Genomic DNA, 57,671 nt, shown 5'->3' on the forward strand with positions numbered 1-57,671 from the left:
GCGCCCTGGTCGACCTCGCGCGGGACCTGATCTCCGGCAAGACCGACGTCTACGGCGCCGCCGACCGGCTCCGTTCCTGGCAGATCTGACCCCGCCCGGCCGGCGGGGGAAGCCGCCGGAGCCACCGGCCGGGCGGGGTCTGCCGGGGAGGACCGGACCGCCAGTCCACTACCGGAACGCGCCCTTCGGCAGCGTGCGCGTCCGGCCGGCGCGTGCGCCCGTTTCACACGGGGCGCACGCGGCCGTACGGCTCCGGCATCCGGCCCGGACGGGAACCGACCATTCGGTGATCACTTCATGAACACGGGGAGTCATGAAGGGACTTGGAGCGGTCGCAGCCGGAATGTTTCAGGACGATTAACGACGCGCTGCTTTTCGGCCATCCGGCCGGTCCCGGCATCGGGGAACCGCTCTGTTACGGGGTCCCGGCGCTCGGTTTCCGTGACTTCGCGCCACTGATTCAACACGAAAGGTTACTGAAACCCATGCGTTCGATGTGAGTTTCCGCGGTGGACTCGGCAGAGTGGCGCACGCCGCTCCGGCACCCGACCGGGCCGGAGCCGGCAACTCGTCCGATCGAGCGGAAGGAAGCACACAATGCGGAACACCGCGCGCTGGGCAGCGGCCCTCGGCCTCACGGCCGCCGCAGTCTGCGGACCCCTGACCGGGGCCGCCGTCGCTGCACCGGGCGCCGCCCCGTCGTCGCTCTACGCCCCCTCGGCACTGGTGCTCACCACCGGCCACGGCAACGACGTGGCCACGGCCACTCCGGAGCGCGCCGTCACCCTGAGCTGCGCCCCGACGCCCTCCGGGACCCACCCGGCCCCCGCCGACGCCTGCGCCGAACTGCGCGGCCTGGACGGCGACCTCGACGCCCTGAAGGACGCCGACGGCGTGATGTGCACCAAGGTGTACGACCCCGTCGTGGTCACGGCCCAGGGTGTCTGGCAGGGGCAGCGCGTCTCCTACGAGCACACCTTCAGCAACGCGTGCATGCGGGATGCCGTCGGCGGCAGCCTCTTCGCGTTCTAGGACCGGGATCGCAGGGAGCCCGGTGACCACCGGATCAGGCCCGCAACTGGGGAGTGCGGCCCCCTGGGTCGGGGAACCTGCGATCTCGCACCGGGGCAGGCGGGCGGAGTGGGGCCGCCCGCCGGCTCCGGGCACCACAGCCGCTCCCCGGCCGGTCCGTGGGGGGCCGTCCGGGGAGCGGCGAAAAACGTACGGTTTCAACGGGGCGGGTTCGCCCTGCGCCGGTGACTCGTGTCGCACCAGGGGTAGCGGCGGCTGCGCCGACAGGTACACAGAGCGACGCGGAACCGGTCCGAACGGACCGTGGTCCCGTCCTCCAGCTCGACTTCCACGGGCCCTTCCATCAGGAGGGGCCCGCGCCGTTGCACGGTGACCCGCCGGGCGGGCACGGCGGGGTCTCCCGGTGCCTCGCCGGCCGGTTCGCGCGGCGCGCTGTCAGCGGGGTCGTTGGGCACGGATGACCACCAGCTCTTCCTTGTCCTCGGCCGGCGCGAGCAGCCCGCGCCGGCGCAGCCAGTCCTCCCGGGAGCGCAGCACCGGGCCGAAGGGGACCCGGCGGCGCCGCACCACCTCGGCGGTCAGGCCCGCCGCCCGCAGCAGCTCCAGGGTGCGGTCGGGACCGCTCAGCGCCGAGTGCACGATCAGCAGCAGCCCCCCGGGCCGCAGCAGCGCCGGGGCGTCCCGGCAGATCCGGTCCAGCAGCAGCCGCCCGTCGCCTCCCGCGTCCCAGGCGCGGGCCCGCCCGCGCGGCCCGCGCCCGTCCTCGGGTGCCGGGACATAGGGCGGGTTCGCCAGGATCAGGTCGTAGGCGCGGCCCCGGACCGGGGCGAAGAGGTTGCCGCGCCGGATGCGCACCGGCAGCCGGCTCAGCCAGGCGTTCAGCCGGGCCGTCCACACCGCCTGCCGGGACACGTCCACCGCGGTCACCTCGGCGCCCTGCCGAGCCGCCGCGAGGGCCAGTGCCCCGCTTCCGGTGCCCACGTCCAGTACGCGCGCACCGGGGGGCGGGGCCTCCTCGCGCAGGGCCTCCGCGAGCATCTCCGTGTCGTCCTGGGGGGCGTACACGCCCGGAAGCAGCAAAAGGTTCACGTAACCCGAATGCCCCTCGTCTCAGGATGTATGGGAAATCCGTCGCTCCGACTTCGGCCGTCCCGTCGTTCCCAGGGGCACCCGCAGGCACGTACGCCCCCTCCGCCAGTCGGCCAGCAGCCGCCGGGCCAGCCGGTCCTCCAGGTACTCGGTGGCGTCGATCCCGAAGGCGATGCCCGGCGCCAGCTCCGGCTCCTCGGCGAGCAGTCCGCCGATCACCTCGTGCCGGACCACCTGCTCGTGCACCGCGTCCGCCTCCACGTGCTCGTCGTAGAAGAACTCCGCGGCGGGCCCGGCCCCGGTGCGGCGCATCGCCTCGGCGAGCCGGCGCGAGGCGGGCGAGGAGGTGATCTCCACCTCGGCGAAATGGCCCACCAGCGCGCCGCGCAGCTCGCGGTGCAGACCGAACAGGGACATCTGGTTGACCAGGGCCAGCATCTCCGCAGGGGCGGCGTCCAGGTGGCGGCCGTAGGAGGTGTCCAGGCCGAGGTCCGTCATCAGGTCGGCGAACAGCCGCGCGTGCACCCGGTCGGCCCGGCCGCCGCCGAACTCGTCGTACTCCACCGCGGCCATCGCCGCCTTCGCCCGTCCCCACAGCCGCGGCAGCACCCAGGCGTGCGGGTCGGCCTCCTTCAGGTGGTACAGCGAGCGCAGCGCCGCGTACTCGCGCACCTGCCACAGCTCGCCCTCCTCGTGCAGGAAACCCGCGACCCCCGCGCCCTCGGCCGGCTCGACCAGCAGGGCGCCGAGCGCCTCGTCCAGGCTGTCGTGGACCGGGGTGTCGGCGCGCAGCGCGGCCAGGAAGCGCTCCTCCAGCGCGGCCCGTACGCGCAGCAGTTCCGGGTCCCACTCGCGCTCCGCCGGCACGCCGGCGAAGCCGCGGTAATGCAGCTCGTAGCACACGTACAGGGCGAGCTGGAGGTCGTCGCCGTACGGGTCCGCGGCCCCGGCGTCGGCGGGGCGGGGGAGCGGGCCCGTGCCGCGCAGGTTGGCGATCAGCGCGGTGGACAGGGGGCCTCGGGGACGGGGCAGCCGGGGTTCTCGCGGGTGGTGGTTCATGAGGCCCGTGTACCCGGCCGGCCGTCGATCAACGGCCCGGCTCACGCACCCGGCCCCCCGGCCGACGCCGCGGTCGCCTGCGGGGGTCGTCGGCCGGGTTCGGGGGCTCTGCGGCTCTGTGGCCGGTGGTGTGGCTTTTTGCCTGGGGTGTCGGCCGAGGGGCTGGCTCGTGTACCCGGCCCGTGGGTCGTCGGTGGGGTTGTCTGCGGGGATTGTCGGTCGTCGGCCGGGTTCGGCGACTCGGCTCTGTGGCCGGTGGTGTGGCTTTTTGCCTGGGGTGTCGGTCTAGGGGCTGGCTCGTGTACCCGGCCCGTGGGTCGTCGGTGGGGTTGTCTGCGGGGATTGTCGGCTGGCGGCCGGGTTCGGGGGCTCGGCGGTTTTGTGGCCGGTGGTGTGGCTTTCTGCCCGGGGTGTCGGCCGAGGGGCTGGCTCGTGTACCCGGCCCGGCCCCTGGGGCGACGGCGGGTTGCCTGCGGGGGATGCCGGTCGGCGGCCGGGCTCGGCGGCTTCGCCGGCTGGCTGAGCGGGCCGCCCGCCCGGGCCCGTCGGGCCGCTGAGCGGCCCGCGCGCCCGGACCGCCTCGCGGCCCGCCGGTGAGCGGCCCGGGCGTGTTCCGCCCGGCCGGTTCAGTCCCCGTCCGCCTGCTCCTGCGCCCCGGTGTTCGGGGTGATGGCGTCCCCGGCCTCCCCCGAGGCCTTGTCCTCGTCGCGCCTCCCGGCCTCCTCGACCTCCCGGAGCACCTCCTCCAGGGCCGACTCCTGCCCGTTCCCGTGTTCGTCACGGCCGTTCCCGCCCGGCATGACCTCTCCTTTCCGCCGTTGGGTGATCTCCCCTGCGAGTTACCCGGCACCGCCGTCCCAAGCCTCCGGCAGCCCTCGGCGACGCCGCTGCCGGACCCGGCGGGGCGCGGCTTCCCGCGCCGCCCCGGCGACCCCACGGCCGGACCGGCCGCGCGGTACTCGTCGTGCGCGGTGTTTCAGGGTGTGGCGCCCTGGATACACCCCGAGGGTTCGGCCCCCACAGTCCGCGAGCCCGTACGCCGTCGCAGTGAGGTCGTCACATGTCCCATGCCCCGTCTCCCGCAGGACCGTCCCACGGCACCCGGCCGGCCCCGGCCCACCAGCAGCGCGCCGCCCACCCGCCCGGGGGCCGGTCCGGCCGGGGCGGTGCCGCCCTGGTGACGGGCGCCTCCTCGGGCATCGGCGCGGCGGTGGCCCGCCGGCTGGCCGCCGACGGCGGCTGGCGGCTCGCGCTGAACGGCCGCGACGTCACCCGACTGGAGCAGGTGGCCGCCCAGTCCGGCGCGGTCGCACTGCCCGGCGACCTCGCCCGGCCCGGCGCCGACCGCCGGCTCGCCGACCTCGCCCTGGACCACCTCGGGCGGCTCGACCTGCTGGTGGCGGGCGCCGGCGTCGGCTGGGCGGGCGACTTCACCGGCATGCCCGCCGCGCGCATCGACGAGATCGTGGGCGTCGACCTGCTGGCCACCGTGCGTCTGGTGCGCGCCCTGCTGCCCCCCATGGTCGCCGCCGGCTCGGGTCGCGTCGTCCTCATCGGATCCCTGGCCGGCAGCGTGGGCGTGCGCGGGGAGGCCGTCTACTCCGCGGCGAAGGCCGCCCTGGGCACCTTCGCCGACTCCCTGCGGTACGAGCTGCGCGGCACCGGGGTCGGCGTCAGCCATGTCGTCCCCGGCGTGGTCGACACGCCCTTCTTCGACCGGCGGGGCCTGCCCTACACCCGGTCCTGGCCCCGGCCGGTACCCGCCGAGCGCGTCGCGGACGCGGTGTGCGCCGCCGTACGGCACGGCCGGGACGAGGTGTACGTCCCCGGGTGGCTCCGGCTGCCCGCCCTGGTGCGCGGTGCCGCGCCCGGACTCTACCGGCGGCTCGCCGCCCGCTTCGGGTGAGCGGCCATGACCGCGGTCACGGTGCTGCTCGCCCTGCTCGCGGCCCTGGCCAACGCGTCCGCCTCGGTGCTCCAGCGCCGGGCCGCCGTGCAGGAGACGGAGCGGACGGACCAGGACGACGGGCCCGGGCTGTCCATCCTGCGCCGGATCCCCCGGCTGCTGCGCCGCCGCGTCTGGCTGGCCGGTGCCGCGCTGCTGCTGCTGTCCGGCCTGCTGCAGGCCGGGGCGCTGGCCACGGGCAGCCTGTCCCTGGTCCAGCCGCTGCTCGCCGCCGAGCTGCTGTTCACCCTCGCCGTCGGCAGCGCCGTCTTCCGGCGCCCCCCCGACGCCCGGACCTGGCTGGCGTTCGTCGCGCTGGCGGGCGGGCTGGCCCTGTTCCTGCTGGCCGCCGCGCCGACCGCCGGGCGGGGCACCGCGCGGCCCGGGGCCTGGCTGCTGGGCGGCGGCGGGGTGCTCGGTGCCGTCGTCCTGCTCTGGCTGGCAGCCCGCCCGGTCCGGGGCGCCTCCCGGGCCATGCTGCTCGGCCTGGCCTCGGCGCTGTGCTTCGCCGCCACGGCGGCGCTGCTGAAGGAGGCCGTGGGCCGGCTTGCGGACGGGCCCGCGGCGATGTTCGGGCACTGGTCGCCGTACGCCACGGCGGCCGCCGGCCTCGGCGCCTTCCTGTTCCTCCAGGGCGCGCTGGCCGCCGGTCCGCTCACGGCTTCCCAGCCCGCCCTCACCCTCGGCGACGCGCTCGGCAGCGTCATCCTGGGCTGGGTGCTGTTCGCCGAGACGATCCAGCTGGGCCTGCGCGTGCTGCCCGAGGCGCTGGGCGTCGCCCTGATCGGCGCGGGCAGCCTCGGTCTCGCCCGCGCCCCGTCCGTCGGCGGGGAGTGGGACACCGGCGATCCGCAGGCGTCCCCCGGCTCCGCCACCGCCCTTCCCCGCACACCGAGGAGGTAGGTCCACCGATGTTCTCCGTGTCCGGCCGCTCCTGGCGGACGGCCGTCGCCCTGCTGCCGGCCGGCGCCGCCGCGGCCCAGATCGTCCCGGCGGCCAGCTGGCTGCCGGGGCTGCGGCCGCTGATCTTCCCGGGTCTCGCCGGCACCGGCCACGTCCGGCACATCGCGCTCACCTTCGACGACGGGCCCGATCCGGAGTCGACCCCCCGGTTCCTGGACGAGCTGGACCGGCTCGGGGCGCGGGCCACCTTCTTCGTGGTCGGCGAGTACGCGGTGCGCCATCCCGGGCTGGTCCGCGAGACCGCGCGGCGCGGGCACGAGCTGGGGGTGCACGGCTGGCGCCACGACCGGCCGTGGCGGCCCACATTGGCCCGGGACGCCGAGGAGGTGGCCCGGACGGTCCGCGTGGTCCACGACCTCACCGGCCGGCGCCCGCGCTGGTACCGCCCGCCGTACGGCATCCTCACCGCGACCCGCTGGCGGGCCGCCCGCCGGGCCGGGCTGCGTACGGTGCTGTGGTCGGCGTGGGGCAGGGACTGGACGGCCGACGCCACACCGGGGTCCGTCCGGGCCCGGGTCGCGGCGGACCTGCGGGGCGGCGGCACCGTGCTGCTGCACGACGCGGACCGGTACTCGGCCCCCGGCTGCTGGCACGCGGCGCTCGGCGCCCTCCCCGCCATCGTCGAGGACTGCCGGGAGGCCGGCCTGACGGTCGGCCCCCTCCGCGAACACGGCACGGCCCCGGCACCGCCCGCATCCCGGCCCGCCGTACCGGAGCGCGTGGCCGGGGGGTGACGGGTCGCGGCGACGGCGGCTCTGCCGTGCTGGTGCCGGGGAGACGGGAGACCCCCTCCGCCGCACCGGCGCGGTGGCCGGGCGAGCCCTCCACGGTGCCCCTGCCGAGCACGGCACCGCCCGCCTCACAGGTCCGCCAGGCTCTCCAGTCACAGGTCCGTCAGGCTCTCCAGGGCGTCACCGCGGAACAGCGCCTGCCCCCGGGCCACCTGAGCGGCGCGTTCCCGGGTGCCCTCGCGGAGGGCGTCCAGGGCCGTCAGGAGCGCGGTGCCGTCCGGGGCGAGGACGCACAGGCCGAGGTCGGCCATCCGGCGGACACCGTCCGCGCCGTGGCCGGGCAGCGGGCGGTGGGCGACCACCGGCAGGCCCGCCGCGAGCGCCTGTACGGCCGTCTGGCCGGCCGCGTTGTCCACCAGGGCGTGCCCCGCCGCCAGCAGCCCGGGCATGTCGTCGACCCAGCCCAGGGCCAGCGCGGCCGGCTCCCGGGACATGCGCGCGTACAGCCGCTCGTTGCGGCCGCACAGCACCACCGGCAGCCAGCCCGCCCCCGCCAGCAGCCGGGCGGTGGCCTCCGGCCGCGACGCCGCGCCCCAGGCACCGGCGGACAGCAGCACCGGGGGCCGGCCGGGTGCCCGCGCGGCGAACCGCTCCCGCCACCGGTCCGCGCCGGGGGCCGGCGCGCGGAAGACGGGCGCGACCACCGGCCCGGTGGTGACCACGGGGGTGTCCAGCGTCCGGCGCACCCGCGCCGCCGCCGTGTCCGTCAGGCACAGATACCGGTCGTTGCCCGGGTGCAGCCACTGCCGGTGCACCGCGAAGTCCAGCAGGAACACGGCGCTGGGCACCCGCAGCGCCCCCCGGTCCCGCAGGTGCCCGGTGAGCTGCGCGGCCAGGTGGAAGACGGACACCACCACGTCGGGGCGCGACCGGTCCACCAGGTCCGTCAGCCGCTCCCCGGCCAGCCGGGCCAGCGGCACCCCGCTGGGCCGCGGGCCGCGCCCCTCGCGCAGGAACGCGCCGTAGACCCCGGCGTACAGCCAGGGCAGGTGGCGTACCGACGCCTGGTAGCCGCGGCGCAGCCCGGTGCCCAGGCCGTACGGCAGCAGCCGCAGCACGTCGACCACCTGGGCCCGGCCGCCGCGGGCCGCGGCCCGGCGCGCGAGTTCGGCGGCCACGGTGTCGTGACCGGCGCCCATGCTCGCGCTGACGATCAGCGTCCGCCGCCGGCCGTCCGGCGCCTCCTGATCGGTGCTCCGCACGGATTGACGTTTCTCCGCCGGCGCGGCGCCCAAACCGCCCGCGGGCCGGCCGGGTCACCCGTGCGCACCACCCTGCCGTGCGGGTGCCCGCCCTGCGGCTGCGAGCCGCCCGGCACGTGCCAGGCTGGAGGCATCGGTACGACGCGGGGCGGTCGGCGAGCACGGGAGGAGCCGTGAGGCGGTTGCGGCGCGGCCTGCACCGCGCGTGGCAGTGGCTGCGGGTCCGGGCCCTGTTCGAGCACGGGCGGGAGCTGGAGCTGATGCACCGGGCCATGGGGTTCGCCACCCTGTCGCTCGTGACGCTGGCGCCGCTGCTGATCGTGGTCGCCGCGGCGGACCCCTTGGTGCGCGGCGGCTTCGCCTCCTGGCTGACCGACGGCATGGGCCTGTCCGGGCGGTCCGCGCACGCGGTCACCGATGTCATCAGCCCGCCCCGCAAGGTCATCGGCACCACCAGCGTCCTCAGCGGTGTCCTGCTCGCCGTCTTCGGCGTGGCCTTCGGCGGCAGCGTGCAGAACGCCTACGAGAGGATCTGGGGCCTGGCGTCCGGCCCCTGGCACCGGGTGTGGCGGCAGGCGACCTGGCTGGTGGTGCTGACCGCGTACCTCTATCAGGAGGCCGCGACGAAGACGACGCTGCACGGCGGGCAGCGGATCACCCTGTCGACGCTCAGCGGTGTGCTGTTCTTCTGGTGGGGGCAGCGGTTCCTGCTGGGCGGCCAGATCCGCTGGCGTGCGCTGCTGCCGGGAGCGGTGGCCACCGTCATCGGCCTGATCGGGCTGCGGGCCTTCTCCTACCTCGTCTTCACCCCCCTCATCGTCACCAACGCCCTCAGCTACGGCGCCGTCGGCACCGTCCTCGTCGTGGAGTCCTGGCTGATCGGCGTCGGCTTCGTCATCTACGGCGGTGCCCTGTTCGGCCGCTGGTTCACCGAGCACCACTGGATGCCCTCCCACCACCGGCCGGAGCGGCCGGACGGCACCGACGAGCGGGACGCGCGTGCTGGCTAGGCGAGCTGCCGGCGCACCAGTTCGCGCAGCCGGCCCCCGGTGTCCGCGAGGAGCTCGGCCGGGCTGCCCTGCTGGACGATCCTGCCCTCCTCCATCACGATCACCCGGTCGGCGTCCAGCACGGTCGACAGCCGGTGGGCGATCACGATCCGGGTGGCGTTCAGCTTGCGGGTGCTGTCGATGACGACGCGCTGGGTGTCGTTGTCCAGGGCACTGGTCGCCTCGTCGAGGAAGAGGATCCGCGGGCGCCGGATCAGGGCCTGGGCGATCATCAGGCGCTGCCGCTGCCCGCCGGAGACCGCCCCGTTGCCCGCGACGATGGTGTGCAGCCCCATCGGCATCCGCTGGATGTCCTCCGCGAGCCCCGCCAGCTCGGCCGCCGCCATCACCTCCTCCGGCGTGTACGGCTCCGCGCCGCAGATGACGTCCATGATCGAGCCGGAGAACGGCTGCGCGTGCTGGAGGACCACCCCGCACTGGCGGCGCACCGCGGACTGGTCGAGCGCCGCCAGGTCCTGCCCGTCGTAGAGCACACTGCCGGAGACCGGCCGGTCGAAGCCGATGAGCAGGCGCAGCAGCGTGGACTTGCCGCAGCCGCTGGGGCCGACGACCGCCACGAACTCGCCCGGCCGTACGGCGAAGGACACGTCGTCCAGGACCAGCGGGCCGTCGTCGGCGTACCGGAAGGACAGCCGGCGGGCCTCCAGCGCGCCCGACAGCGGCCCCGGACGGGTGCTCGCCGCCCGGACCTCGGGCGTGGCCTCCAGCACCGGCCTGATCTCCTCGAACAGCGGCAGCGCCGCCACCGCCGACACGAACGCGCCGGTCAGCTGGGTGACCGAGGTCAGCAGCATGGTCACCGAGGTGTTGAAGGTCAGGAAGTCCGCCGCCGACAGCGCTCCCCTGGCCGGGCCCGCCAGCAGCATGAACATCAGCAGGGTGCAGACGGGAAGGTAGACCGCGCCCAGCACGGTGGTCAGGTTCTTGATCCGGCCGACCCGCTGCTGGAGCTCCCGGCCGCGCGCGAACTCGCGGGCCCAGGCCGCGTAGGCGTAGTTCTCGGCCGCCGCCACCCGCAGCTTGGGCAGCCCGCGCAGGGTCTGGAACGCCTGGTTGTTCAGCTTGTTGCCGAGCACCACCAGCCGCCGCTGCCAGCGCACCTGCCACAGCCCGAGCCCCGCGAACACCACCGCGACGACGAGCAGCATCCCGACCGCCGCGAGCGCCATCGGCACGCTGTACCACAGCAGCAGCCCCAGGTTCATCGCGCCCACCGTCACCGACTGGGCGACGACCGGGCCGACGCCCGCCAGCAGCCGGCGGATCGCGCTGATGCCCATCGCCGCACTGGCCAGCTCACCGGTCGAGCGCCGGGTGAAGAAGCGGGTGGGCAGGCGCAGGAGCCTGTCCCACACGGCCGGTTGCAGCGCCGCCTCGATCCGGCCCTCCAGGCGCAGGATGGACAGGTTCTCCAGCAGCGTGAACGCCGCCGCGACCACCCCGCTGACCATCACCGCCAGGCACACCCGGACGATCAGGCCCTCCTCGGCCCTCGGCACGTACTCGCCGAGCACCTTGCCGGTCGCGATCGGCACCAGCGCGCCGACGGCCACCGTCACCAGGCCCGCGAGCAGCAGGTTCAGCAGGTCGCCGCGGGTCCCGCGGAGGCTGAACCGCAGCAGTCCGAGCGGCGAGAGCGGCCGGTCGGGCAGCGGCCGGTAGAACATCACGGCCCGCGGCTCGAACTCCCCGGCGTTGTCCTTCCCGACCGCTGTCTCCCGGCCGGTGCCCGGGTGGACGGCCACATAGCCGCCGCGCCTCCACAGCAGCGCCACCGGGGCCCCGGACAGCACCCGGTGCCCGACCAGCGGGCCCGCGTTCTCCCGCCACCAGCGGCCCTCCAGGCGGACCGTCCGGGTGCGCACCCGGGAGGCCAGCGCCACCCGCTCCACCGGGTCCAGCCGCTCGCTCGCGGTGCCGCTCCGCGCGGGCTCGGCGAGGGCGATCCCGGCCGCCTCGGCGACCAGCTTGCAGGCCGCGTAGGTGGCGTCCGCGTCGGCGGCCGTGGTGCGGCGGGCCGAGCGCTTGCCGATGGCGGCCAGCAGGGTCCGGTCGGCCTGCGCGCGCACCGCCTCGCCGGCCCTGATCCCGGCCGCCGTGCGCGACTCGTGCGCCTGCTCCAGCTGCTCGATCCACCGGTCCAGCGCGGTCAGCAGCCGGTACTGCTGGTCCACCATGCCCTGCCACAGCGCGGGATCCATCAGCAGATCGGCCGCGGCCTCGGCGCCGTAGAGCGAGCCGTACTGCACGCTGCCCGGCGGGACCTGCATCCAGAACACGTCGTCGTCGGCGGGCGTGGCGGCGTGCTCGTCCGCCAGCGGCGCCTGGAACAGCACGGACAGGCCCCGGCCGACGCCCAGCGCGACCGCGTACTCCAGCGGGCTGGAGGCCGGCGGCACGTACTGGGGGTTGCCGTACTCGTCGTAGGACCAGGTGTCGGTGGCGGCCGGCTGGTACAGCTCGCGCAGGCCGACGCGGTGCACCACGCAGTCCCGGACCGGGCGGGCCACCAGCGTGTGCCGGGGCCCGGTGACCGGGCCGAGCAGCAGCGTGCCCGCCTCCAGCCGGCCCAGGTGGTGCCAGTGGCCCTGCTGGGCGGCGTCCACCGCGAACAGGTCCAGCGCGCCGGCCGCGACCAGCCACAGCACCTGCGGACCCTCCAGGTCCAGGCGGCCGAGCCCGGCGCAGTCCAGCCGGGTGCCCAGCGAACCGAGCGCCCCGAGGACGAGGTCGCCTTCCCGCACGGATGTCATCTCACCGCTCCCTGACCAGCGCCGCGTACGCGCCGCCGCGCGCCACCAGCTCCTCGTGCCGCCCGCGCTCGACGACCGTGCCGTGCTCCAGGACGACGATCTCGTCGCTGTCGCGGACCGTGCTCAGCCGGTGCGCGATGACCACGCAGGCGCAGCCGCGCCGGCGCAGGTTGTCCATCACCACCAGCTCGGTCTCCGCGTCCAGCGCGCTGGTCACCTCGTCCAGCACCAGGATGCTCGGCCGGCGCACCAGCGCCCGCGCGATCTCCAGGCGCTGGCGCTGCCCGCCGGAGAAGTTCCGGCCGTCCTGCTCGACCTTGCTGTGGATGCCGCCGGGCCGGCGCATCACCACGTCGTACAGCGCGGCGTCCTGGAGCGCCTCCACCACGGCCTCGTCGGGGATCGACGGGTCCCACAGGGCCACGTTGTCGCGGACCGAACCCTCGAACAGGAAGACGTCCTGGTCCACGAAGGAGACCGAGGCGGCGAGCGCGCCGCGCGGGATGTCCTCCAGCCGGCGGCCGTCGATGCGGATCACCCCGTCCCACGGCGTGTACAGGCCCGAGATCAGCCGGGACACCGTGGACTTGCCGCTGCCCGAGCCGCCGACCAGCGCCACCTGCTGCCCGGGACCCACGGTCAGGTCGAAGCCGGTCAGCAGCGGCTTGTCCAGCGGGCTGTAGCCGAAGGTGATGTTCTCCAGCTCGACATGGCCGTGCAGCCGCCGGGCCGAGTCGCCGCCGGGGCGGGCGTAGAGCGGGTCGGTCCGGAAGTTCTCCACGTCCTTCAGCCGGGCCACGTCGGCCGCGAAGTCCTGGATGCGGCCCGCCACTCCGTTGAGCCGGGTCAGCGGCGCGGTGAAGCGGGCGACCAGCGCCTGGAAGGCGACCAGCAGCCCGACCGAGAGGTGCCCCTCCACCGCGCGCAGCCCGCCGATCCACAGGATGAGCGCGCTGTTGAAGGTGGCCAGCGTCGGCGCGACCACGCCCAGCCAGGCGCTCGGCACCCCGAGCCGCTGCTGCTCGTCCAGCGTGGTGGCGTGCTGCCCGGCCCACTTGCGGAAATAGCCGTCCTCTCCGCCGGTCGCCTTGAGCGTCTCGATCAGCTGGAGGCCGGTGTACGACGTGTTGGTGAGCCGCGCGGTGTCCGCGCGGAGCTTCGCCGTACGGGTCGCGCGCAGCCGTACGACGAGCCGCATGGCCACCACGTTCAGCAGCGCCACGGCGATGCCGACGACGGTCAGCTGGGGGTCGTAGGTGTACAGCAGGACCGCGTACAGCACGACCACGATCGCGTCCACGCCGGCCGCCGCGAGATCGCGGGCCAGGGTCTCGGCGACCTGGTCGTTGGACTGGAGGCGCTGCACCAGGTCGGCGGGGGAGCGCTGGGCGAAGAACGTCACCGGCAGCCGCAGCAGATGGCGCAGGAAGCGGGCGCTGGAGAGGGTGGAGGAGATGATCCGGCCGTGCAGCAGGTTGGCCTGCTGGAGCCAGGTCAGCACCAGCGTGAGCAGCACGCAGGCGGCCATCGAGGCGAACAGCACGCCCAGCAGGGAGGTCTGCCCGCCGATGAGGAACGTGTCGATGTAGGTGCGGCTGAGCGCGGGGACGGCCGCGCCGACCGCGACCAGCAGCAGGCTGGCCAGCACCGCGGCCGGGAGGGTGCCGGCGGTGCCGCGCAGCCGGGCGGGCATCGCGCCGAGCACCCCGGAGCGGCGCCCGCCGCGGGTGAAGTCCTCGCCCGGCTCCAGCACCAGCACGACACCGGTGAAACTGCCGTCGAACTCCTCCATGGGCACGAAACGGCGGCCCTTGGCGGGGTCGTTGACGTACACCCCGCGCCGGCCGAGGCGGCGGCCCATGCCGTCGTAGACGACGTAGTGGTTGAACTCCCAGAAGAGGATGGCCGGGGCGCGCACCTCGGCGAGGGCGGCCAGGTCCATCTGCATGCCCTTGGCGGTCAGGCCGTAACTGCGGGCCGCCTTCAGCAGGTTGGAGGCGCGGGAGCCGTCGCGGGAGACACCGCAGGCGATGCGCAGCTCCTCCAGCGGGACGTGCCGGCCGTAGTGGGCGAGGACCATCGCGAGGGAGGCGGCGCCGCACTCGACGGCCTCCATCTGCAGCACGGTGGGCGTACGGGCCCTGCCGGTACCGGACGTGGGGGCCGGCCGCTTCGCGGGGGCCGCCCGTCTGCGGCCACGGGTTTCCTGGGCGGTGGTCACGGGAGCAGCCAATCGACGGGATGCTGGTCGGCGAGGTGGACGGAGCCGGTGGCGAGGGTCATGGACTCCAGCCGGAACGGCGGTCCGCCGGCGCTGGACCAGCGGTAACCGCTCTTGGCGGAGGGCGACTCGGCGAGTTCGACCAGGACGGCGACCGGGCGGCCCTTGCGGGTGAACTGCTCGCCGAGCTGGCTGTCGCCGAGGAACGCGGCGATGGACCGGGCGGACTGAGCGGTGCGGTCCACCGACTTCACCGTGCCCCGCAGCACGCCGTACCGCTGGGCCGGGACCGAGGACACGGTCAGGTCGACGGAGGCGTGCGCGGGGATGGCGGCGGCGTTCTCGGCGGGCACGTACACGGTCGCGTACAGCGGGTCGGAGGCGTGGGCGACCTTCTCGACGGCGGCGACATCGGTGCCGGTCCGGATGATCTGCCCGATGGAGGCGGCGAGCGTGGTGACCCGGCCGGCGGCGACCGTGCGCACCACCGTCTCGCCCTGGTCGGTACGGACCTTGAGGACGGGCGCGTGCGCGGGCAGCCGTTCGCCCTGCCGGGCGAGGACGGCCGTCACCTGTCCGGCCACCGGGCTCTGGAGCAGGTAACTGCCCTGTCCGTGGGTGAGGATGGCGGGCGCGCTCACCGTGGAGGCGACCGAGCCGGTCACCGCCCACACCGAGGCGGCGGCCATGACGACGACGGTGACGCCGAGCGCGAGCCAGCCCTGCGGGCGGGCCAGCCGCACCGGGAGGTCCAGCTCCTCCGGTGACTGGAGCTTGGCGAGGGCCTGTTGGCGGAACTGCACGGAACTTCCCTCACCTGTGGGGGAGACGCACGGGGTGACGCATGAGGTGACGTGGCGGGTGACGTATCGGGTGACGCGTTCGGTCCGGAACGTCCGAGAGTCCCGGAGCCGGGAAACGGCTCCGGGACTCCGGTGGCACCGGGGTGCGATCAGAGACCGGCGACCAGGCCGTTGACCGGGGCGGTGTTCAGGCCGGTGACACCCTCGACGGTGCCGACGACCGTGTTGACCAGACCGGTCACGCCGGGGGCGATCTCGTTCACGGTGCCCAGGGTGCTGTTGAGGGTGTTCACGGACAGACCGCCGGAGACGTTGTCCAGCTCGGCGTCCGAGATCTCGACGGTCTCGACCTGGGGGGTGGAGTTCATGATGGAATTTCCCTTCGTAATGGATGACTTCACAAGGGGGGAGCGGCCCCCTCTGGGGACAGACGGACGGCCGCGAACCGCGGGAGCCAGGCACCCGGATCCGGGGGCCCGCCGACCCCGGCGGTGCGATGGATCAAAGCACGCGGGTGGGCCGCGCTTCCACTCAACCAGGGCTCTCACCTGCGAACTTGACTGTCGACGGGGTTCAACCGTGCAGGTGTGCGCACGTGGTGTCGGCGACTCCTTCACATGCCGCACGGCATCGACGCGAGCGGTCTCTTGTCCGCCGGGACGCGAATCCGGCACTCCTCGCCAAAGGCGTGCCGCGGGGGGTGCGGTTGTGCAGATCCCCGGGGGCCGGTGAGATGCCTGGGTGATCGATGTGCAGATTCCCTGAAGGGAGGATTCCGCTTCGTGTTGTCAGCTGATCGTCATCGATCGATTGCTGACGGTAATTGACCATGTGCGTGAGGGGCGACCGGTGTGCCGGGGCCGGTGCCCGTCAGCCCAGAAGGGCGTAGACCGTGGTCGCGTGGGCCGCGAGGGCGCCCGAGGCGGCGTCGGCCAGCGTCACGTCCGCGAAGGCCGTCCGGCGGCCGAGCTTCGTCACCACCGCCTCGATCAGGACGTCCGCGCCGGTCACCGCCCGCTGGAACGACGTCGACTGCTGCACGGTCGTCATCGGCACGAACCCGCCCCGGGCGGCCGAGACCGCGAGGACCGTCGCCGTGTCGGCCGCGGCCATCAGCGCCTGCCCCGACAGCCCGCCGCCCTCCCGGGCCAGCCGGTCCGACCAGGGCAGCCGCAGCACGGCCCGGTCCTCGCCCACCGCCTCGACCGTCAGAGCGAGTTCGAGCACCCAAGGGGCGAAGCAGGTGGAGAGGATCGTGTCCGCTTCGGCGCGGGTCATCGTCATGTGGCCGATTGTTCCCGCCCGCCCGCCGCGACACGCGGAGCACGGCCGGTTCACCGCGCCACGACGGCCGCACGGGACCGGGACCGGACGCCCTACGCGGCCGGTGAGTACCCACGGCCGTCCGGGCGCCGCGATACCCGTACCGGTCCGCGCCGCCCGCGCGCGGCGATACCCGTACCGGTCCGCGCCGCCCGCGAGCGGCGGTGCTCCGTCCCAGGAGATCGGGAAGGCCGGATCAGGGACGCGTGCCCGGGCGGGGGTCGCGCGGCGGCGTTCACGCCGCCCCGGGCCGACGCCGCGCAGGGCGCGGGGACGACGGACGGTCGCCGGGTGACACCGCACCGCCAGGACCCCGCGGGCCCTGAGCGCCCCGGGATTCCACGCCCGGGCGCCCCCGAGACTCCTCGGCCCCGGCCGGCCGGGGCGGGTGTTCAGTCGTCGTCGCGCGCCCGGAGGAGGAGGACCGCCACGTCGTCCGCCCGTTGCCGGGCCGCCGCACTGTGCCGGATCACCTCGTCCGCCAGACTCTCCAGCGGTTGGTCGCCGACGTCCGCGAGCAGTCCGCCGAGGTCCGCCAGCGCGTCCTCGATGTCGACGCCGCGGGACTCCACCAGCCCGTCGGTGTACAGGACCAGCACCGAGCCGGGAGCCAGGGACACCTCGGTCGTGGGATAGACGGCCGAGGCGTCGATGCCGAGCAGCGGACCTCCGGCCAGGTCCAGTACCCGTACCTTTCCGTCCGGCCGGCGCAGCAGCGGCGGCGGGTGCCCCGCCCGCGCCATCACGGCCCGCCCGTGCGCCGGGTCCAGCCGCAGATACAGACAGCTGGCGAACAGCTCGGCGCCGAGATCGATCAGCAGCCGGTTCGTGCTGCTGATCACCTCGTGCGGTGCCTGCCCCACCGTCGTGTACGCCCGGACGCCCGTGCGGATCTGTCCCATCAGGCCCGCCGCCGTCACGTTGTGCCCCTGGACGTCCCCGATCACCGCCGCCGCCAGCGGCCGGGCCGGCACCAGGTCGTAGAAGTCGCCGCCGATCTCCATGCCGTGCGTGGCGGGCAGATAGCGGGCCGCCGCCTCGATGCCGGGCAGCGGTGCCAGCGAGTGCGGCAGCAGCGCCTGCTGGAGGCCGTGCGCCAGACTGTGTTTCGCGTCGTAGAGCCGGGCCCGCTCCAGCGCCTGGGCGATCAGTCCGCCCAGCGAGGTCAGCACCGCCCGTTCGTCGGCCGGGAACACATGCGGCTCCGCATACGCCAGCACACAGGTGCCCACCGGCCGGCCGGACGCTATCAGCGGCAGATACGCCCAGGCCGCGAAGCCGTCCGGGGTCTCGTGCCGGTTCGGATACAGCCGCTCCAGATGGGCGCGGGAGCCGAAGAACGCCGGCACCCCGGTGCTGAGCGCCTGGGTGCCCGGGGTCCGCTCGGCCAGCGGCAGCCCCTCGAACCGCTCCACGACGTGCGGATCCCGGTAGCCGCGGTGCCCGAGGACATGCATCCGCCCGCCCTGCGAGCCGAGGACCGCCATCGCCTGGCTGCCGACGGCCGGGGCCACCTCGTCCCACACGAGCTGCACCACGTCCCGTACCCCGACCGCCTCGGTCAGCGCCCCCGCCAGACTCAGCACCTGCGAGATCGTCACCAGCCGGGACGGACCCGGGCCGGCCTGCCGGGCCCCGTGCGGGGCCTCCGTCACCGAGTGGGCCCGGCTGACCCGCACGCTCAGCCCGGTCGTGCCGGGGTACAGCCGGAACCACAGCCAGTCCCCGGGCGGGCGCAGTGCCACGAACGACGCCATCTGCTGGCTGAGCAGCGCGGCCCGGTAACGGTCCTCGTACATCGGGTCGTTCAGCCAGGGCACCGACGCCCACAGCGGGGTGCCCAGCAGCTCACCGGACGGCCGGCCGAGCAGTTCGGCGGCGGCCGGATTCACGAAGCCGATCCGGCCGTGCAGATCCAGCGAGATCAGGCCGTACGGCAGCCGGGACACCAGCCGGGCCGCCTCCACCGAGCCCAGGGTCTCCGCCACCGTCGCCGCTCCGGCCACCGAGGACGCCTGCACGTCCTCCTCCGGGCCCGGCGTCCGGTGGTGCGGTGCCGACCGCTCCAGCCGCAGTGCCAGCCGCTCGCAGGCCGCCCACAGATGGCCGCGCTCCGCCTCGGACAGCTCCGGCGGATGCCCGCCGGGCCAGGTCACGAACACCGCGCCGTACACCTGCCGCTCGGTCGCCACGGGCAGCGCGGCCAGCGCGAACGGGTACGGCAGCACCACCGCGATGCGCGGATAACAGCGCGCCATCTCCTCCTCGCCGCCCACCCACACCAGACGCCGTTCGCGCGCCGCGTCCGCCACCGGCAGCGGCGCGCTCAGCCCCACCCGCTCCCATGGCGCCGCGAACGCCCGGGGCATGCCCGCGTGCACCGCCATCTCCAGGACCGGCTCGTCGGGGTGGCGCAGGTACACCGCGCCGGAGTGCGCGTGGACCTCGTGCATCATCGACACCAGGGCGAGCGACAGCACCGGCTGGGCGGCCGTCGCCCCGTCGGCCGCAGGTGCCGGCTCCGGCACCGGCCCGTCGGACACGCCGACCACCTCCTCCGGTCACGCGCCACGCCCAGGGCACAAGACTCCCTCGCGGCGGCGCCGGGCGCACGGCGAGCGGTCCCCGGCGCCGGTTCCGTTCCGGGGCTTGTTCGGTGGGAGGGGCGCGTAGGTGGGCGCGCGGTGCGCGTGAGGTGTACGGATGGCTTCTGTGCGCCCCCTATCACGCCAGGTTGGCCGAAATCCGTAGGCGTGCGAAGCGGCCGGTGGAGTCCGGGTCCCGGTGCGGTCCGGCGCCGGGGGCGTTGGTGTGCGGGGTGGGCCGGCGGGGGGCTGGGAGGGCCGGTGGCGGGGCGGAACGGCCCACGGTGTGCCGGGTCGCCGTCCGCGCGCTGGGCCCAGCGTGTCCGGTGGCCGAATGGTCACCACAGATCAGGCGAGGTTCGGCCAACCCGTCGTACCGGGCGGTAGGGCGCCGGACGGGGCGGTGGGGGTACCGAGGACGGGCTCACACGGGTCCCGTTGGCATCAATTTCCCCTCGGCTGGTTTGCGAGTGGGACGCCGGGGCACACGCGGGCCCACGATCCGGCCCCGGCGTTCGCGCGCGTCGAAGGGGCCGGCGGAGGGCCCAACGATGACGCAAATGCATCGCCACAGTACTCTCCGTTCAACTTCAGGGGGTTGCTTGCGGGTGACGCACCGTGAAGACTGTGGCCGAGTTCCCTCGAAACGAAGGTGTCCCGGGGTGCGCACCATGCCCATCAGGGGGTGGCAACCGCTCATCACGGGAGGATGGTCGCCGAGAACGCGTCATCTCGCACCTCGTTTCGAACGGCCGGGGCTGGGGGCCCCGCTGTCCGTACAGGAGCCGGGAGGGGCCCGCGTGACGGCTGCGCGGGAGGTATCGCCGAGGGGATGGGTTATGTCGGGTTGGCGCGCCACACGACCGGGCTCGCCGCGGGGCCGTGGCCGGCCGCGCGGTCGCCGCGTCCTGCACCGCATGTGTTGAGGGCCGCAGGCCCGTCCCGGCGTCAGACGGACGGCGGCTGACCTTCCCGCCGCGCGCACGGAGACGGCAGCGGGCCGCCCGCTGCCCGTGTCCGGTGTCCGGAAAGCACCGGCGGCAGCCGTGACCGGAACCGCTCGCGGCCCCGGCGGGCCCCGGCCACCGACCGCCCCCGTGTACGTGACCCCTCCATGCCCGCACGCACCGGCCCTAGCAAGGAGACAAGGTGATCAGCAAGCAACCCACGGGCGAACGCCTCCTGTTGGAGGAGTTGCCCGAGCGCTGGCGGGAGTTACGTGACGCCGGCCCGGTGCGCTACGAAGCGACGCAAGGGGTCTGGCAGGTGCTGGACCACCAGTCCGTCGCCACCGTGCTCGCCGACCCGGCGACGTACTCCTCGGACCTGTCCGCCCTCACCCCCACCCAGTCCGACTTCGAGACCTTCCGTCAGGGCAACTTCGTCGGCATGGACCCGCCGGAGCACCGCACCCTGCGCACCCTGGTGAGCCAGGCGTTCACCCCCCGGGTCGTCCAGGGACTCGAACCCCGCATCGAAGCCGTCTGCTCCCGGCTGCTGGACGCGGTCGCCGACCGCGACCGGTTCGACCTGGTCGACGCGCTGGCCTACCCGCTGCCGATCATCGTCATCGCCGAACTGCTCGGCATACCGGCCGGGGAACACCGGCTCTTCCAGGAATGGGCCGGCGTGCTGTTCGGCGGCGACCAGCTCGGCGAAGCACCCGACATGGCCGACATCGAGCGGGCGCTGGAAGCCATCGCCCCCACGGTGCGCGAGATGAACGGCTACATGCTGGAGCACATCCGCGCCCGCCGCGCGGACCCCGGCGACGACCTCACCAGCAGGCTCATCGCCGCCGAGGTGGACGGCGTCCGCCTGCGGGACGAGGAGATGGTCGGCTTCGTGGCGCTGCTGCTGGTCGCCGGGCACATCACCACCACCGCGCTGCTCGGCAACGCCGTCGTCGCCTTCGACCGGCACCCCGGCACGGACGCCGCGCTGCGCGCCGACCCCGCGCGCATCCCGGCCGCCGTCGAAGAGGTGCTGCGCTGGCTGCCGCCCTTCCCGGAGCTGGGCCGCCGGGTGACCCGGCCCGTGGTCCTCGGCGGCCAGGAGATCCCGGCGGACACCCTGCTCATGGCCCATCTGGGCGCCGCCAACCGGGACCCCGCCCGGTTCGCCGCGCCGGACGTCTTCGACGCGACCCGGAACCCCAATCCCCATCTCACCTTCGGGCACGGCATCCACTTCTGTTTCGGCGCACCCCTGGCCCGGCTGGAGGCGCGGATCGCCCTGCGTATGTTGCATGAACGATTCCGCATGCTGGCGATCCCCTGTCACGAGGACATCGTCCACCAGAACCCGGCCGTCATCGTCGGCGTACGCCACCTGCCCGTCGAGGTCGGCAGACCCTAGCCCCGGCGCCCACAGCGCCCTCCGGCCGGCCCGCACCGCTCATCACGGGCCGGACCGGCACGCCCGCACCTGAGACCCACCCAACGGAGTCCCCTTCCCATGCCGTACACCATCCCCGCCGCTCGGGCCGCCTCCCGGACACCGTCCCCGTCCCACCGGGAGCCGCAGGACCTGCACCGGGAGCTGCAGAGCCGGCTCGACACGCTGGCCCGGGCCCACCGGGTGCCCGGCGCCCAACTGGCCCTGGACACCGGCACCGACGTGATCGCCGTGCACACCGGCACGGCCGACGTCACGACCGGCGGCCCCTTCACCGCGGACACCGCCGTCCCGCTGGGCTCGCTCACCAAGCCCTTCACCGCCGCGCTGGCCCTGCTGCTGGCCGACGACGGCGACCTCGACCTGGACGAACCCGCCGCCGCCCAGCTCCCCGAACTGGCGGGCATACCCGGCGTGACGATACGTCAACTACTCGCCCACACCGGCGGGTTACCCACCGGCCCCGATTCGGACACCGCCGCCGCGACCACCGCCGCCCGCTATCTCGCGGCCGTCTGCACCGACCGCGACCTGCTGTTCGAGCCCGGCACCGACTTCTCCTACTCCAACGCCGGCTATGTCGCCGCCGGACGGCTGGTGGAGACGGTCACCGGCATGCCGTGGGCCGAGGCGGTCCGGGCCCTGCTCCTCGAACCCCTCGGCATCCGCCCCGCGTTCACCGACGACGCCTCGCCCACCCGCCCCGTGGCCGCCGGCCACGCCGTCAACACCGCGACCGGGCAGGCCCGGCCGGCCCGGCAGAACCTGGCACCGCTGGAGGCACCGGCCGGCGCGCTGCTCGCGAGCGCCCTCGACCTGATCGCGTTCGGCAACGCGCTCACCGGCCGTTCGGACCTGCTGCCGCCCGCCGTCGCCAAGGAGATGCGCCGGCCCGAGAGCGCCGCCCGCCCCGGCGCGCTGGCCGACGGCTGGGGCCCCGGGCTCGCCCTGTTCCGGCGGGACGACCGGCTCTGGTGCGGTCACGACGGCAACGCCCAGGGCACGTCCTGCCATCTGCGGACGGACCCGGAGAGCGGGGTCGCGGTCGCCTTCACGGGCAACTCCGCGTCCGCGACCGCCCTGTGGCGCGACCTCGCCGAGGAGGTGACCCGGCTCACCGGCATCCCGGTGCCCGCCGGCGCGCGCGCCGTGGACCGGGGGCGGCCCGTCGCCCTGCCCGGCTGCGCGGGCACGTACCGCAACGGCACCACGACCTACCGCGTCGCGCCCGGCCCCGACGGCGCGCCGGCCCTGTCCGTGGACGGGGACCTGCCCCTCCCGCTGGTCTGCTACGCCGACCTGTCCTGCGAGCTGCGCGATCCGGCCACCGGGCGGCTCGAACCCGGTGGACGGTTCCACCGCGATCAGGCCACGGGCCGGATCGACCGGGTACAGATCTCCGGACGCACGGCGCGCCGGACCGACGACGGCTGAGGCGGGTGCCGCCGGCATCGGTGCCGGCCCCGCCGCTGGTTTCCGCGCGATGCCGGTTCGCGTCCGGCTCCGGGTTCGCCGTCGCGCCGGGTTCGGCTTCGGTTCCGAATTCCGGTTCCGGTTCCGGTTGTGCCGTTCCGGTCGCGGTCCTGGCCGGTGTGGTGCGGTGCCGTGCGGTCCGGGCGTGGTGTCCGCTGTGACGGGTTCGGCCGTCGCCAGAGACCGGTGCCGGTTCCGCCGGCGCCACCCCGTACCGGACGGTCCCGGCCGCACCTCGGCTCCGCACCCGTGGGCCGGTCCTCGCCCCGGCGGCTCCTGACCGCCAGGGCGCCCCGGCCGGACCGCGCCGGCACCGGTCACCGCTCCCGGGCACCAGACATCGCCGCACCGCACCGTCCGCCCCGTCACGCACTCCCGGTGACCCGCGCCCGTTCCCCCGCCCCGGGACCCACCGGGGTCGCCCCGCGCCGTATCGTCCCGCTCTCCAAAGGACTTCACCCATGACGGACCCGCACGACAAGCCCGCTCCGGCGTCCCCCCTGCCGCAGGCCGGCCCCGCCGCCGGCCTGCCGGAGAACGGCACGGCACCGGCGTACCCGACGCTCGGCGAGCTGTTCACCGCATGGGTGACCCGCACCCCGGACGCACCGGCCCTCACCGACGGACGGCGCAGCTGGACCTACCGCGAACTGGCCGCGCGCGCCGACCGGCTGGCCGCGGACCTGGTACGGCGGGGAGCCGGGCCGGACCGGGTGGTGGCGCTGGTCCTGCCGCGCTCCATGGAGCTGATCGCGGCCGAGCTGGCCGTCGCACGGGCGGGCGCCGCCTTCCTGCCCGTGGACCCCGCCTACCCCGCCGAGCGCCGGGCACTGATGCTCGCCGACGCCGGCCCGGCCGTCACCCTGGACGATCCGCGCGAGGTCGGCGAGCTGCTGGCCGCCGAGGAGCCGTCGGCCGCCGGGGACGGCACGGTACGGCGGCCCGGGACCGGCGCCGACCACGCCGCGTACGTCATCTACACCTCGGGGTCCACCGGCACCCCCAAGGGCGTCACGGTCACCCATCGCGGCCTCGGCGGCTTCACCTCGGCCGCCGCCGAACGGTACGCGGTGGGGCCCGGGGACCGGGTGCTCCAGTTCTCCTCGCCGAGCTTCGACGCCTCCGTGCTGGAGCTGTGCGTGTCCGTGCTGTGCGGGGCCACACTGGTCGTACCGCCGCACGGGCCGTGGCTGGGCGACGAACTCGCGGCGGTCCTGGACGAGCACCGCATCACCCACGCCCTGATCCCGCCCGCCGCGCTGGCCACCCTGCCCGGCCCCGCGCAGGGCACCGCACGCCGTCTGCGCACGCTGATCGTGGGTGCCGAGGCCTGCCCGGCGGGGCTCGTGGACCGCTGGGCGCCCGGCCGCCGCATGATCAACTCGTATGGTCCGACCGAGGCCACCATCGTCGCCACCTGGACCGGGCCGCTCACCGCCGGCCGGGGGACCCCGACCATCGGCGCCGCCCTGCCGCACACCCGGGTGTACGTCCTGGACGCCGCGATGCGACCGGTGCCGCCGGGCGTGGACGGCGAGTTGTTCGTCGGCGGCGACGCGGTGGCCCGCGGGTACCTGGGCCGGCCGGGCCTGACCGCCGCGCGCTTCGTCGCCGACCCCTTCGGCCCGCCCGGCGCCCGGCTGTACCGCACCGGGGACCGGGTGCGCCGGACCACCGACGGGGAACTGGAGTTCCTGGGACGGCTGGACCGGCAGGTGAAGATACGCGGCTTCCGCGTCGAGCCCGGCGAGATCGAGGCGGCCCTGCGGCGCGCCGGGGGCGGGGCGGTCGGCGAGGCGGTGGTCGTGGTCCGCGAGGACACCCCGGGCCACCAGCGCCTCGTCGCCTACGTCACCCCGGCGGAACACCCGGCGTCCACCGCGCCGGCCGTCCCCGCCCTGCCGGAACACCCGACGGCCACTGCTCCCGCCGCCCCGACGCCGGCCGGTCCGACGCCGGCCGGTCCGACGCCGGTGGAACAGCCGACCTCCGCGGATTCAGCCGCCCCCACCCCGGCGGAACGCCCGGCCTCCCCCGCCCCGGCCGTCCCCCCGGCGCCCGGCGGGCTGGGTTCCGCCCCCGCTCGCCCCTTGGACCCCGCCGGCCTTCGTGCCGCCGTGGCGGCGCTGTTGCCGGGGCACATGGTGCCCGCCGCCGTCGTGGTGCTGGAGCGGATGCCGCTCACCCCGCAGCACAAGATCGACCGGCGGGCGTTGCCCGCGCCGGAGCGTACGGTCGCGGCCGGGCAGGTGGCGCCCCGGACCGAGGCGGAGCGGGCGCTCGCCGCGATCTGGGCGGAGGTGCTGGGCGTCGACGCGGTCGGGGTGACCGACGACTTCTTCGACCTGGGCGGCGAGTCCCTGCTGGCGGCCCGGGTCCTCGCCCGGGTCCGGGAGGAACTGGGGGTCCGGCTGAGCGTGCGGGACGTGTTCACCGCGCGCACCGTCGCCGCCCTCGCCCCCCTGCTAGCCGACCCGTCGGCCGCCGCGGCCCCGGAGCCGATCCCGCCGGCCCCCGCCGGGGACGTCCTGCCGCTGTCCAGCGCGCAGCGGCGGCTGTGGTACCTGGACGACCTCTCCGGCGGCGGCACCGAGTACAACACCGGCGTGGCCCTGCGGCTGCGCGGTGCCCTGGACCCGGAGGCGCTGCGCCGCTCCCTGCACCGGCTCGCGGCCCGCCACGCCTCCCTGCGCACCACCTTCGCCACCGTCGACGGCCAGGGCGTCCAGCGGATCGCGCCGGAACCGGACCTGCCGCTGCGCACGGCCGACCTCACCGGTGCACCCGACGCCGAGAACGCCGTGGAGGCGCTGCTCACCGAGGAGTTGAACCGCCCCTTCGACCTGGCGGCCGGCCCGCTCACCCGCGCCCTGCTCGTCCGGCTGGGCACCGAGGAGCACGTACTCCTGCTGGCCCAGCACCACATCGTCACCGACGGCTGGTCGGTCGGCATCCTCACCCGCGAACTCGCCGCCCTCTACCACACCGAGACCACCGGAGACCCCGACCACCTGCCCGAAGTCGTCGTGCAGTACCCGGACTTCGCGCTGTGGGAGCGGAGACAGCGGACCGGTGGCACCGACACCGCCGATCTGTCCTACTGGAGACGGCACTTGGCGGGCCTCCAGCAGCTGGAGCTGCCCACGGACCGGCCGCGTCCCGCCGTACGCACCACCGCCGGCGCGGCCCACCGGCACGCCCTGCCCGCCGAGTTGGTGACCCGGCTGCGCCACCTCGCCGCCGGGCGCGGCACCACCGTCTTCACCCTGTTCGCGGGCGCCGCCGCGCTGCTGTTCTCCCGCTACTCGGGACAACGGGACATCGCGTTCGGCACCGTCACCACCGGGCGCGGCCGACGGGACCTGGAGGACGTGCCCGGGTTCTTCGCCAACACGGTGGTGCTGCGCGGCGAGGTGGACGAACGGGCCACCGTGGACCGGTTCGTGGAGAGCATGCGGACGACCGTGCTGGACGCCTTCGCCCATGACGGCGTGCCGTTCGACCGGGTGGTGGAGGAACTCGCCCCGCCCCGCGACCCCAGCCGCACCCCGCTGGTCCAGGCGCTCGTCGTCCAGCAGAGCGCGCTGCCCGTGCCGCCGCTCGCCGGGGCGCTGCGCCTGGCCGAGCACCCGCTGCCCCGCCCGGCCGCCCGCTTCGACCTGGTCCTGGAGTTCACCCCGGACCCGGACGGCGGCTCGGTCCTGACCGCCGAGTTCAACACGGACCTGTTCGACGCGGCGACCGTGGCCCGGATGAGTGCCCATCTGCACCGCCTGCTGGAGGGCATGGCGGACGGCCCGGGCCGCACCCTGGCGGAACTGCCCATGCTCTCCGCCGGGGAGCAGCGCACCCTGGTGGACAGCTGGAACCCGCCCGCCCGCCGGCTGAGGGACACCGGGCACGTCACGCTGCCGGGGCTGCTGCACGCCCAGGCGGCGCGCACCCCGGACCGTACGGCCGTGATCTGCGGCCCGGACCGAGTGGAGTATGCCGAGGTGGCCCGGCGTGCCAACCGGCTGGCCCGGCAGCTCGTGGCGCGTGGCGCGGGCCCGGAGACCCTGGTCGCGCTGTGCCTGCCGCGCACCGCCGACCTCGTGCCCGTGCTGTGGGCGGTGCTCACCTCGGGCGCCGGCTATCTCCCCGTCGACCCCGGCTACCCCGCCGAGCGGGTCCGGTTCATGCTCGGCGACGCCCGGCCCGCGCTCGTCGTCGCCACCCGGGAGACCGCCTCCGCCCTGCCCCCGGACTGCGACCCGCTGTTCCTGGAGGACTGCGCCGACCCGGCGGTGCCCGGCACGGACCTCACCGACGCCGACCGCCTCCGGCCGCTGCTGCCGGACCACCCCGCGTACGTCATCTACACCTCCGGTTCCACCGGCCGCCCCAAGGGCGTCGTGGTCACCCACCGCACGGTCGCCGCGCTGGCCCGGTGGGCCGGCGAGCGGTTCGGCGCCGACGGGCTGGCCCATGTGGTCGCCGCGACCTCCCTGAACTTCGACGTCTCCGTCTTCGAACTGCTCTGCCCCCTGACGGCCGGCGGCACCGTCGAGGTGGTCGCCGACCTGCCGGCCCTCGCCGACGGCGCCGGACCCCGGCGGGCCGGACTGCTCAGCGGCGTGCCGTCCGTCGTCTCCCGGCTGATCGCGGGCGGCACGGCACCCGTGCGGGCGGACACCGTCGTCCTCGCCGGCGAGGCGCTGCCCGCCCAGACGCTCCACGAGCTGCGCGCCGCCCTGCCCGGCTGCCGCGTCGCCAACATCTACGGCCCCACCGAGGCCACCGTGTACGCCACCGCGTGGTTCGCCGGTGACCGGCTCCCGGAGCAGGCCCCGCCCATCGGCACCCCGGTGGCGCTCACCCGCGCCTACGTCCTGGACGACGCCCTGCGGCCCCAACCGGTCGGCGTGACCGGCGAGTTGTACCTCGGCGGCGGCGGGCTGGCCCGTGGCTATCTGAACCGCCCCGGACTGACCGCCACCCGGTTCGTCGCCGATCCGTTCGGCGCGCCCGGGGAGCGCATGTACCGCACCGGCGACCTGGTGCGCCGCCGCGCGGACGGCGCGCTGGAGTACATCGGCCGGACCGACCAGCAGGTCAAGGTGCGCGGCTTCCGGATCGAGCTGGGCGAGGTGGAGGAGGCGCTGCGCGGCTGCGCCGGCGTGGCCGAGGCCGCGGCCGTCGCCGCCACCGACGGCGACGGCCACCGGCGCCTGGTCGGCTACGTCGTCCCGGCCCCCGGACAGCGGACGGAACCCGAGGCCGTGCGCCGGGAACTCGGCCGCGCCCTGCCCGACTACATGGTCCCGTCGACCGTCGTCGTGCTGGACGCCCTGCCCCTCAACCCCAACGGCAAGCTGGACCGCGGGCGGCTCCCCGACCCCGGGCCCGCCGTGCGCGCGGTACGGCACGTCGCGCCCCGCACCCCCACCGAGCGCACCCTCGCCGCCATCTGGGCCGAGGTGCTGCGGGGGGAGCGGATCGGCGTCGACGACAACTTCTTCGAACTCGGCGGCGACTCGATCCTCAGCATCCAGGTGGTGGCGCGCGCCCGGCAGGAGGGCCTGCCGCTGACCTCCCGGGACGTCTACCAGCACCAGACGGTGGCCGCCCTGGCCCGCCGCGCGGACGCCGCCGGCGGCCCGCGCGAGACCGCCCCCGCGCCGGAGGCGGCCGCCGGCACCGCCCCCCTGACCCCCATCCAGCACTGGCTGCTCGACACCGCCGCCGCTCGCGCCGGCCACTACGCCCAGGCGCTGTCCGTCCGGCTGCCGGACGACGTGGACCCGGCGGCACTCGAGGACGCGCTGAACGACCTGGCCGCCCACCACGACGCCCTGCGCTCCCGCTTCACCGCCGACGGCCCGGACGGCGGGCCCGCCTGGACGGTCGAGGAGCGGGCACCCCGCCTCCGCCTGGCCCGCCACACCGGGCCGGAGACCGACACCCCGCACTTCGGCCCCTTCGACCTGGCCCGGGGACCGCTGCTGCGGGCCGTGCTGCACGACACCGGCGCCGGCCGGCCCGGCGTGCTGCATCTCGCCGTCCACCACCTGGTGGTCGACGGCGTCTCCTGGCGGCTGCTGCTGGAGGACCTCGACCGCGCCTACCGGGCCCGCCGGGCCGGCCGCGACGGCGCCGCCGCGCTGCCCGCCAAGTCCTCGCCGCTGCGCCAGTGGGCCCGCCGGCTCGCCGCCCACGCGGCGGACGGCGGTTTCGACGGCGAACGGGAGTACTGGGCCCGGGCCCTCCCCGAGACCGTCCCCGCGCTGCCCACGGGACCCGCCGGCACCTACGCCCAACAGCGCGCCGTCACCGTCCGGTTGAGCTCCGAGGACACCTCCGCGCTGCTGCGCACCCTGCCCGACACCTACCGCACTCAGGCCAACGACGTCCTGCTCGCCGCCCTCGGCCGGGCCCTGTGCGGCTGGAGCGGCCTGGAGCGGGTGCTGGTCGACGTCGAGGGACACGGCCGCGAGGAACTCTTCCCCGAGCTGGACATCAGCCGCACGGTCGGCTGGTTCACCACCCGGCACCCCGTCGCGCTCGCCGTCCCCGGGGACGCCGGCTGGGACACGGTACTGAAGCAGGTCAAGGAGCAGCTGCGCGCCGTACCCCGGCACGGCCTGGGGTACGACGTCCTGCGCCGGCTCGCCGGTCCCGGGGCGGCACCGCGCACCCCCGAGGCCGGGATCAGCTTCAACTACCTGGGCCGGATGGAGCTGCCGCACGACCCCGACGGCCTCTACCGAGGTGCCGTACGCCCGCTGGAGCTGGACGCCGACCCGGCCGCCGCCCGCCCGCACGCCCTGGAGGTCGTCGGGCAACTCGTGGACGAGCGACTGGAGTTCACCTGGTTCTACGCGGACGGGCCGCAGCGCGAGGAGGACGTCGCGGACCTCGCCGGGCGGTTCGCCGGAGCGCTCGCCGACCTGGCCCGGTACGCCGCCCGGCCGGGAGCCGCCGGCCGCACCCCGTCCGACTTCCCGCTGGCCCGGCTCGACCAGACCGCCGTCGACCGGATCACCGGCCCGGACCCGGCGGCGGTGGCGGACGTGTACCCGCTCACCCCCACCCAGGCGGGCATGCTCTTCCACGGCCTGTCCCAGGACGACCGCGGGGTCTACCTCCAGCAGCTCACGTTCGTCCTGGACGGCGTGCCCGACCCGGACGCCCTCGCCGCCGCCTGGCAGCACGTGACCGACCGCACCGAGACGCTGCGCGCCCGGGTCGTCTGGCAGGACGTGCCCGAGCCGCTGCTGGTCGTGGAACGCCACGCGCGCGTGCCCGTCACCCACCTGGACTGGCGCGACCTGAGCGAGGACGAGCGCCGCGCCCGGCTGGCCGGCTTGCTGACCCGGGACCGCGCCGAGGGCATCGACCTGGGACGCGCCCCCCTCCAGCGCCTGCTCCTGATCCGGCTGTCCGCCACCGCCGTGCGCGTGGTGTGGTCCTTCCACCATCTGCTGCTGGACGGCTGGAGCATGTTCCAGGTCCTTGCCGACGTCTTCGCCCACCACGCCGGGGCCGGCCCCGGCACCCTCCCGCACCGCCCGCCCCACCGGGACTACGTGGCCTGGCTGCGGCAGCGCGACCCCGCCCCGGCCGAACGGCACTGGCGGCACCGCCTGTCCGGGCTGGCCGAGACCACCCCGCTGCCGTACGACCGCGAGCCGCGCGAGGCCCACCGCGCCGAGTCCACCCACGCCGTCCGGCGCACCCTGCCCCCGGCCGCCACCCGGGCGCTCCAGGAACTGGCCCGGACCTCCGGTCTCACCCTCAACACCCTGGTCCAGGGCGCCTGGGCGCTGCTGCTGGCCCGGCAGGCGGGCCGGGACGAGGTGGTGTTCGGCACCACCGTCGCCGGCCGGCCGCCCGAGCTGCCCGGCGCCGACACCATGACCGGCCTGTTCATCACCACCCTGCCCACCCGGGTCACCGTCCCCGGCCGCGGCACCCTGCTCGACTGGCTGCGCGCCCTCCAGCACGACCAGAGCGAGGACCGCCGCCTCGACCACCTGCCCCTCACCCGGCTGAAGACATTCACCGGACTCCCCGAACGGGCCGGGCTGTTCGACAGCATCGTCGTCTTCGAGAACTACCCGGTGGACCACGACCTCGCCGCCGCGCACGGGCTGCGCCTCACCGGTCTGGAGGGCGTCGAGACCACCAACTACCCGCTGAGCCTGACCGCCTACCCGGGCCCCGAGCTGACCCTGCGGCTCGGCTACGACCCCGGACTGTTCGACACCGGCACCGCCGAGCGCCTGGCCGAGTACCTGACCGTGCTGCTCACCCACCTGCCCGCCGGTTCCGCCCGGCCGCCCGCCCGGCTGCCGCTGCTCTCCCCGGACCGCCGCGCCCAGGTGCTCGACGCCTGGAACGACACCGCCACCGGCCTGCCCGGCACCACCGTCGCCGCTCTCTTCGCCGCGCAGGTGCGCCGCACCCCCGGCGCCGTGGCCCTGGACGCCGGGGACACGCGTCTCACCTACCGCGAACTGGACGACCGCGCCGAGAAGTTGGCGAACCGCCTGACCGGAATCGGCGTACGGCCGGAACACCCGGTCGGCGTGCTCATGGACCGGTCCGTGGAGCTGATCGTCGCCCAACTGGCGCTGGTGCGCACCGGCGGGGTGTACGTGCCGCTGGACGGCAGGGCCCCGGCCGAACGGCTGCGCCGCATGCTGGCCGAGGCCGGCGCCGGCCTGCTGCTCACGGACGCCGGCCGGGAGCGCACGGCGCGCGAACTGCTGCCCGGCGAGGCGGTGCTGCGCGTGGACGACACCTCCGCCGCGCCCGCCGCCGTACCCGCGTCCGCCACCGGGCCCGTGCCCGCCATCAGTCCCGACAACGTCCAGTACCTGATGTTCACCTCGGGCTCCACCGGCACCCCCAAGGGCGTCGCGGTGCGCCAGCGGGACGTCGCCGCGCTCGCCCTGGACCGGGCCTTCGCCGGGCACGACCGGGTCCTCGTGCACTCGCCGCACGCCTTCGACGCGGCCACCTACGAGGTGTGGGTGCCGCTGCTGCGCGGCGGCACGGCCGTCCTCGCCCCGGCCGCCGGTCTCGACGCCGCCCAGGTCCGCCGCGCCGTCACCGAGCGGGGCGTGACCTGCCTGTGGCTGACCGCCGGCCTGTTCCGGCTGCTCGCCCAGGAGGACCCCGGCTGCCTGCGCGGCGTCCGCGAGGTGTGGACCGGCGGCGAGGCCGTGCCGGGCGCGGTGGCCCGCCGGGTCCTGGACGCCTGCCCCGGCCTGACCGTCGTGGACGGCTACGGCCCCACCGAGACCACCACCTTCGCCACCCGCCGCGTCTTCCGCTCCGGCGACCCGCTGCCCGCCGTCCTGCCCATCGGCCGGCCCCTGGACAACACCCGCGTCTACGTCCTGGACTCCGCCCTCCAGCCCCAGCCGCCGGGCATCCCCGGCGAGCTGTACATCGCGGGCGCGGGCCTCGCCCGGGGCTACGCCGGCCGGCCCGGCGCGACCGCCGCCCGCTATGTCGCCGACCCCTACGGGCCGCCCGGCACCCGGATGTACCGCACCGGCGACCTCGTGCGCTGGAGCGCCGACGGCGAACTGCACTTCGTGGGCCGCGCCGACGACCAGATCAAGATCCGCGGCTTCCGTGTCGAACCCGCCGAGATCGAGGCCCGGCTCACCGCCCACCCCGCCGTCACCGAGGCCGTCGTCTCCCTGTACGAGGACGCCGGACGCAAGCGGCTCGCCGCCCACCTCGTACCGGCCGAAGGCGCCGAGGCGCCCCCCGCCGCCGAGTTGCGCGCCCATCTGGCGGCCGGGCTGCCCGACTACATGCTGCCCGCCGCGTTCGTCACCGTGCCGGAGCTGCCGCTGACGGCCAACGGCAAGGTCGACCGGCGGCGACTGCCCGCCCCCGACTGGTCGGCGGGCGCCGAGCAAGCCCACCGCGATCCGCGCACCGACACCGAGCGGGTCCTCGCCGGGATCTGGGCCGAACTGCTCGGCGTCGAACGCGTCGGCGTTGACGACAACTTCTTCATGCTGGGCGGCGACTCCATCCTCAGCATCCAGGTGGTCTCCCGGGCCCGCGCCGCCGGCCTCGCCCTCACCCCCCGCGACCTGTTCCGGCACCCCACGGTGGCCGGACTGGCCGCCGCGGGCGGCGACACGGCGACCGCCGTCGCCGGCACCGCACCGGTCGCCGGACCCGCCCCGCTCACCCCGATCCAGCACTGGTTCCTGGACGCGCGGCCCGCGCACCCCGCCTTCTTCAACCAGTCCGTCGTGGCCGAGACGCCCGGCCCGGTGGACGAGGGCGCCCTGCGCCGTGCCCTCACCGCGCTGTGGACCCACCACGACGCCCTGCGCGCCCGGTTCCACCGTGACAGCGACGGCACCTGGCACCAGGACATCGCCGCCCAGGACAGTCCCGTCCCCGGACTGCTCGGGCTCCACGACCAGCGGGACGAGGAAGCCGTCACGGCGGCGACGCACGCGCAACTGGACCTGAGCACCGGACCGTTGTTCGTGGCCCGCCTGTTCACCGCCGCCGGCGGCCGGTCCGCCCGGCTGCTGCTCGTCGCCCACCACCTGGTGGTCGACGGCGTGTCCTGGCGGATCCTGCTGGAGGACCTGGAGACCGCCTACCGCCAGGCCGCGGCCGGCGAGAGCGTACGGCTGCCCGCCCGCACCACCTCCGCCGCCGAATGGGCCCGCCGGCTGCGCGACCTCGACGTCACCGGGCAACTCCCGCACTGGGAACGGACCGTCCGGGCGGGCGCCGGCCCGCTGCCGGCGGACCTCACCGGCGGCAACACCACGGCCGACCTCCGCGAGGTGACCGTACGGCTCGACCGCGAGCGCACCGACGCCCTGCTGCGCCGGGTGCCCGGCGTCTACCGCACCCGCGTGGACGACGTCCTGCTCACCGCGCTGGGCCGGGTCCTCGCCGACTGGACCGGACGCGCCACCGTCGCCGTCGGCCTGGAGGGACACGGCCGCGAGGACCGGTCGGCCGAGGACGTCGACCTGTCCCGCACGGTCGGCTGGTTCACCGCGCTGTACCCGGTCGCCCTGACCGTCCCGGCGGGGGACTGGGGCACCGCGCTGAAGTCGGTGAAGGAGCAGCTGCGGGCCGTACCCGACCGGGGACTCGGCTACGGCGTGCTGCGCCACCTGGCCCGCGACCCACGGCTCACCGGCGCCCCCGAACCCGGCATCAGCTTCAACTACCTGGGGCGCTTCGACTGGTCCGCCGACGACGCCGCCCTGGTCCGCGCGGTGCCCGGCGGGCTGGGCGGCGCGGAGGCACCGGAGACGCGGCGGCCGCACCTGCTGGACGTCGTGGCCCGGGTCGAGGACGACCGGCTGGAGATCACCTGGTACTACAGCGCCGGACGGCACCGCGAGGAGACCGTCACCGCCCTCGCCGAGGGACTGCGGAACGCGCTCGGTGACATCGTCGCCCACTGCGCCCGCCCCGGCGCGGGCGGCCGGACCCCGTCGGACTTCCCGCTGGCCCGGCTCGACCAGGCCGCCGTGGACCGCATCGCCGGCGACGGCCGGGACGTCCAGGACATCTACCCGCTCACGCCGATGCAGGAGGGCATGCTCTTCCACAGCCTGCTCGACCCGGCCGGCCGCACCTACGTCAACCAGGTCCAGCTGGTGCTGGCCGGGGTCACCGACCCGCACGCGCTCGCCGCGGCCTGGCAGCACACCGCCGACGCCAACCCCGTGCTGCGCACCGGCCTGGTCTGGCAGGAGACCTCCGAACCGCTCCAGGTCGTCCGGCACCGGGCCACCGTGCCCGTCACCCACCACGACTGGTCCGCCTGGCCCGACGAACGCCGCGCGCCCGAACTGGACCGGCTGCTCGCCGAGGACCGCGAGCGGGGCATCGACCTCGCCGCCGCGCCCCTGATGCGGCTGACCCTGATCCGGCTGGCCCCCGACCGGGTCCGCCTGGTGTGGACGTTCCACCATGTGCTGCTCGACGGCTGGAGCGCCGCCCAGGTCTTCGACGAGGTGTGCGAGCGGTACGCCGCGCTGACCTCCGGGCGCCGCCCGCACACCCCCGAACGCAGGCCCTTCGCCGACTATCTGCGCTGGCTCGCCGGGCGCGACACCGAAGCGGCCGAACGGTACTGGCGCACCACCCTGGCCGGCTTCCAGGCCCCCACCGAACTGCCCCGCGACCGGCGGCCCGCCGAGGCCCACCGCACCTCCTCCTCCGGATCCGTGCGCATGACCCTCGGCCCGGACCTCTCCGCCCGGCTGCGGGAGACCGCCCAGCGGGGCGGGCTGACCCTCAACACCGTGCTCCAGGGCGCGTGGGCGCTGCTGCTGTCCCGGTACGGCGGCGGCACCGACGTGGTGTTCGGCACCACCGTCTCCGGCCGGCCCGCCGAACTGCCCGGCGTCACCTCGATGGTGGGCCTGTTCATCAACACCCTGCCCACCCGGGTCCGCGTCGACGGGTCCCGCCCGCTGTCCGAGTGGCTGCGCGAGATCCAGACCGCCCAGTCCGAGGCCCGCCGCCACGACTTCGTCTCGCTGTCCCAGGTGCAGTCCTGGAGCGACGTACCCGGCGGCACCGGCCTGTTCGACTCCCTCGTGGTCTTCGAGAACTACCCGTTCGACGCCGACGCGTCGGCCCGGCACGGCCTCGCCATGGAACCGGAACGGGACGTGGAGCCGACCAACTACGCGCTCAGTGTGGTCGTCGCGCCCGGTGACACCCTCACCGTGAACCTGGACTACGACCCGGCCGCCTTCGACGCCGCCACGGTGACCGCGCTCGGCGAGGGTCTGCGCGCCCTGCTGACCGGCATGGCCGCCGGCCTCGACCGCCGGCCGGCCGAACTGCCGCTGCTGGACGCGGCCGAGGGCCGGGCGCTGGTGGCCCGGTTCGGCGGACGGACGGCCGAGGCACCCCGGGGCACCCTGCCCGAGGCGTTCCGGCGGCAGGCCGCGCGCACCCCCGACGCCCCGGCCGTGCGCCACGGCGACCAGGTGCTCACCTACCGCGAACTGGACGCCCGCTCCGACCGGCTGGCCCGGCGGCTGATCGCCGCCGGCGCCGGACCGGAACGCTTCGTCGCCCTCTGCCTGCCCCGCACCGCCGGCCTGGTCACGGCGCTCCTCGCGGTGCTCAAGAGCGGCGCCGGCTACCTGCCCGTGGACCCCCAGTACCCGGCCGAGCGCGTCGCGTTCCTCTTCGAGGACGTACGACCCGACGCCGTGATCACCGCCGCCGAGACCGCCGGCCGGCTGCCCGAAGGCCCCTTCACCCGCGTCCTGCTGGACTCCGACCCGCCCTCCGGGGCGCCGGACACCCCGGTCGGCGACGACGAGCGGGGCACCCCCCTGCTGCCCGGCCACCCGGCCTACGTCATCCACACCTCCGGCTCCACCGGCCGCCCCAAGGGTGTCGTCGTCAGCCACGCCTCCGTGCTCGCCCTCACCGACTGGGCGGCGGCCGAGTTCGCCGGGCGGGGACTGCACCACGTGGTGGCCTCCACGTCGCTCAACTTCGACGTGTCGGTCTTCGAGATCTTCGCCCCGCTGCTGTCCGGCGGCTGCGTGGAGATCGTCCGCGACCTGCTGGCCCTCGCCGAGCGCCCCGGGCCCTGGCGGGCCGGACTGCTCAGCGCGGTGCCCTCGGCCCTGGACCGGCTGCTCGCCGAGGACGCGGTGCGGATCACCGCCGACACCGTCGTCCTCGCGGGGGAGGGGCTGCCCGCCCGGACCGTGCGCCGGGTCCGCGACGCCGTCCCGGGCAGCGAGGTGCGCAACATCTACGGCCCCACCGAGGCCACCGTCTACGCCACCGCCTTCACCTGTGACCCGGCCGACCCCGACCGCGACCCGCCGATCGGCCGGCCGATCGGCGGAGCCCGCGCCCTCGTCCTGGACGAGCGGATGCGCCCGGTGCCGGCGGGCGCGCCGGGTGAGCTGTTCCTCGCCGGGACCGGCGTCGCCCGCGGCTACCTCGGCCGCCCCGGTCTGACCGCCACCCGCTTCCTGCCCGACCCGTTCGGCCCGCCGGGCAGCCGCATGTACCGCACCGGCGACCTGGTCCGCTGGACGGCCGACGGCAACCTCGTCTACCTCGGCCGCGGCGACGACCAGGTGAAGGTGCGCGGCTTCCGCATCGAACTCGGCGAGGTCGAGGCCGCGCTGGCCCGCCACCCGGCGGTCGCCGCGGCGGCGGCCCGGGTGATCGAACACGACGGCCACCGCCGCCTCGTGGGGTACGTGGTCCCGCGCACACCGGCCCCGGCGGCCGGCACCGGGACCCGGGGCGCAACCGCCGCGCCGGGCTCCGCCGGCTCCGCGGTGCCCAGTGGGCCCGCCGGGCCGGCCTCCGCAGGCATGGACGCGGCCGGCGCGTCGGCCTCGGGGGCCCTTGCCGGTCCCGAGGCGGACGGCCCGGCCGGTTCCCCGCAGACCCGCCCGGCCGGGCTGCCCGATCCCGCCGAGCTGCGGGCCTTCCTCGCCCGGAGTCTGCCCGACCATCTCGTCCCCGCCCTCGTCGTGCCGCTGGAGCGGCTGCCGCTGGGGGCCACCGGCAAGCTCGACCGGCGGGCGCTGCCCGTGCCCCAGTGGGCCGCGCCGGCCGCCGGGACGGGCGGGCGGCCGCCGCGCAGCGAGGCCGAGCGGATCCTCGCCGCCATCTGGACCGAGGTGCTGGGCGTGCCCGAAGTCGGCGCGGACGACAACTACTTCACCCTGGGCGGCGACTCCGTCCTCGGCATCCGGATCGTCTCCGCCGCCCGCCGGGCCGGTCTCGCGCTGACCCCCCGGCACCTGTTCACCCACCAGACCCTCGCCGAACTGGCCGCCGCGGCCGAACGGCTGCCGGTGCCGGCCGTCACCGCCGAGCAGGGCCCGGTGACCGGCGACACCCCGCTCACCCCCGTACAGCACTGGCTGCTGTCCACGCTCACCGGCGACCCCGCCCACTTCAGCCAGACGGTCGCCCACGAGCTGGCCACGGACCCCGACGAGACACTGCTGCGGGCCGCCCTGGCCGTCGTACTGGACCACCACGACGCGCTGCGGATGCGCTACGAGCGCACCGCGGACGGCGGGTGGCGCCAGTACGGCACCGCACCCGGCGACCGTGACCCGCACCTGGAGGTACGGCACGGAGCGGACCCGGACGAGGTGGCCCGGACGCTCGGCGCGGGGTTCGACCTGGCCGGCGGGCCCCTGCTGCGGGCCGCGCTGTGCCACCCGGCCGGCGGGGCGCGCCCGGTGCTGCTGCTGGCCGCCCACCACCTCGTCGTGGACGCGGTGTCCTGGCGGCTGGTCCTGGAGGACCTGGACACCGCCTACCGCGCCCTGCGGGACGGCGAACGCCCCGCCCTCGCCCCGAAGAGCACCTCGTTCCGCGACTGGGCGCGACGGCTGGCCGCACACACCGGGCAAGGCGGCTTCGACGGCGAACTCCCGTACTGGCAGGGCCTGGACACCGACACCGCGCTGCCCGTCGACCACCCGGGCGGTGCGAACACCGTCGCCGACGAGGACAGCGTGACCGCCGGCCTCGACGCCGAGGAGACCCGCCGGCTGCTCCAGGACGTGCCGGAGGCCTACCGAACCCGTGTCAACGACGTGCTGCTCACCGCGCTGGGCCGGGTCCTGGCCCGCTGGACCGGCCGGGACCGGGTGGCGGTCACCCTGGAGGGACACGGCCGCGAGGACCTGTTCGAGGACACCGACCTGGCCCGGACCACCGGCTGGTTCACCGCGATGTACCCGGTCGCCCTGGACGTGCCCCGGGACGCCGGCACCGGCACCGCGCTCAAGTCCGTCAAGGAGACCCTGCGGGCCGTACCGCACGGCGGCCTCGGCTACGGCGCACTGCGCCACCTGCACCCCACGGCAGGCCGGGACCTGCCCGCCCTGCCGCCGGTCTGCTTCAACTACCTGGGCCGCCCGGACGGCGCTCCAGCCCCCGGTGGGCTGCTGCACGCACCGTACGGCGGCCTCACCGGCGGCATGGACCCCTCGGCGGACCGGCCGCACCTCCTCGACGTGCTCGGGCAGGTGACCGACGACAGGCTGGAGTTCACCTGGTCCTACGCGCGCGGCCTGCACCGGCGGGAGACCGTCGCCCGGCTGGCGGCCGAGCTGACGGAGGAACTCCGGGTCATCGTGCGGCACTGCGCCGCACCCGGCGTGGGCGGCCGTACCCCCTCCGACTTCCCGCTCGCCCCGCTCGACCAGGCGGCCGTCGACCGGCTCGTCGGCGACGGAACGGGCGTCACGGACGTCTACCCGCTCACGCCTACCCAGACGGGCATGGTGATGCACGGCCTGGACGAGGCCGAACACGGCCTGTACGTCGAGCAGATCACCTTCGTGGCCGACGGCGCCCGCGACATCGCGACGCTGGCCGCCGCCTGGCGGCACGTGGTCGACCGCACCCCCGTACTGCGCACCTCCGTCGCCCTGCACGGCGTACCGGTGCCCCTCCAGATCGTCCACCGGGACGTCACCCTCCCGGTCACCGAGCACGACTGGAGCGCGCTGCCGAAGGACCGGCACGCGGAACAGCTGGAGCGGCTGCTCGCCGACGAGCGGGGCCGGGGCCTCGCCCTGGACCGCGCCCCGCTGCTGCGGCTCGCGCTCGTCCGGCTCGGCCCGGACGCCGTACGGGTGGTGTGGACCTTCCACCACGTCCTGCTGGACGGCTGGAGCGTCTTCCACGTCCTGTCCGACGTCATGGCCGCGCACGCCGCCCTCGCCCGGGGCGAGCGGCCCCGGCTGCCCGAGCGCCGGCCGTTCGCGGACTACGCCGCCTGGCTCGCCGCCCGCGACACCGCCGCCGCCGAGGACCACTGGCGCTCCACCCTGGCCGGCCTCGGCGCCCCGACCCCGCTGCCGTACGACCGGCGGCCCGCCCCCGGCACCACCGCCCGCTCCGGCACCTGGCTGTCCCGGCGGCTCGCCCCCGAGCGGACCCGGGCCCTCCAGGACTTCGCCCGCCGCCACCGTCTCACCCTCAACACGCTGGTACAGGGCGCCTGGGCACTGCTGCTGGCGCGGTGGAGCGGGGAGCGGGAGGTCTGCTTCGGCACCACCGTCTCCGGGCGGCCCGCCGGACTGCCCGGCGCCGACACCATCACCGGCCTGTTCATCACCACGCTGCCCGCCCGCACCGAGGTCGACGGCGCCGCCCGCTGCGACACCTGGCTGCGCGCCCTCCAGGAGGCGCGGGCCGAGGACCGCCGCCACGACCACCTGCCCCTGGGCGAGTTGCGCTCCTACACCCAACTGCCGTCGGGGAGCAGCCTGTTCGACAGCCTGGTGGTGTTCGAGAACTATCCGGTCGGCGACGCCACCGCGGGCGCGCACGGGCTCGCGCTGCGCGACCTGGACGCCCGGGAGGCCACCAACTACCCGCTCACCGTGGTCGTCTCGCCCGGCGACCGGCTCACCGTCGAACTCGGCTACGACCCCCGGCACTTCGAGCCGGCCACCGCCGACTCGATGGCCGGGCAGCTGCTGCACACCCTGCACGCGCTGGCCGCCTCCGACGGCACCGCCCGCCTGGACGACCTCGACGTGCTCCCGCCCGCACACCGCGAGCGGCTGCTGCGCGGACCGTCCCGGCCCGCGCCGGCCCCGGTGCCCGCCGCCACCCTGCCCGTGCTGGTCGAGACCGCCGTGGACCGGTGGCCCACCGCGCCCGCGGTGGACGCGCCCGGCACCCTGCTCACCTTCGCCGAGGCCGAGGAGATGGCCAACCGGCTGGCGCACCGGCTCATCGCCCGCGGCGCCGGTCCCGGCGGCCTCGTCGCGCTGCTGCTGCCCCGCTCGGCGGACATGGTGCTGGCCCAGCTCGCGGTGGCCAAGTCCGGTGCCGCCTTCCTCCCGGTGGACCCCGCCTACCCCGAGGAGCGGATCGCCCTGATGCTGCGCGACGCCGCCCCCGCCCTCACCCTGGACGCCAAGGAGGTCGCCGCCCTGCTCGCCGCCCCGCCGGACGGTACCCCCGGGCACCGGCCCACCGACGCCGACCGGACGCGCCCGCTCGACCCGGACGACGCGTCCTACGTCATCTACACCTCCGGCTCCACCGGCACCCCCAAGGGCGTCGTCGTCACCCACCGGGGCCTCGCCGCGTTCAGCGCCGCCGAGGCCGCCCACTACCAAGTCGCCCCCGGAGACCGGGTGCTGGCCTTCGCCACGCCCAGCTTCGACGCCTCCGTGCTGGAGCTGTGCATGTCCCTGCCGCACGGCGCCCGGCTCGTCGTACCCCGGCCCGGCCCGCTGCTCGGCGCCGAACTCGCCGGTGTCCTGCGCACCGAACGCGTCACGCACACCCTGCTGCTGCCGGCCGCCCTCGCCACCCTGCCCGCCGACACCCCCGGCACCCTCCCGGACCTGAAGACCCTGATCGTCGGCGCCGACGCCTGCGGCCCGGAACTCGTCGCCCGCTGGGCCCCGCACCACCGCATGGTCAACTCCTACGGCCCCACCGAGGCCACCGTCGTCGCCACCTGGTCCGCCCCGCTGGAACCGGACGGCGCCGCCCCGCCCATCGGCCGCCCGCTGCCCGCCACCGGCGCCTACGTCCTCGACGCCCGGCTGCGGCCGGTCCCCGACGGCGTGCCCGGCGAACTGTGGCTGAGCGGACCGGCGCTGGCCCGCGGCTACCTCGGCCGGCCGGGACTGACCGCCGCCCGGTTCCGCGCCGACCCGTTCGGGCCGCCCGGCACCCGCATGTACCGCACCGGTGACCTGGTGCGCCGCGACGGCGCGGGCGAACTGCACTACCTGGGCCGCACCGACCATCAGCTCAAACTGCGCGGCCACCGCATCGAGGCGGGCGAGGTCGAGGCGGTCCTCGTGCGCCACCCGGGCGTGCTGGACGCGGTGGTGACCGTACGCGAGGACGAACCCGGCCTGCCGCGCCTGGTCGCCCACCTGCTCACCGTCCCCGGCGCCGAGCCGCCCGCTCCCGCCGGACTGCGCGAGCTGGCCGCCCGCTCGCTGCCGGGGTACATGGTGCCGACGGCGTTCGTGGTGCTGGACCGCTTCCCGCTCACCGAGAACGGCAAGACCGACCGGGCCGCCCTGCCCGCCCCGGCCCCGGCCGGGGAACGGGACAGGCCGGAGTACGTGGCGCCCCGCACCCCGACCGAGGAGGCGCTGGCGGCCATCTGGGAGGAGACCCTCCAGACGGCCGTGGGCGCCGAGGACGACTACTTCCTGCTGGGCGGCGACTCCCTGCGCGCCCTGCTCATCGCCTCCCGCGCGGGCGAGGCGTTCGGCATCACGCTCACCCCCCGCGACGTCCTTGTCTCCCGCACGGTCGGCGCCCTCGCGGACCTCGTGGAGGAACAGGTGCTGAGCGAACTCGAAGCGGCCGCCTACGGCGACCCCGACGAAGACCCCGCCTACGCCGGTCCCGGCGACGAAGACCCCGCCTACGCCGGTCCCGGCGACGAAGACCCCGCGTACGGCGGACCCGACGACGAAGACGCCGCGTACGGCGGCCCCGACCACGACGAACGGTGAGGATCCGACGACCATGACGTCTTCGACCCCTTCCCCCGCCTCCGGCCCCGCCGGCTCCTCCTCCGGCGCCGCCAGGTCCTCCGGGGCCACCCCGTCCGTCGGCCCCTCCCGGCCCACCGGCCCCGCCCGGTCCGCCGCGGGCTCCGGCGCGTCCCGGCGGGACCGTGCCGAGGCGCTGCCCGAGGAGATGCGGGAGGCGCTGCGCCGGCGCCTCGCCGGCCGGGCCGCCGGCGGCGCCGCTCCGGCCGCCCGGCAGGCCATCCCGCACGCCGGCCGGGACCACCCGCTGCCGCTGTCGTTCGCCCAGCAGCGCCTGTGGTTCCTGGACCGGCTGCGGCCCGGCGACGCCCGCTACAACAGCGCGGTCGCGGTCCGCTTCACCGGCGCGCTGGACCACGAGGCGCTGGGCGCCGCCCTCGCCGCCGTCGTGGCCCGGCACGAGGCCCTGCGCACCACCTTCGAGGAGACCGACGGCCGCCCCGCGCAGCGCGTCCACCCGGCGGGCCCAATCCCGCTCCCGGTCCGGGACACGAGCGACCTGGACGCGGACCTGCTGGCGGAGTACGCCCGCCCCTTCGACCTGCGGCACGGCCCGCTGCTGCGCGCCCTGCTGCTGCGCGAGTCGCCCACCGCGCACGTCCTGCTGCTGACGGCCCATCACATCGTGACGGACGGCTGGTCGATGGGCGTGGTGCTGGACGAACTGTGCACGGCCTACGACGCGTCGGCGCGCGGCGCCGCCCCCGGGCTGCCCCCGGTGCCGACGCAGTACCCGGACTTCGCGGTGTGGCAGCGCGCACAGTTCTCCGGGTCCCGGCTCGACCGCGAACTCGCCCACTGGAAGGGCAGGCTGGCCGGGACGGTGGCGCCCGAGCTGCCGCTGGACCGGCCGCGGCGCGGCGAGGAGGCGGGCGAGGGCGCCGTGCACACCTTCACCGTGCCGGCCCCCCTGACCGCGCGCCTGCGCGACCTCGCGGCCGAACGGCACAGCACCCTGCACACCGCCCTGGTCGCCGCCGTCCAGGCCCTGCTGGCCCGCTGGTCCGGGCAGGACGACATCGCCGTGGGCTCCCTCACCCCCGGCCGGCCCCGCACCGACCTGGAACGGACCGTCGGCTTCTTCGTGAACACCGTCGTGCTGCGCACCCCGGTGGACACCGCCGCATCCTTCCGGGACCTGCTGACGAAGGCCGCCGACACGGTGAGCGACGCCTTCGCACACGGCGACACGCCGTTCGAACGGATCGTGGAGGCGGTGGGCGCGCCCCGTGAGGCCGGCCGCAACCCGCTGTTCGACGTGATGGTGCTGCTGCACCCCGCCCCGCCCGCCGCCACCGCCCCGCACGGGCTCGCCGCCACCCCGGTCACCGTGCCCCGGCGGGCGGCCACCTTCGACCTGAGCATCGAGTTCGTGCCGGACGGCGCGGGCCTGACCGGGCTGCTGGAGTACCGCACCGACCTGTTCGACGCCGGCACGGCCGAACGGCTGGCCGGACAGCTGCTGCGGCTGCTCCAGGGCGCGGCCGAGGCACCGGACCGCCCACTGGACAGCCTGCCGCTGCTGTCCGAGGACGAGCTGCGCCAGGTCCTGCACGACTGGAGCGCCGGCCCGCGCCTGCCCCTGCCGGACGCCACCCACGCGGAACTCCTCCAGCGCCGGGCGGCCCGCACCCCGGACGCCCTCGCCCTCGTCGCGGGCGGTGAACGGCTGGACTACGCCACGCTCAACGCCCGCGCCAACCGGCTCGCCCACCACCTCATCACGCTCGGCGCCGGCCCCGAACAACTGGTGGCGCTGCGGCTGCCGCGGACCGCCGACATGATCACCGCGATCCTCGCCGTGTGGAAGGCGGGCGCCGGCTATCTGCCGCTGGACCCGGCGCTGCCCGAGGAACGCGTCCGGTTCCTGCTGGACGACGCCCGCCCCGCCCTGGTCCTGGACGAGGCCGCGCTGCGCGCCGTACCCGCGACCGCCCCGGACACCGACCCCACCGACGCCGACCGGCACGCCCCGCTGGACGCGGAGCACACCGCGTACGTCATCCACACCTCCGGCTCCACCGGCCGGCCCAAGGGCGTCGCCGTGCCCCACCGCGCGGCGGCCCACCTGCTGGCCGCGCACCGGTCCGGCTTCGTCGCCGAGGCGGGCGGCGGCCCGCTGCGGGTCGCGCTCACCGCGTCCTTCTCCTTCGACACCTCGCTCGAAGGCGTGCTGCTGCTGGCCGACGGCCACCCGCTGCACCTGGTCGACGAGGACACCCGGATGGACCCGGCCGCCCTGGTCGAGTACGTGGTCGAGCACCGCATCGACTTCCTCGACGTCACCCCCTCCTACCTGCGGCAGCTGCTGCCCGCCGGGCTGCTCACCGATCCCCGGCACCGCCCCCGCGTCCTCATGCTCGGCGGCGAGCCGGTCGGGCCCGCGCTGTGGCGGGAGCTGGCCACCCACCCGGACGTGACCGCGCACAACTTCTACGGCCCGACCGAGTGCACGGTCGACGCGCTGTCCTGCCGCATCGACGGCCGTGACCGCCCGCTGGTGGGCCGCCCCCTGCCCGGACTGCGGGCGTACGTCCTGGACGCCCGGCTCCGGCCGGTCCCGCCCGGCGTCGGCGGCGAACTGTATCTGGCGGGCCCGCAGCTCGCCCGCGGCTACACCGGCCGGCCGGGCCTGACCGCGGCCCGCTTCCTCGCCGACCCGTTCGGGGCGCCGGGGGAGCGGATGTACCGCACCGGCGACCTGGCCCGCTGGACCGCCGACGGCCGCCTGGACTACCTCGGGCGCGCCGACGACCAGGTCAAGGTGCGCGGTCACCGCATCGAACCCGGCGAGATCGAGGCCGCCCTGCTCGCGCTGGACGGCATCGCCGCCGCCGCGGTCGTCGCCGTGCCCGACCCGCACGGCCACACCCGCCTGGCCGCCTACGTCGTGCCCGCGCCCGGCGCGCCCCGGCCCGCCCCAGCCGACCTGCGCGCTGCGCTGCGCCGGGTGCTGCCCGAGGCGCTCGTGCCGTCCTCCTTCACACCGCTGGACGCGCTGCCCCTGACCACCAGCGGCAAGCTGGACCGCCGCGCCCTGCCCGCCCCCGAAAACCCCGTCCGGGAGCGGGAGTTCACCGCTCCGCGCACCCCCGAGGAGGAGACCCTCGCCGGTATCTGGGCCGAGGTGCTCGGGGTGGACCGGGTGGGGGTCACCGACAACTTCTTCGAGCTGGGCGGCGACTCCATCCTCAGCATCCAGGCCGTCTCCCGGGCCCGCGCCGCCGGGCTCCGCATCGGCTCCCAGGACGTCTTCCGGCACCAGACGGTCGCCGACCTGGCCGCCGCCGCGAGCCGCCGCACCGCCGCCGTGCCCGCGCCCCGGCGCCCCCGGGAGGACGGGCCCGCCCCGCTCACCCCCGTCCAGGAGTGGTTCTTCGCCACCCACGGGCCGCTGCGCCACTTCGCCATGTCGATGCTGCTCGACCTGCCCCGTGACCTGGACGCGGACGCGCTGGAACGGGCGCTCGACGCCGTGGTCGCCCGCCACCCGGCCCTGCGCACCCGCTTCACCCGCACCGGGGACACCTGGCGGCAGCACCCCGGCACCGGCCCGGCCGGCGGGACGCTGACCCGCTGCGCCCCCGGCACCCCGCCCGCCGAGGCGGCCCGGGCCGCCCGCGCCGCCCTGGACCCGGCCGCCGGCACCCTGCTGCGCGCCGCCCTGCTCACCGGCGGCACGGACCGCCCGCGACTCTTCCTCGCCGCCCACCACCTGGCCGTCGACAGCGTCTCCTGGCGGATCCTGCTCACCGACCTGGAAACGGCCTACCGGCAGGCCGTGACGGGCGAGGAACCGCACCTGGAGCCCGAACACACCCCGTTCACCGCCTGGGCACGCGAACTCGCCGATCTGGTCCGGGCCGGCGGCCTGGACGACGACCTGCCCCACTGGACGCGGCAGACCGCCGAACCGCGCACCCCGCTCCCCGTCGACCTGCCCGGCACCCCGCTCGCCGGATCCGTGCGCACGGTCCGCACCCGGGTGGACCGGGCCACCACCGAGGCCCTGCTGCGCAAGGTGCCCGGCGTCTACCGCACCCAGGTCAACGACGTGCTGCTGAGCGCGCTGGGCCGGGTGCTGGCCGACTGGGCCGGCACCGACCGGGTGACCGTGGCCCTGGAGGGCCACGGCCGCGAGGAGGACCTGGTGGAGGGCGCCGACCTGTCCCGCACGGTCGGCTGGTTCACCACCCAGTACCCGGTCACCCTGACCCCGGCCGGCCCGGACGACTGGGGGACCACCCTCAAGTCGGTCAAGGAACGCCTGCGGGCCGTGCCCCGCCGCGGACTCGGCTACCAGGCCCTGGGCCACCTCGGCTCGCCCGCGCCGGCCGCCCGCGCGCTCGGCGGACTTCCGCTGCCCGAGGTGTGCTTCACCTACCACGGCCAGTGGGAGGCGTCCGCCGGAGGGGACTTCGCGCCCGTCGCCGACGTACCCGGCGGCGACCTGGACCCCGGCGCGCCCCTGGACCACCTCCTGGACGTGTCCGCCCTGGTCGCCGACGGGGAGCTGGAGATCACCTGGCACTACAGCGACCAGGTGCACCACACCGGCACCGTCCGCCGGCTGGCCGACGGCATGGTGGCCGCGCTGGCCGCCGTCGCCGAGCACTGCGCCCGGCCCGGCGCGGGCGGCCGTACCCCCTCCGACTTCCCGCTGGCCCGCCTGGACCAGGCCGCGGTGGACCGCCTCGCCGGCGACGGCCGGGACGTGGAGGACCTGCTGCCCCTCACCCCGCTCCAGGAGGGCATGCTCTTCCACCGGCTGGTCGGCGGACCGGACGACGTGTACGTGGACCAGGCCGCCCTCCTGCTGGAGGGTGTCACCGACCCCGACGCCCTCGCCCTGGCCTGGCAGCGGGTCACCGACCGAACCCCGGCCCTGCGCACCTCGGTGGTGTGGGAGGGCGTACCGGTGCCGCTCCAGGTCGTCCACCGGCACGTCACCGTGCCCGTCGGACAGGTGGACTGGCGGGGGCTGGACGCGGGGGAGCGGGCCGCACGGCTGGAGCGGCTGCGCGCCGACGACCTCGCCCGCGGCCTGGACCTCGGCACCGCACCGCTGATGCGGCTCACCCTGGTCCGGCTGCCCGACGCCCGGGTGCAGCTGCTGTGGACCTCCCACCATCTGATCCTGGACGGCTGGAGCCTCGCCCAGGTGCTCACCGACGTGTTCGAGGAGTACGCGGCCCTCACCACCGGCACCGCTCCGCGGCCCCCGGCGCGGCGGCCGTTCGGCGACTATGTGCGCTGGCTGGCCGGCCGGGACACCGAGGCCGCCCGCGCCCACTGGCGGACCGTCCTCGCCGGGTTCGCCACCCCCACCCCGCTGCCCGCCGACCGCGTCCGCCGCCCGGGCCACGAGACCCGCTCCGGCCAGGTGCACACCGCCGCCCTGTCCGAGGAGGTGTCCGCGCGCCTCGTCCGCACCGCCCGCGCGGCCGGGCTCACCCTCGGCACCGTGGTGCAGGGCGCCTGGGCGCTGCTGCTGTCCCGCTACGCCGCCGAGCCGGACGTGCTGTTCGGCACCACCGTCTCCGGACGCCCCGACGACCTGCCCGGCGCCGAGTCGATGGTCGGCATGTTCATCAACACCCTGCCGACCCGTGTCCGCGTGGACGACACGGGCACCGCGACCGACTGGCTCCGGCGGCTCCAGGAGGAGCAGGCCGAGGCCCGGCGGTTCGCCGACGTGTCCCTCGCCGAGCTGACCTCGCTGAGCGACGTACCCGCCGGCAGCCCGCTGTTCGACAGCATGGTCGCCTTCGAGAACTACCCCTTCGACGAGGCGCGTTCGGCCACGGCGGGCATCCGGCTGGCCGACGTCTTTGCCCGCGACGCCACCAACTACCCGCTGGTGCTGCGCGCCTGGCAGGGCGAGCGGTTCGGCTTCGACCTCGCCTACGACCCCGAGCTGTTCGACGCCCCGACCGTACGCTCCCTCGCCGGCCGGCTGTGCCTGCTGCTCACCGAGCTGGCCGCCGGCCCGGACCGCCCGCTGCGCGCCCTCGCCTGGACCACGGCCGAGGAGCGGCGCCGGATGCTGGCGGACTGGAACGGCACCGCGGCGGGCCGGCCCGACGGTACCCTGGACGCCCTGTTCGCCGCCCAGGCCGCCCGCACCCCCGACGCCGAGGCCGTCACCTGCGGCGCCGAACGGCTCGACTACGCCACCCTGGACGCGCGCGCCGGACGGCTCGCGCACCGGCTCGCCGAACTCGGCGCCGGCCCCGAGGCGTTCGTCGCCCTCGCCCTGCCCCGCTCCACCGACCTCGTCGTGGCCGTCCTCGCCGTCCTCAAGACCGGCGCCGCCTACCTGCCCATCGACCCCGCCCTGCCCGCCGAACGCGTCCGGAACCTGCTGGCCGACGCCCGGCCGAGAGCGCTGGTCACCACCGGGCGGACCCTGGCCGGCACCGGCGTACCCCGGCTGTCACTCGACGACCCGGAGGTGCGCGCCGACCTGGCCCGCCGCCCGGCCGCCGGCCCGCCCCGCCGCGCGCTGCCCGAGAGCCCCGCCTACGCCATCTACACCTCCGGCTCCACCGGCCGCCCCAAGGGCGTCGTCGTCCCGCACGCAGGCGTCGTCCGGCTGTTCACCCGCACCCGGGACTGGTTCGGCTTCGGCCCCGACGACGTATGGACGCTGTTCCACTCCTACGCCTTCGACTTCTCGGTGTGGGAGCTGTGGGGGCCGCTGCTGCACGGCGGCCGGCTGGTGATCGTCCCCGAGGACACCGCCCGTTCCCCGGAGGACTTCCTGCGCCTGCTCGCCGACGAACGGGTCACCGTCCTCAACCAGACCCCCTCCGCGTTCTACCCGCTGGTCCGCGCGGACGCCGAACTCCCAGAGGTGAGCGGACGGCTGGCGCTGCGCACGGTGGTGTTCGGCGGCGAGGCGCTGGACGTCGCCCGGCTCGCCGACTGGTACGCCCGCCACCCGGACACCGCGCCCCGCCTGGTGAACATGTACGGCATCACCGAGACCACCGTGCACGTCACCTACGCCCCGCTGGACGCCGAGGCGGCCCGCGCCGGCACCGCGAGCCCCATCGGCACCGGCATCCCCGACCTCAGGCTCTACGTCCTCGACGGCTCCCTCCGGCCGGTGCCGCCCGGCGCCGTGGGCGAGCTGTTCGTGGCCGGCGAGGGCCTGGCCCGCGGCTACCTGGGCCGCCCCGGGCTCACCGCGACCCGCTTCCTCGCCGACCCGTTCGGACGGCCCGGCACCCGCATGTACCGCACCGGCGACCGGGCGCGCTGGCGGGCCGACGGCACCCTGGAGTACCTGGGCCGCGCCGACCAGCAGGTCAAGATCCGCGGCTACCGCATCGAGCCCGGCGAGATCGAGGCCGCCCTGCACCACCACCCGGGCGTGGGCGCGGCCACCGTCGGCGTGTACGAGGACGCCGCCGGCACCCGCCGCCTGGTCGCCCACGTCGTCGGCACCGGCACCGGCGACCGTGCCGTACCACCCCCGTCCGCCGCCGAACTCCGCGCCTACCTGGCCGAGCTGTTGCCCGCGCACATGGTGCCGGCCGCCTATGTGCCGCTGGCCGCGCTGCCGCTCACCGTCAACGGCAAGCTCGACCGGCGCGCCCTGCCCGCGCCCGGCCCCGACGGCTTCGCCGCCGACGCCGGCCGGACCCCGCCGCGCACCCGGGCCGAACGGCTGGTCGCCGCCGCCTGGACGGACGTCCTGGACACCGACGAGGTCGGCGCCGACGACGACTTCTTCGCCCTCGGCGGCGACTCCATCCTCGCCGTCCGCGTCACCTCCCGGCTGCGCGCCGCCTTCGGCACGGAGATCTCGCCCCGGCTGCTGTTCACCCACTCCACCCTGTCCGCCCTCGCCGCCGCGCTGGACGAGCCCCGCCCCGCGGACACCGCGGACGCCGTCCCGGCCACCGACCCGGCCGCCCCGGCCCCCCTGTCGTACGCCCAGCAACGCCTGTGGTTCCTCGACCGGTTCGAGCCGGGCGGCACCGCCTACACGACCCTGTCCGTGCTGCGGCTGCGCGGCCACCTGGACACCGGCGCGCTGCGCACCGCGCTGGACGGCCTGGTCGCCCGGCACGAGGCACTGCGCACCACGTTCGCCGAACACGACGGCCAGGCACGGCAGTCCGTGCACCCGCCACGGCCCGTCGACCTCCCGGTGGACGACCTGCCGGACGCCGCCGCCCTGGACGCCCTGCTGGACCGCGAGGCCGCCACCCCCTTCGACCTGGCCTCGGGACCGCTGCTGCGCGCCCGGCTGGCCCGGTTCACCGCCGACGAGCACGTGCTCGTCCTGGCCGTCCACCACATCGTCACCGACGGCTGGTCCGGCGGTGTGCTGGCCCGGGACCTGGGCGAGCTGTACACCGCGGCCCTGGAAGGCCGCCGCCCCGCCCTGCCCGGACTGCCCGTCCGCTACGCCGACTACGCCGCCTGGCAGCGCTCCCGCGCCGGGCGGACCGAGTCCGACCTCGCCCACTGGCGTGCGGCCCTGGACGGCGTGACCCCGCTGGAGCTGCCGACCGACCGGCCGCGCCCGGCCGTCCGCACCCGGGAGGGCGCCCTGCTGACGTTCACCCTGCCCGCCGCGCTCACCGAGCGGCTGCGCGCCCGCGGCCGGGAGACCGACGCCACCCTCTACATGACCCTGGTGACGGCCTGCCAGGTGCTCCTCGCCCGCTGGGCGGGCCAGGAGGACGTCACCGTCGGCACCGTCACCGCCGGCCGCGAGAAGGCCGAACTCCACGACGTCGTCGGCATGTTCGTCAACACGCTGGTACTGCGCGCCCGGGTCCGCCCCGAACTGTCCTTCCGGGAGCTGCTGGCCGAGGTGCGCACCACAGTCCTGGAGGCGTTCGCCCACCAGGAGGTCCCCTTCGAACGCGTGGTGGACGCCGTCCAGCCCGAGCGGGACACCAGCCGTACCCCGCTGTTCCAGGTCATGGTCGCCCTGCACAACCTGGACGCCGAGCCGCCCCGGCTGCCCGGCCTGACGGTGGAACCGGTCACCCCGCCGGTGCGCACCGCCACCTTCGACCTCGCCTTCGACTTCGTGGAGACCGGCGACGGCCTCACCGGCCATCTGGAGTACAGCACCGGCCTGTTCGACCACGGCACCGCCGAACGCCTCGCCGCCCGGCTGCGCGTCCTGCTGGAGGCCGCCGCCGAGGACCCCGGGCAGCAGGTGGGCCGGCTGCCGCTGATGACCGGCGACGAACGGCGCCAGGTGCTCCGCCACGGTCAGGGCGCCCCGCTGCCCGCGCCGGACACCACCTTCCCCGCCCTCTTCGAGGCCCAGGCCGCCCGCACCCCCCGCCACACCGCCCTGGCCGCCCGCGACACCACCCTGGACTTCGCCGCGCTCAACCGGCGCGCCAACCGGCTCGCCCACCACCTCATCGCCCGGGGCGCCGGCCCCGAGGACGTCGTCGCCGTACGCCTGCCGCGCACCACCGACTTGATGGTCGCCCTGCTCGCGGTCCTCAAGGCGGGCGCCACCCTGCTCTGCCTCGACCCCGGACTCCCCTCGGCCAGGCAGGACCTCCTGCTCGCCGACACCCGCCCGCACACCCTGCTGACCGGCCTCGACGAGGTGCCCTGGGACCGGCTGCCCGACCACGACCCGACCGACGCCGACCGGGTCCGGCCCCTGCTGCCCGCGCACACCGCCTACCTCGTCCACACCTCCGGCTCCACCGGCCGCCCCAAGGGCGTCGCCGTCGAACACCGGCACCTGGTCAACCTCTGCCACGACCACCGCGAGGGCCTGCTTGCCCCGCACACCGCGGACGGGCGACGGCTGCGGGCCGCGCTCAGCGCCTCCTTCTCCTTCGACACCTCCTGGGAGGGGCCGCTGCTCCTCGCCCTCGGGCACGAGGTGCACCTGATAGACGAGGACGTGCGCCTGGATCCGCAGGCGTTCTGCGCCCAAGTCGCCGAACACCGCCTGGACCTGGTCAACGTCACCCCGTCGTTCCTGCGCGAACTCACCGCCGCCGGACTGCTCGCCCCCGGCCGCCACCACCCGCGCCTGCTGCTCGTCGGCGGCGAGGCCGTCACCCCGGCGGACTGGCACGAACTGGCGCGCACCGAACGGGACCTGGGCGTCGCCGTGTACAACATGTACGGGCCCACCGAGTGCACCGTCGACGCCGTCTACGGCCGCGTCGCCGACCGGCCCGACCGCCCCGTCATCGGCCGCCCCGGCGGCGGCCTGCGCGCCTACGTCCTCGACGGCGCCCTCAGCCCGGTGCCGCCCGGCGTGCCCGGCGAGCTGTACCTGGCCGGGGCGCAGGTGGCCCGCGGCTACCGGAACCGCCCCGGCCTCACCGCCGCCCGCTTCCTCGCCGACCCCTTCGGGGCGCCGGGGGAGCGGATGTACCGCACCGGGGACCGGGCCCGCTGGGACCGGGACGGGCTGCTGGAGTTCCTCGGCCGGGTGGACGAACAGGTCAAGATCCGCGGGTTCCGCATCGAGCCCGGCGAGGTGGAGGCCGCCCTGCTGGACCACCCCGACATCGCCGACGCCGCGGTGGCCGACCGGGAACACGCCGGCCGGCTCATGCTCGTCGGCTATGTGGTGCCCGCCGCCGGCCGGGCCCCGTCCGCCGACGCCCTGCGCCTCGCGCTGCGCCGCACCCTGCCCGACCACCTGGTGCCCACCGCGTTCGTCCCGCTCGCCCGCATCCCCCGCACCACCAGCGGCAAGACCGACCGGCGCGCCCTGCCGGCCCCGCCCGCGCAGCCCGACAGCACCACCCCGTACGTCGCCCCCCGCGCCGGCACCGAGGAACGCCTGGCCGCCATCTGGGCCGAGGTGCTCGGCGTCGAACGCGTCGGCGCCCGCGACAACTTCTTCACCCTCGGCGGCGACTCCATCCTGAGCATCCAGATCGTCTCCCGCGCCCGGCAGGCCGGACTCGCCCTCACCACCAAGGACGTCTTCCGGCACCAGACCGTCGGCGAACTAGCCCTGCGGGTGAAGGAGTCCACTCCGCACGCGGCCGTGCAGGAGACCGGCGAGGCACCGCTGACCCCGATCCAGCACTGGTACCTGGACGGCCGCGACCCCGCCCGGCCGCTGCGGTTCACCATGACCCAGCGCCTGGAACTGGCCCCCGGCACCCGCTCCCCGGCCCTGGAGCAGGCCGCCCACGCGGTCCTGGGCCGGCACGCGGCCCTGCGCACCCGGTTCCGCCACACCCCCGACGGCTGGCGCCAGGAGGCGCTGCCCGACGCCCCGGACGGCGTGTTCACCCGGCACGACGTGGCCGCGCTGGACGGCCCGGCGCTGGAGCGCGAGGCCCAGCGGCTGACGGAACAGGCGCAGGCCGCCCTCGATCCCACGGCCGGGCGGGTCGTCCGCGTCCTGTTCCTCGACCGGGGCCCGCAGCGCCCTGGCCAACTCGTCGTGACCGCGCACCACTTGGTGATCGACGGGGTGTCCTGGCGGATCCTGCTCGCGGACCTGGAGGCCGCCCACCGGGCGGCGGCGGCCGGCCGGCCCGCCGGCCTGCCCGCCACCGGCACCCCCTACGGCCACTGGGCCGCCCGTCTGGAGCGGCACACCCGCTCCGGCGCCCTGGACGCCGACCTGCCGTACTGGACCCGCACCGGCACGGCCCCCGCCGAACTGCCCGCCGGACGCCCCGGGCCGAACACCCACGGCACCGCCGCCACCCTCACCGTCACCCTGGACGAGTCCGCCACCGACGCCCTGCTGCGCCGGGTCCCCGAGACCTACCGCACCCAGGTCAACGACGTCCTGCTCAGCGCCCTCGGCCGCACCCTGGCCCGCTGGTGCGGACGCGACACCGTCCTGCTGGGCGTGGAGGGCCACGGCCGGGAGGAACTGTTCGAGGACGTCGACCTGTCCCGGACCGTCGGCTGGTTCACCGCCGAGTACCCCCTGGCCCTGCGCGTCGCCCCGGACGCCGGCTGGCACGACACCCTCCGCTCGGTCAAGGAACAACTGCGCGCGGTCCCGCTGCACGGCCTGAGCCACGGCGCCCTGCGCCACCTGGTGCCCGGCAGCCCGCTCGGCGGCGCCCCGGCACCGAAGGTCGGCTTCAACTACCACGGCCAGTGGGACACCGACGGCACCGACGGGCTGTTCCGCGCCGCGCTGCCCCCGGCCGGCCGCGACACCGACCCGGACGAACCCCGCCCCTACCTGCTGGACATCACCGGCGTCGTCCAGCACGGCCGCCTCGAACTCGGCTGGACCTACCCGGCGGCCGTCTACGACGAGGCCACCGTCCGCCGGCTCGCCGAGGACACCCTCACCGCCCTGCGCGAGATCACGGAGCACTGCGCGGGCCCCGGAGCCGGCGGCCGTACCCCCTCCGACTTCCCCCTCGCCGGCCTCGGCCAGGACCAGCTCGACCGGCTCGTCGGCACCGGCCGGCACGTCGAGGACGTGCTGCCGCTCACCCCGCTCCAGTCCGGCATGCTCTTCCACGGCCTCGTCGGCTCCGAGCACGCCTACTTCGACCGCACGGCCGTACGGCTGTCCGGGGTGGCCGACCCGGGCACCTTCGCCACCGCCTGGCAGCAGGTCGCCGACCGCACCCCGGCGCTGCGCACCAGCGTCCACTGGCAGGGCCTGCCCCACCCCGTGCAGGTCGTCCACCGCCACGCCCGGCTGCCCGTCACCCACCTCGACTGGCGCACCCTGACGCCCGCCGAGCGCGCCGAGCACACCGAACGGCTGCTCGCCGAGGACCGCGCGGCCGGCCTGGACCTCACCACCGCACCGCTGACCCGGCTCACCCTGGCCGCCCTGCCCGGCGACGAGGTGCTGCTGCTGTGGTCCACCCACCACATCGTCCTCGACGGCTGGAGCACCGGGCAGCTGCTCACCGAGGTCTGCGCACGCTACGCGGCCCTCACCGGCGGCCCCGAGGAGGCACCCCCCGTGCGGCGGCCCTTCGCGGACTTCCTGCACTGGCTGCGCACCCAGGACGAGCCGGCCGCCGAACGGCACTGGGCCGAGGCGCTCGCCGGATTCACCGCCCGCACCCCGCTGCCCTACGACCGCACCCCCGTCGAGGCCCACCGCGCCCGCTCCGCCGCCGCCGTCCACCACGAACTGGACGCCGGGGTGACCCGGCGGCTGCGGGAGGGCGCCGCCCGCGCCGGACTCACCGTCAGCACCGTCGTGGAGGGCGCCTGGGCGCTCCTGCTGGCCCGCTCCGGCGGCCGGGACGACGTGGTGTTCGGCACCACCGTCTCCGGCCGCCCGGCCGAACTGCCCGGTGTCGAGGGCATGATCGGCATGTTCGTCAACACCGTGCCGACCCGGGTACGGATCCCCGCCGGACCGGTGCTGCCCTGGCTGCGCGACCTCCAGGAACGGCAGAGCGACGCCCGCCGCTTCGACTTCCTCGCGCTGCCCCGCATCCAGGCCGTCAGCGAAGTACCGCCCGGCGAGCCGCTGTTCGACAGCATGGTGGTGTTCGAGAACTACCCCGTGGACGAGTCGGCGACCGCCCGCACCGGCATCCGCGTGGAGGAGGTGCGCGCCGACGACGCCACCACCTTCGCCTGGTGCCTGCGCGCCCACCTCGACGAACGGCTCGGCTTCGACCTGGCCTACGACCCCGCCCTGTTCGACGCCGGCACCGCCGAGCGCGCCGCCGGCCGGCTGGCCGCGCTGCTCACCACCCTCGCCGACGGCTTCGACACCGGCCTGGCCGGCCTGGACCTGCTCACCCCGGCCGACCGCGAACAACTGGCCGCCTGGAACACCACCGTCCGCCCGGCCGACCCGCGCAGCCCCGTGGACCTGTTCGCCGAGCAGGCCCGCCGCACCCCGGACGCGGTCGCGGTCCACGACGGCGGCCTGGAGCTGACGTACCGCGAACTGCACGCCTGGGCCGGGACGCTGGCCGGCCGGTTGCTGGCCGGCGGACTGGCGCCCGAGGGCCGGGTGGCCCTGCTGATGGACCGCTCCGCCGAACTCGTCGTCGCCCAGCTCGCGGTGCTCCTGGCCGGCGGCGCCTACGTCCCCGTGGATCCCCGGGCGCCCGAGGAACGCCGCCGCACCCTGCTGCGCCGGGCGGACGCGGCCACCCGCCTCACGGCGGCGGACGTTGCCGCGGCCCGTACCGGTGCGGCGGGCCACCGGCTGCCGCGCCCCGACCCCGACCGGCTGGCCTACGTGATGTTCACCTCCGGCTCCACCGGGCTGCCCAAGGCCGTCGCGGTGCGGCACCGGGACGTGGCGGCGCTGGCCACCGACAGCCGGTTCGGCGGCGGGGTGTGCGACCGGGTGCTGCTGCACTCGCCGGTGGCGTTCGACGCGGCCACCTTCGAGGTGTGGGCACCGCTCCTCAACGGCGGACGCGTGGTCGTCGCGCCCGGTGACACCGTGGACGCGGCCCTGCTGCGCCGGCTCGCCGACGGCGGCGGGCTGACCGCGCTGTGGCTGACCGCCGGGCTGTTCCGGCTGCTCGCCCAGGACGCCCCCGACTGCTTCCGGGGCCTCAGGCAGGTGTGGACCGGCGGCGACATCGTCCCCGCCCCGGCCGTGCGCCGGGTGCTGGCCGCCTGCCCCGGCCTCACCGTCGTCGACGGGTACGGCCCCACCGAGACCACCACCTTCGCGACCTCCTTCGCCCTCACCGACCCGGCCGCCGTGCCCGGCACCGTCCCCATCGGCCGGCCGCTGGACGACATGCGGGCCCACCTCCTCGACACCCGGCTGCGCCCCGTACCGCCGGGCTGCCCGGGCGAGCTGTACCTGGCCGGCGAGGGCGTCGCGCGCGGCTACCTTGGCCGCCCCGGGGAGACCGCCGCCCGCTTCCTCGCCGACCCCGCCGGCCCGCCCGGTGCCCGCATGTACCGCACCGGCGACCTGGCCCGGCGGCGCCCGGACGGCACTCTGGAGTTCCTGGGCCGGGCCGACGACCAGGTGAAGATCCGCGGTTTCCGGGTCGAGCCCGGCGAGGTCGAGGCCGCGCTCGCCGCCCACCCGGGCGTGACGGACGTCGCCGTCCTGGCCCGCGAGGACCGGCCGGGCGCCAAACGGCTCGTGGCCTATGTCGTCGGCGAGGCCGGCCGGGACGCCGGGGAGCTGCGGGCCTTCGCCGCCCGCACCCTGCCCGACTACCTCGTGCCCACCGCCGTCGTCCCGCTCGCCGCGCTCCCGCTCAGCCGCAACGGCAAGGTCGACCGGTCCGCCCTGCCCGCCCCGGAGGCCCTGCCGGGACGCACCCGGACCGAGCCCCGCACCGAGGCCGAGCGCCGCGCGGCGGCCGTCTTCGCGGAGGTGCTGGGCAGCGAACCGCCCGGGGTGGAAGACGACTTCTTCCAGCTCGGCGGCGACTCGATCCTCAGCATCCGGCTCGCCTCCCGCCTCGCCGAGGCCTTCGGCACCGACGTCACCCCGCGCGCCGTGTTCACC

At 76.0% G+C, this 57,671-nt stretch carries 21 protein-coding genes (2 of these 21 cut by a window edge); 10 read left to right on the forward strand and 11 right to left on the reverse strand.

The annotated features are described in order from the left end of the window. Positions 1 to 89 carry the 3' end of a toxin Doc gene (locus AB0E62_RS01160; protein WP_189988967.1) on the forward strand. Its footprint begins 289 nt before the window's first position, so only the last 89 of its 378 coding nucleotides appear in the window; its start codon lies off the left edge, out of view; it ends in the stop codon at positions 87 to 89. 508 nt (positions 90 to 597) lie between these two features. Then, entirely contained in the window at positions 598 to 1,032 is a 435-nt protein-coding gene (locus AB0E62_RS01165) for a subtilase-type protease inhibitor (protein ID WP_362186169.1), read from the forward strand. Positions 1,033 to 1,229: 197 nt separating this feature from the next. Here the strand turns inward: AB0E62_RS01165 and AB0E62_RS01170 are convergent, their stop codons facing one another. The 4 genes from AB0E62_RS01170 to AB0E62_RS01185 all read right to left on the reverse strand — a co-directional run bounded on the left by AB0E62_RS01170 (position 1,230) and on the right by AB0E62_RS01185 (position 3,980). Beyond that, positions 1,230 to 1,421 carry a CDGSH iron-sulfur domain-containing protein gene (locus AB0E62_RS01170; RefSeq protein WP_362186921.1) on the reverse strand — a complete coding sequence of 64 codons (192 nt, stop codon included), beginning with the start codon at positions 1,419 to 1,421 and terminating at the stop codon, positions 1,230 to 1,232. Between the two features lie 46 nt (positions 1,422 to 1,467). Further along, the gene (locus AB0E62_RS01175; RefSeq protein ID WP_362186172.1) at positions 1,468 to 2,121 is read right to left on the reverse strand and encodes a HemK2/MTQ2 family protein methyltransferase; all 654 of its coding nucleotides are present in this window, start codon (positions 2,119 to 2,121) and stop codon (positions 1,468 to 1,470) included. 21 nt (positions 2,122 to 2,142) lie between these two features. Further along, positions 2,143 to 3,180 carry an iron-containing redox enzyme family protein gene (locus AB0E62_RS01180; RefSeq protein WP_362186175.1) on the reverse strand — a complete coding sequence of 346 codons (1,038 nt, stop codon included), beginning with the start codon at positions 3,178 to 3,180 and terminating at the stop codon, positions 2,143 to 2,145. 626 nt (positions 3,181 to 3,806) lie between these two features. Beyond that, positions 3,807 to 3,980, reverse strand: a complete 174-nt coding sequence (locus tag AB0E62_RS01185) for a hypothetical protein (RefSeq protein ID WP_362186178.1) — start codon at positions 3,978 to 3,980, stop codon at positions 3,807 to 3,809. A gap of 260 nt (positions 3,981 to 4,240) precedes the next feature. Between AB0E62_RS01185 and AB0E62_RS01190 the strand changes: the two genes are divergently transcribed. The 3 genes from AB0E62_RS01190 to AB0E62_RS01200 are packed head-to-tail and all read left to right on the forward strand — an operon-like array spanning position 4,241 to position 6,822. Beyond that, complete coding sequence (locus tag AB0E62_RS01190; protein ID WP_362186181.1) at positions 4,241 to 5,086, forward strand: SDR family NAD(P)-dependent oxidoreductase; 846 nt, start codon at positions 4,241 to 4,243, stop codon at positions 5,084 to 5,086. A 6-nt stretch (positions 5,087 to 5,092) separates the two neighbouring features. Continuing rightward, on the forward strand, positions 5,093 to 6,028 hold the full coding sequence (locus AB0E62_RS01195) for a DMT family transporter (RefSeq protein WP_362186184.1): 936 nt from the start codon (positions 5,093 to 5,095) through the stop codon (positions 6,026 to 6,028). An 8-nt stretch (positions 6,029 to 6,036) separates the two neighbouring features. Beyond that, entirely contained in the window at positions 6,037 to 6,822 is a 786-nt protein-coding gene (locus tag AB0E62_RS01200; protein ID WP_362186186.1) for a polysaccharide deacetylase family protein, read from the forward strand. 149 nt (positions 6,823 to 6,971) lie between these two features. On the opposite strand, the gene AB0E62_RS01205 is transcribed toward AB0E62_RS01200, so the two are convergent. Then, positions 6,972 to 8,018, reverse strand: a complete 1,047-nt coding sequence (locus tag AB0E62_RS01205) for a galactosyldiacylglycerol synthase (RefSeq protein WP_362186924.1) — start codon at positions 8,016 to 8,018, stop codon at positions 6,972 to 6,974. Positions 8,019 to 8,263: 245 nt separating this feature from the next. Here AB0E62_RS01205 and AB0E62_RS01210 point away from each other — a divergent pair, with 245 nt between their 5' ends. Beyond that, entirely contained in the window at positions 8,264 to 9,091 is an 828-nt protein-coding gene (locus tag AB0E62_RS01210) for a ribonuclease BN (protein ID WP_362186927.1), read from the forward strand. Here AB0E62_RS01210 and AB0E62_RS01215 read toward each other — a convergent pair. The 6 genes from AB0E62_RS01215 to AB0E62_RS01240 all read right to left on the reverse strand — a co-directional run bounded on the left by AB0E62_RS01215 (position 9,088) and on the right by AB0E62_RS01240 (position 18,794). Next, positions 9,088 to 11,904, reverse strand: coding sequence for an NHLP bacteriocin export ABC transporter permease/ATPase subunit (locus tag AB0E62_RS01215; RefSeq protein ID WP_362186189.1), 2,817 nt, complete (start codon positions 11,902 to 11,904; stop codon positions 9,088 to 9,090). The genes AB0E62_RS01210 and AB0E62_RS01215 overlap by 4 nt on opposite strands. 1 nt (position 11,905) lies before the next feature. After that, positions 11,906 to 14,125: an NHLP family bacteriocin export ABC transporter peptidase/permease/ATPase subunit gene (locus tag AB0E62_RS01220; RefSeq protein ID WP_362186192.1), complete on the reverse strand. Its 2,220-nt coding sequence runs from the start codon at positions 14,123 to 14,125 to the stop codon at positions 11,906 to 11,908. Beyond that, a complete protein-coding gene (locus tag AB0E62_RS01225) occupies positions 14,122 to 14,928 on the reverse strand; it encodes an HlyD family efflux transporter periplasmic adaptor subunit (RefSeq protein ID WP_362186195.1) in 807 nt (268 codons plus the stop codon). The genes AB0E62_RS01220 and AB0E62_RS01225 overlap by 4 nt, the downstream gene beginning before the upstream one ends. Positions 14,929 to 15,077: 149 nt before the next feature. Beyond that, complete coding sequence (locus tag AB0E62_RS01230) at positions 15,078 to 15,296, reverse strand: type A2 lantipeptide (RefSeq protein WP_318199951.1); 219 nt, start codon at positions 15,294 to 15,296, stop codon at positions 15,078 to 15,080. 502 nt (positions 15,297 to 15,798) lie between these two features. Continuing rightward, entirely contained in the window at positions 15,799 to 16,212 is a 414-nt protein-coding gene (locus AB0E62_RS01235) for a PaaI family thioesterase (RefSeq protein WP_362186198.1), read from the reverse strand. 431 nt (positions 16,213 to 16,643) lie between these two features. After that, positions 16,644 to 18,794: a SpoIIE family protein phosphatase gene (locus AB0E62_RS01240; protein ID WP_362186201.1), complete on the reverse strand. Its 2,151-nt coding sequence runs from the start codon at positions 18,792 to 18,794 to the stop codon at positions 16,644 to 16,646. 1,191 nt (positions 18,795 to 19,985) lie between these two features. On the opposite strand from AB0E62_RS01240, the gene AB0E62_RS01245 reads away from it, so the two are divergent. The 4 genes from AB0E62_RS01245 to AB0E62_RS01260 all read left to right on the forward strand — a co-directional run. Further along, complete coding sequence (locus tag AB0E62_RS01245) at positions 19,986 to 21,194, forward strand: cytochrome P450 (protein WP_362186204.1); 1,209 nt, start codon at positions 19,986 to 19,988, stop codon at positions 21,192 to 21,194. A gap of 99 nt (positions 21,195 to 21,293) precedes the next feature. Then, positions 21,294 to 22,667: a serine hydrolase domain-containing protein gene (locus AB0E62_RS01250; RefSeq protein ID WP_362186207.1), complete on the forward strand. Its 1,374-nt coding sequence runs from the start codon at positions 21,294 to 21,296 to the stop codon at positions 22,665 to 22,667. 500 nt (positions 22,668 to 23,167) lie between these two features. Then, positions 23,168 to 42,223, forward strand: a complete 19,056-nt coding sequence (locus AB0E62_RS01255; protein ID WP_362186210.1) for a non-ribosomal peptide synthase/polyketide synthase — start codon at positions 23,168 to 23,170, stop codon at positions 42,221 to 42,223. 13 nt (positions 42,224 to 42,236) lie between these two features. After that, positions 42,237 to 57,671 carry the 5' portion of a non-ribosomal peptide synthase/polyketide synthase gene (locus tag AB0E62_RS01260; RefSeq protein WP_362186213.1) on the forward strand. It continues 4,524 nt past the right edge of the window, so only the first 15,435 of its 19,959 coding nucleotides appear in the window; its start codon is at positions 42,237 to 42,239; its stop codon lies beyond the right edge, outside the window.

The sequence above is a fragment of the Streptomyces sp. NPDC038707 genome (assembly GCF_040636485.1).
Lineage (GTDB): Bacteria > Actinomycetota > Actinomycetes > Streptomycetales > Streptomycetaceae > Streptomyces.

Excerpts from the sequence above, each read along its gene's own strand:
- AB0E62_RS01195 (WP_362186184.1), top strand. The coding sequence starts at position 5,093 with ATGACCGCGGTCACGGTGCTGCTCGCCCTGCTCGCGGCCCTGGCCAAC.
- AB0E62_RS01200 (WP_362186186.1), top strand. The coding sequence starts at position 6,037 with ATGTTCTCCGTGTCCGGCCGCTCCTGGCGGACGGCCGTCGCCCTGCTG.
- AB0E62_RS01235 (WP_362186198.1), bottom strand. The coding sequence starts at position 16,212 with ATGACGATGACCCGCGCCGAAGCGGACACGATCCTCTCCACCTGCTTC.
- AB0E62_RS01185 (WP_362186178.1), bottom strand. The coding sequence starts at position 3,980 with ATGCCGGGCGGGAACGGCCGTGACGAACACGGGAACGGGCAGGAGTCG.
- AB0E62_RS01250 (WP_362186207.1), top strand. The coding sequence starts at position 21,294 with ATGCCGTACACCATCCCCGCCGCTCGGGCCGCCTCCCGGACACCGTCC.
- AB0E62_RS01190 (WP_362186181.1), top strand. The coding sequence starts at position 4,241 with ATGTCCCATGCCCCGTCTCCCGCAGGACCGTCCCACGGCACCCGGCCG.
- AB0E62_RS01205 (WP_362186924.1), bottom strand. The coding sequence starts at position 8,018 with ATGGGCGCCGGTCACGACACCGTGGCCGCCGAACTCGCGCGCCGGGCC.
- AB0E62_RS01230 (WP_318199951.1), bottom strand. The coding sequence starts at position 15,296 with ATGAACTCCACCCCCCAGGTCGAGACCGTCGAGATCTCGGACGCCGAG.
- AB0E62_RS01255 (WP_362186210.1), top strand. The coding sequence starts at position 23,168 with ATGACGGACCCGCACGACAAGCCCGCTCCGGCGTCCCCCCTGCCGCAG.
- AB0E62_RS01180 (WP_362186175.1), bottom strand. The coding sequence starts at position 3,180 with ATGAACCACCACCCGCGAGAACCCCGGCTGCCCCGTCCCCGAGGCCCC.
- AB0E62_RS01165 (WP_362186169.1), top strand. The coding sequence starts at position 598 with ATGCGGAACACCGCGCGCTGGGCAGCGGCCCTCGGCCTCACGGCCGCC.
- AB0E62_RS01215 (WP_362186189.1), bottom strand. The coding sequence starts at position 11,904 with ATGACATCCGTGCGGGAAGGCGACCTCGTCCTCGGGGCGCTCGGTTCG.